Origin of the sequence: Gordonia amarae NBRC 15530 (genome assembly GCF_000241345.1) — a bacterium.
In the GTDB taxonomy this organism is placed as follows: Bacteria; Actinomycetota; Actinomycetes; order Mycobacteriales; family Mycobacteriaceae; genus Gordonia; species Gordonia amarae.
The window spans coordinates 173015-230685 of record NZ_BAED01000003.1 but is presented as its reverse complement, the minus strand read 5'-3'; the positions used below and the strand labels follow the sequence as shown (position 1 = coordinate 230685).

Below are 57671 nucleotides of genomic sequence, written 5' to 3'. Positions count from 1 at the left end.
TGATCGTACGCAACGTGCTGGAGAACCCGGCCTGGTACACGGCGTACACGCCGTATCAGCCCGAGATCAGTCAGGGCAGGCTCGAGGCGCTGCTGAACTTCCAGACGATGGTCGCGGATCTGACCGGTCTGGAGGTGGCGAACGCGTCCATGCTCGACGAGGCGACCGCGGCGGCTGAGGCGATGACGCTCATGCGCCGCGCCAACCGGTCCAAGTCGTCCCGTCTGGTCGTTGACACCGATCTGTTCCCGCAGACGCGTGCGGTGATCGAGACCAGGGCCAAACCGCTGGGCATCGAGGTGGTCGAGGCCACGCTACTGCCGGATCTGCCGGGCCGCGGCCTGCCCGAGGGCGACTTCTTCGGTGTCATCATGCAGGTCCCGGGCGCTTCGGGCCGCATCGTCGACTCGGCACCGATCATCGCCGACGCACATGAGCGCGGCGCCATGGTGGCCGTGGGGGCCGATCTGCTGGCCCTGACGCTGATCACGCCTCCCGGCGAGCTTGGCGCCGACGTCTGCTTCGGCACCACCCAGCGGTTCGGTGTGCCGATGGGCTTCGGCGGTCCGCATGCGGGTTATCTGTCGGTGCACACCGCGCATGCCCGTCAGCTGCCGGGACGGCTGGTGGGTGTGTCCAAGGACGCCGACGACAAGGTCGCCTACCGGCTCGCGCTGCAGACCCGCGAACAGCACATCCGCCGCGAGAAGGCCACCAGCAATATCTGCACCGCTCAGGTGCTCCTGGCGATCGTGGCCGCGATGTACGCCTCCTACCACGGTCCCGACGGTCTGCGCGCCATCGCCCGCCGCACGCACGGCTTTGCCGAGACGCTCGCCAACGGTCTGACAAAGGCCGGCTACCGGGTGCAGAACGCGCGCTTCTTCGACACCATCACCGTCCGCACCCCTGGCCAGGCGCGCGCCATCGTCGCGCGGGCCAAGCGCCACGACAACGTGAACCTGCGGCTGGTGTCCGGAGATCAGGTCGCGATCTCGTGCGATGAGACCACCACCCTCGACGATGTGGCGGCGGTGCTGCGGGCGTTCGAGGCCGACGGGGTGCTCAAGCGCGACGACGTGGGCGCGTTCGCCCAGCCCATCGAAACCCGGACCAGCGAGTTCCTGACGCATCCGGCGTTCACCAGCTACCACACCGAGACCGCGATGATGCGGTACCTGCGCGCGCTCTCGGACAAGGACATCGCCCTCGACCGCAGCATGATCCCGCTCGGCTCGTGCACGATGAAACTCAACGCGGTCGCCGAGATGGAGGCCATCACCTGGCCCGGCTTCGCCCGGCTGCATCCGTTCGCACCGTGGGCCGACACCGAAGGCATCCGGGAACTCATCGCGACCCTGGAGAAGTGGCTGGTCGCGATCACCGGATACGACAAGGTGAGCCTGCAGCCCAATGCCGGCTCGCAGGGCGAGTACGCCGGCCTGCTGGCCATCCGGCAGTACCATCGCAGCCGCGGCGACGAGGGCCGCGACATCTGCCTGATCCCGTCGAGCGCACACGGCACCAATGCCGCGTCGGCCGTCATGGCGGGCATGCGGGTGGTCGTGGTCGGCTGCCGGGAGAACGGTGACGTCGACGTCGACGACCTGCGGGCCAAGATCGATCAGCACCGCGAGTCGCTGGCCGCGATCATGATCACCTACCCGTCGACACACGGGGTGTTCGAGCACGACATCGCCGACATCTGCGCCCTGGTGCACGACGCCGGCGGGCAGGTGTACGTCGACGGCGCCAATCTGAACGCGCTGGTGGGCGTGGCCCGCCCGGGCCGGTTCGGCGGCGATGTGAGTCACCTGAACCTGCACAAGACGTTCTGCATCCCGCACGGCGGCGGTGGTCCCGGCGTGGGCCCTGTCGCGGTGCGCGCCCATCTGGCCGAGTTCGTGCCCGGTCACCCGCTGGCCGACGAACTGCCAGGTGCGGCGACCGTGTCGGCCGCACCGTACGGGTCCGCGTCGATCCTGCCGATCACCTACGCGTACATCGCGATGACCGGTGCGGAAGGGCTGCGTCGTGCGACGCTCACCGCGATCGCCTCGGCCAACTACATCGCCCGGCGGCTCGACGAGCACTATCCCGTCCTGTTCACCGGCACGGAGGGGGACGATGACGAGGGCTTCGTGGCCCACGAGTGCATCCTGGACCTGCGGTCACTGACCAAGGAGACCGGGGTGACCGTCGACGATGTGGCCAAGCGCCTCGCGGACTACGGTTTCCACGCTCCCACGATGAGCTTCCCGGTGGCCGGCACGCTGATGGTGGAGCCGACCGAAAGCGAGAACCTGGCCGAGCTCGACGCCTTCTGTGACGCGATGATTGCCATCCGCGGGGAGATCGACCGGATCGCCGCGGGCGAGTGGCCCGCCGACGACAACCCGCTGCGGGGCGCACCCCACACCGCCGAATGCCTGGTGGCCGACTGGGATCACCCGTACTCACGGGAGCTTGCCGTGTACCCGCTCGGCCTGCCGTCCGGTGGTGCGCGTCCCAAGGTGTGGCCGGGTTCGCGGCGGATCGACGGCACCTACGGCGACCGCAACCTGGTGTGCAGCTGCCCGCCGATCGACGCCTTCGCCGACGAGGCCTGACCGGATAGCGACACCGATCCGATACCGACACCGATCTGCGGGGCGCTGGGCGTCAGCCCCCGTAGATCAGGCGGTTGATCGTGACCGCGGCCTCGTTCTCCGGGGCCGGCATCGGATCCGGGGTCTCCGGGAACTTCACGGTCGCCGTCGCCTTCGGAAGAGGTGCGTCGCCGCGGAATCCGAGTGCCGTGAGCACGGCGAGTTGTCGTGGTGTGGCCAGGAAGTCGAAGAACGCGGCCGCCCCCTCGGACGCGTCGGCGGACACCTGCTTACCGGCCAGCCGGATCAGCGGGTAGTCGGCGATGGGGGTGGGGCCACCGGGCACGATCTCGGTGACCGTCGCCTTCTCGTCACCCTTCGTCAACTGATACAGCTTCTGCTCGGTGATGGGGACTGCCCTGACCGGGGAACTGCCGATGTCGGGGCCGATCGCCTTCAGCGCGGCCGTCGCCGTACCGTCCTGCGACTCGGGCGCGCCGTTGATGAGCGCGTTGACCACCGAGGCGACCCGGGGGAGAGCCGCGTCGTCACCGGTCAGCGGTCCGGTGGAACGGGTGAGTGTCGAGGCGACGGCCTGCGCGGCGAGGCTCGTGGCGTCCGACTGCGCGCCACGCGGCATCGCCATCCGCAGTGACCCGATACCGGGCAGTCCCAGCGTCGACAGACTGCCGTCGGAGGACTGCAGCGTGGGCAACTGGCTCCATTGCAGGGTGCCTTTGGCCTTGCTCCCGAGGTCGGGCTGCACCGCCAGCACCACCGGCGTGGTCACCAGCGACGTAGGCGTGCCCTCGATCGCGTCCGGCTTCGCCGTCGCCAGTTCCGCCGACCAGATGGTCGACTGCGGGATCCACGCCGCGGGCCGGTCACCCATCGACGCCGCATCCCAGGTGCCGGTGAGACTCTCCAGGGTGACCTTGGAGTCGCCGGCGCGCACCTGCACCCTGATGCAGTGGTCCCGGATGACCGGGTTGGTCCGGGTGAACGCCGCGGCCACAGTGTTCAGCGCCTCGACGATGTCGGGATCGGCGACGATGGGAACGGGTAGTTCACCCTCCACACACGAGCGCGCGGCGTTGGTGCCCTCGTCGTCGGACTTGCCCGCGAAATGCTGCCAGGCGACGACCATGGCGATCACGATCATCACCGCGATGATGCCCAACAGCAGGCCGCGGCTGATGCCGCGACGCTGAGGTGCCGGGCCGTCGTCGTCGCGGTGTCTCCGGTGCTGTGCCAACTCCTAGAGCCTTTCGCATCTCATCCCACGCTGAACACCCGCGCCCGACCGTTCACGGGTGGACGCCCCTCCACAATATGCAACCGGGCCGCCACCCGTCTCGAATAGAGATGGTGACGGCCCGGCTGGATCATGGGGCGGCGCCCTTATGACCGAGTGGTCATGACTTAGGCATTGGCTGCCTTGTATTCCCTCCGCTTGCGATGCAGGATCGGCTCGGTGTAGCCGCTGGGCTGTTTCGCGCCTTCGAGGATAAGCTCCTTGGCCGCCTGGAACGCGATATTCGTCGCGAAATCCGGTGCCATGGGCCGGTACTCGGGGTCGTCGGCGTTTTGCCGGTCGACCACCGGAGCCATCCGCTCGAGCGCGGCGACCACGTCGTCGGCGGTCACGATGTCGTGGCGGATCCAGTTGGCCAGCAGCTGGCTGGAGATGCGCAGGGTGGCGCGGTCCTCCATGAGTGCCACATCGTGGATGTCGGGGACCTTGGAGCAGCCGACGCCATGGTCGATCCAGCGGACCACGTAGCCCAGGATCGACTGGCAGTTGTTGTCGAGTTCTTCCTTCTTCTCCTCGTCGGACCAGTCGGTGCTGGGGGCGAGCGGGATGGTCAGGATGTCGTCGACCGACGCCGGATCACGCTTGGCGATCTCGTTCTGCACCTCGAACACGTCGACCTGGTGGTAGTGCATGGCGTGCAGCGTCGCGGCGGTGGGCGAGGGCACCCACGCGGTGGTGGCGCCGGCGCGCGGCTGACCGATCTTGGTCTCCACCATCTGTGCCATGAGGTCGGTCATCGCCCACATGCCCTTACCGATCTGAGCCTTGTGCTGCAGACCCGCATGCAGGCCGGTGTCGACGTTGAAGTCCTCGTAGGCGTTGATCCACTTCTGCTGCTTCATCTCGCCCTTGCGGATCACCGCACCCGCCTCCATGGAGGTGTGGATCTCGTCGCCCGTGCGGTCGAGGAAGCCGGTGTTGATGAACACGACGCGGCTCTCGGCGGACTTGATGGCGGCCTTGAGGTTGACCGTGGTGCGGCGTTCCTCGTCCATGATGCCCACCTTGAGGGTGTTCTCGGGCAGCCCGAGCACCTGCTCGACGCGGCCGAACAGCTGCGCGGTGAACGCGACCTCGTCGGGGCCGTGCATCTTGGGCTTGACGATGTAGATCGAGCCGGTCCGCGAGTTCTGCTTGCCCTCGGCCGACAATCCGTGCTTGCCGATCAGCGAGGTGAACAGGGCGTCCTGGATACCCTCGGGGACTTCGTTGCCGTCGGCGTCGAGGATCGCCGGGTTGGTCATCAGGTGACCGACGTTGCGGACGAACAGCAGCGAGCGGCCGTGCAGGTCGAACCCGCTGCCGTCGGGCGCGGTGTACTCACGGTTGTCGGCCAGGACGCGGGTGAAGGACTTGCCGCCCTTGCTGACCTCCTCGGCCAGGTCGCCCTTGTTCAGGCCCAGCCAGTTGCGGTAGCCGACGACCTTGTCGTCGGCGTCGACCGCTGCGACCGAGTCCTCGAAGTCCATGATCGTGGTGATGGCCGACTCCAGGACGACATCCTTGATGCCGGCCGGATCGGTCTGGCCGATCGGGGACGACGGGTCGATCTCGATGTCGATGTAGAGGCCGTTGTTGCGCAGCAGCACCGAGGTGGGGGCGCCCGCCTCGCCCCGGTAGCCGGAGAGGGCCGACGGGTTGGCCAGCGCGGTCACCCCGGACGCGGTGCTGATCTGCAGCGCGCCGTCGACGACGGCCAGACCGGTCACGTCGGCGTAGCTGCCCGATTCCAGCGGCACGGCCTGGTCGAGGAAGTTCTTGGCGTACGCGATGACCTTGTCGCCGCGGACCTTGTTGTAGGCACCGACCTTCTCCGCACCGTCGGTCTCGGGGATGACGTCGGTGCCGTAGAGCGCGTCGTACAGCGAACCCCAGCGCGCGTTGGCGGCGTTGAGGGCGAACCGGGCGTTGAGGATGGGGACCACGAGCTGCGGGCCGGCGGTCTCGGCGATCTCCGAGTCGACGCCGGTGGTGGAGATCTGGAAGTCCTCGGGAACGTCGACGAGGTAGCCGATCTCGATCAGGAACGCCTTGTAGGCGGGGAAGTCGATGGCGCCGGGATGGTCACGGTGCCACTGGTCGATCTTGGCCTGCAGGTCGTCGCGGATGGCGAGCAGTTCGCGGTTGCGGGGAGCCAGATCGTTGATCACCTCGGCGGCACCCGACCAGAAGGCTTCCTGGTCTACGCCGCTGCCCGGCAACGCCTCGTTGTTGATGAAGTCGTACAGGACGGGTTCGACCTGCAAGCCGTGGACGTTGATCCGGTCGGACATGACTGCCTTTCATGGGTGGGACGGAACTACTCACCGCAGAGGGATCCCCGCAGGTGACACCGCAATGCTACTCGCCGGTAATTTAGGTCTTTCCGGCACAGTCCGTGGTGTCCGCAATTCCGCGTAGTCGATCAAGAATTGATTCTCGCAGAAGACTGCCGCGCTCGGCGATATCCGATTGGCGGCGCACATACTCGGCCCGGCCTGCCGGGGTTTCCACGCAGACGGGGTCGTAGCCCAGCGCGGTCAGGTCGTACGGACTCGCGCACATATCGAGCTCGCGGGCATCCAGGGCCAGTCGGAAGGCCGCGAAGATCAGATCGGACTCGATGAGAGGAATCATACGCAGGCACACCCGGTACAGATCCATGGTGGTGTGCAGGCAGCCGGGTTGTTCGTTCGCCTGCTGTGACGAGCGCGACAACTGTCGTTCGTTGAGAGGTGCGGCGGCCTCGGTGAAGAACCGGAACGCGTCGAAATGGGTGCAGCGCAGCGGCATCGATTCGATCACCGCGTTGGTGCCGGCGGCACCGAGGCGCAGCGGAAGACTGTGCCGGGGCCGGTCGGTGCGGAACACCATCGCCCACTCGTGCAACCCGAAACAACCCAGCCGCGGAGGCCGTCCCGCGGTCGCCGCCAGCAGCGCGACGGTCGAGTGCAACTGCTCTGCGCGTTCGGTCACGAGTGCGGGATCGGCGTGGACGCCGTCCCGGCCGCGCACGTAGCCCGGCAGTTTCAGATACTCGTCGGCATCGGCCAACGCGGTACCGATACCGGGATGCCAGCGGGTCACATGCGCCGGCCGCGACCCGTAGTAGGTGAACAGGAAGTCGATGACCGGGTGCTTCTCACCGGATTTCCGGCGGCGCAGGTAGTCGCCGATCAGCGCGTCGACGCGGTCGGCGTGCTGAGCGCGCAGCTCACGCCACTGCGCGCCGGTCAGCGGCGGAGCGGTGGTTGCGGTCACGGCCGGGGACATCACAGAACTCATCTCGAACCCCGATGGTAGTTGGAGCGTCGAGATGGGTTCTGTGTGTCGGTCTGCGTTCCCCGATCAGGTGCTGACCCTGACTAGGCGGTGACTTCGGAGCGGTCGCCACCCCACAGGGTGTGGAACGACCCTTCCTTGTCGATGCGCCGATAGGTGTGCGCGCCGAAGTAGTCGCGCAGACCCTGCGTGAGGGCGGCGGGCAGGCGTTCGCTGCGCAGCGCGTCGTAGTACGACAGCGACGAGCCGAACGCCGGCACCGGGATGCCGGTGGCGGCAGCGGTGGCCACCACGCGCCGCCAGCTGTCGACGCCGGCTTCGACGGCCTCGCGGAAGTACGGTGCCAGCAGCAGACTCGGGAGCTGCGGGTTCTCGGCGTACGCCTCGCGGATGCGGTTGAGGAACTGGGCCCGAATGATGCAGCCGCCGCGCCAGATGGTGGCCAGGGCGCCGGGGTCGACGTCCCAGCCGTACTCTTTGCTGCCGGCGGCGATCTGATCGAAGCCCTGCGCGTAGGCGACGACCTTCGACGCGTACAGCGCGGCGTGGATGTCGTCGATGAACGTGTCCTTGTCGGTGGGCGCCGCGGCGAGCGTGCCGGCCGACAGGCCGGCGGCGGCCTTGCGCTGGTCGGTGGAACTCGACAACGCGCGCGCGAACACCGCCTCGGCGATACCCGTGGTGGGGATACCCAGGTCGAGCGCGGACTTGACCGTCCAGCGGCCGGTGCCCTTCTGGCCCGCTTCGTCGACGATCACGTCGACGAGCGGCTTGCCGGTCTCGGCGTCGACCTGCGCGAGCACCTCGGCGGTGATCTCGACCAGATAGCTTTCCAGCGCGCCGGTGTTCCAGCGGGCGAAGACGTCGGCGATCTCGGCGTTGGGCAGGTCGAGCACCCGGCGCAGCAGGTCGTAGGCCTCACCGATGAGCTGCATGTCGGCGTACTCGATGCCGTTGTGGACCATCTTCACGAAGTGGCCGCTGCCGTCGGGACCGATATGGGTGCAGCAGGGCTCACCGTCGACCTTGGCCGCGACCGACTCCAGCAGGGGGCCGAGAGACTTGTACGACTCGGCCGGTCCGCCGGGCATGATCGCCGGACCGTTGAGGGCGCCTTCCTCGCCGCCGGAGATGCCGGCGCCGACGAAGTGCAGGCCGCGTTCGGCGAGGGCCTTCTCTCGCCGGATCGTGTCGGTGTACAGCGCGTTGCCGCCGTCGATGATGACATCGCCCGGTTCCATCGCGTCGGCGAGGCTGTCGATGACCGCGTCGGTGGCGGCGCCGGCCTGCACCATGATCAGGGCGCGGCGCGGGCGTTCGAGTGCGGCGACGAACTCCTCGATGGTCTCGCTGCGGATGAAGCTGCCCTCGTCCCCGTGCTCGGCGAGCAGGGCATCGGTCTTGGCGACGCTGCGGTTGTGCAGCGCGACCGTGTAGCCGTTGCGCGCGAAGTTTCGGGCGATGTTGGAGCCCATGACGGCCAGACCGGTGACACCGATCTGGGCTTTTGGCGTGGCGGTGCCGACAGCGGTTTCAGGAGTGGTCATGGACGCAATCCTATGGGTTTGCTCCCGGCCATGTGTCGTGGCCCACGTACTGGTCAGTAGGTGTGAGGAGACCGGCAGCCGCGAACAGACGTGACAGCTCGGTCAGCCAGGGCAACGCGACGGTTCAGGCGGTGGCGAACAGGCGTGAGAGCTCGGTGAGCCACGGTATCGCGACGGCGAGCGTGGGGACGACGAGGATGGCCGCGGCGCCGGTGTAGGCCGCCGCCGACACCCAGCGGGGTGATTGCGGATCTCGCAGGCGGTGCACCCGGGCGAGGGTGGTGGGACCGCCGACGGCCATCGCGCCGCGGGGGGCGACGGCGTCGGCGCAGGCCACGAGCGCCCGGCCGAGGGTGGTGGGAGTGGTGGCGGCGACGGCCTGGTCGTCGGCGAGGGCTTCGACGAGCAGTTCCACCGCACCCAGGGCGGACTTGCTGCGAACGAACCGGGGGAATGCCTCGTGCAGCGCGATGAACGCCTCGAGGACGAGGTCGTGGCGGGCGCGAAGGTGGGCGCGTTCGTGGGCGAGGACGGCGCGCAATTCGTCCTCCGACAACCGGGCGACGACGCCTTCGCTGATGACGACGCGCTGGCGCAGTCCGGGCAGGCAGTAGGCCAACGGGGTGTCGACGTCGATCATCCGGACGTCGCGGGCGAACAGCGAGTTGGCCGCGGAGTGGTCGCAGCGGTCGAGCAGGTCGATGAGGTGGCGGTGCGCGGCGCGGCGGGCACGGGTGCGGACCCCGACGCGGATGGTGGTGTAGAACAGCCGGACACCGATGATCAGGGTGATGGCGAGAACGGTGACGGACACGATCCACAGGGGCAGTCCGATGCGGTCGATCTCTTTGACCGGGTTGGTGGTGGGGGCGCCGTCGGCCCCGGGCTCGAGGAGATTGGACGCGATCGCCAGGCCACAACTGAACGCGGACAGCACCGCGGCCAGGGCAATCGCCTGCCACAGAGTCATCGCGGCTCGTGGGGCTCTGATCTGCCAGCGTGCGCGGGAGAGCAGCTCCGCGGCGGGACAGATCAGGATCACGGTCACGACACCGAAGATCAGGGCGGTCATCGGTCATCCTTGAGCTGTGAACGGGAGGGCTACGGTCGGCCGGTCACGTCAGTTATGTCACCGGGGCGTCCGTGGACACAAATCTAGCTTGCGTGATCGTGATCTCGTGCGGCTTCGAGCGCATCGAGTGCATCGCGCAGGGCTGCGGCCTCCTCGGCACCGACGCGGCCGACGAACGACACCAGAGCCGCGTGCCGCGATCCGGGGGCGTCGGCTTCGCTCAGGGCGTCGACCATGAGGCTGGCGACGAGGTCTTCGCGCGGGTGGGTGGGCACGTACTTGTGCGCCCTGTCGTCGCGGATCTGGGTGACCAGGTTCTTCTTGGCCAGACGCTGCAGAACGGTCATCACCGTGGTGTACGCGAGGGAGCGGTTACGCGACAGCGATGCGTGGACCTGGCGAACAGTCTGCGGCTGCGGACTACCCCACAAGGTATCCATCACCGCGCGCTCCAAGTCACCCAAACCGTTCATCTTTCTCATCTTACTGCGTTCCTCCCTTGGTGCTCTGTTGTGTATCCGGCGGCCGTCTTGTCGGCGGTCGGTACAGCTTGGGCCGCGGGACTGGCGTGGCCGTGCTGTCGTGGCTGGTCAGGCATCCCTTCTTCGGATCTCGATCGCGAGCTTGACATGTTGGTAAGGGTAGCCTACATTAATTACAACGTCGGACCGCGCGAGAGTCCTGAGGGCTGCAGAGACCCCCGGTCCACGTCACGAAAGGCCCTACCTCTCCAACGAGGGGTAGGGCCTTTCGGTTCCTCCGGCACGCTTTTCGCTCATGATGATCGCGATCGGTGGGGCCCGGAACCCGGCATGAGCGGTGCGGATGCCACTTCCGTGACTTCGATCACAAACTGGAGGGAACGGGTCGGGTCGGCCTCGTGATGACACCGCCCGGGGGCCGTGACAATCTGGGATCCATGAGCACACTCACTGTTGAGGAAATCGTGAACAACCTGAACGACGTCCGGGGTTTCGACGCCGAGATCGGCCAGAAGTTCACCTCGATCGATGCCGATGGCCTGGTCGCGACGCTGGAGTTGTCGGCCAAGCATCATCAGCCGTTCGGCATCGTCCACGGGGGTGTGTACTGCGCGGTGGCCGAATCGGCGGCCAGTATGAGCGGCGCCTACTGGCTGCATGCCACCGGGATCGGCGGCACCGCGGTGGGCGTGAACAACAGCACCGATTTCCTGCGCTCGGTCAGCGAGGGCACCATCTCGATCCGCACCAGCCCGATCCACCGTGGCCGCCGCCAGCAGCTGTGGGCTGTCGAGTTCACCGACGCCGACGGAAGAGCGCTGGCCCGGTCGCAGGTGCGACTGCAGAACATTGAACTGCCCGATTCCGCACCCTCGAACGGTGGTGAGTGACCGCCGCCGGCAACCCACGCACCCTGTCCGACTCCGTGCGTGGGCGCATCGATGATCTGCTGGCGCCGGTTGACGCCGACCTCGCCACCTGCTTTCCCGGCGATGATCCGTCGGGCCAGCCCGCACACACCGTGTACGTCAGCGCCGCCGACGCCGACCCGGGCACGCCGAGGGAGTGGGGTGAACGCGCGATCACGCTCGCGGGGGAGACCTTCGGGGTGCTCGGTGAGCTGGCCGGCGAACAGGTCATCGGCATCGTTCTCGACAGGTTGCGTACCAACCCGATCGAGGACCTGAGAATCGACCTCGAGGACGGGTACGGCTGGCGCCCCGACGACGTCGAGGATGCCCACGCCAGGGCGGCAGGGCGCACCCTGCGCGACTGGTCGGCCGACGCCCCGCACGCACCCCGCAGTTTCGGGGTCCGGGCCAAGGGCCTCGGCGCCGTCGAACGGCCTCGCGGGCTGCGCACACTGGAACTCGTCCTCGACGCCGCAGGCGGTGTGCCCGACGGTTTCGTCTTCACCGTCCCGAAGCTCCGGGACGTGCGTCAGGTGGACGCCGTCAACGTGCTGTGCGAGGAGTTCGAACGCGTGCACGGCCTCGCCGAGGGGGCGCTGCGGTACGAACTGCAGATCGAGATTCCGCAGGCGGTCCTCGGTCCGGACGGCACCGCCACACTCGCCCGGGCCATCCACCGGGGCAGGCCGCGGCTGTCCGGGCTGCACTACGGCACCTACGACTACAGCGCGGCCTGCGGGGTCGTCTCGGCCCAGCAGTCCCTGGCCCATCCGGTCGCCGACCACGCCAAGGCGGTCATGCAGGCCGCGGCCGCGCAGACCGGGGTGTGGGTGAGCGACGGGTCGACCCAGGTACTGCCCACGGGAACCCCCGACAACATCGCCGCGGCGGTACGCCGGCACCACTCGCTCGTGGTCCGCTCCCTCGAACGGGGTATCTACCAGGGCTGGGACATGCACCCCGGTCACCTGGTGACCCGCTGGCTCGCGGTGGTCGGATTCTTCCGTGGCGCCATGCCGGGCGCCGCCGCACGGTTGCAGGCGTACTTCGAGCGGTCCGGTGGGGACGTCGCCGACGAGCCGGCCACCGCGATGTCGTTGTCCTTGGTCATCGGGCGGGGTATCGCCGCGGGCGCCTTCACCTACGACGAGGTGGCCGCGATCGCGCCGCTGGTCACCGAGTCCGCCCTGGAGTCGCTGCGCGCCGGCGGGGGAGCGTTGGCGGACTGAACAGGTGCGACCGGTCGCGACATGGTGAGTTCCCGCTCGTCGAGCCGGGGGCCGCGACCCGTGGCAGGATGACGACAACCGGGATCTGGACCCAACGGTGTTGAAGGAGATGAATCCGTGCGCCTGTCGCCACATGAGCAAGAGCGGCTGATGGTTTCGTATGCGGCAGACCTGGCCCGGCGACGGAAGGCCCGCGGACTCAAGCTCAACCATCCCGAGGTGGTGGCGATCGTCACCGAGCACGTGCTCGAGGGCGCACGCGACGGGCGGTCGGTGGCCGAGCTGATGACCTCGGGACGCGAGGTGCTCAGCCGCGACGACGTGCTCGACGGCATCCCCGAGATGCTGCACGACGTCCAGGTGGAGGCGACGTTCCCGGACGGGACCAAACTCGTCACTGTCCACAGCCCGATCGACCCGGGACCCGGATCGTCGCGGGTGCCGGGTGAGGTGATCGCCGAGGACGGCGACATCGAACTGAACATCGGCGCCGACCCGGTGCGGCTCGTCGTCACCAACACCGGCGACCGGCCGGTCCAGGTGGGCAGTCACGTGCATTTCCCACAGGCCAACGGCGCGCTCAGCTTCGACCGCACCGCCGCGTACGGGCGTCGTCTCGACATCCCGGCCGGCACCGCGGTGCGCTTCGAGCCGGGTATCGAGATGACGGTGACACTGGTCCCGCTCGGTGGCACCCGCGAGGTGTACGGCATCTCGCTCGACGCACCCGGCAAACTCGACGGCCCGGCGACCGGCATCACCGAGGAGATCTGACATGGCACTTCTCGGACGCGACCGTTACGCCCAGCTGTTCGGCCCGACCACCGGCGACCGGATCCGGCTCGCCGACACCGACCTGCTGATCGAGGTCACCGAGGACCGCTCCGGCGGTCCGGGTCTGGCCGGTGAGGAGGCGGTGTTCGGCGGCGGCAAGGTGATCCGCGAGTCGATGGGCCAGAGCCGCGCCACCCGCGCCGAGGGCGCCCCCGACACCGTCATCACCGGTGTGGTGATCCTCGACCATTGGGGAATCATCAAGGCCGACCTGGGTATTCGCGACGGCCGCATCGTCGCGATGGGCAAGGCCGGCAACCCGGACACCATGACCGGGGTGCATCCGAAGCTCGTGATCGGGCCGTCGACGGAGGTCATCGCCGGCAACGGCAAGATCGTCACCGCCGGCGCCATCGACTGCCACGTGCACTTCATCTGCCCGCAGATCATGGACGAGGCACTCGGCAACGGCATCACCACGCTGATCGGCGGCGGCACCGGCCCGGCCGAGGGCAGCAAGGCCACCACGGTCACCCCCGGCGCCTGGCACCTGGCGTCGATCCTCGCAGCGACCGATCACTGGCCGATGAACATCGCGCTGCTCGGCAAAGGCAACACCGTCAGCGCGGCGGCCATGCATGAGCAGATCCTGGCCGGCGCTTCGGGTTTCAAGCTGCACGAGGACTGGGGCTCGACTCCGGCGGCCATCGACGCCTGCCTGCGGGTGGCCGACGAGACCGGTGTTCAGGTGGCACTGCACTCGGACACTCTCAACGAGGCCGGTTTCGTGGAGGCCACGCTCGGCGCGATCGCCGGACGCAGCATCCACGCCTACCACACCGAGGGGGCCGGCGGTGGTCACGCACCCGACATCATCACGGTCGCGGCCTACCCGAATGTCCTTCCGTCGTCGACCAATCCGACGCGTCCGCACACCGTCAACACCCTCGACGAGCATCTCGACATGCTGATGGTGTGCCATCACCTCAATCCGACTGTGCCCGAGGATCTCGCGTTCGCCGAAAGCCGGATCCGGCCGTCGACGATCGCGGCCGAGGACCTGCTGCACGACTTGGGCGCGATCTCGATGATCGGGTCCGACTCGCAGGCGATGGGCCGCATCGGTGAGGTGGTGCTGCGCACCTGGCAGACCGCGCACGTGATGAAGGTCAAGCGGGGGTCGCTGCCCGGCGACGGCCGCGCCGACAACGTGCGCGCCCAGCGGTACGTCGCCAAGTACACGATCTGCCCCGCCGTCGCGCACGGTTTCGACGACGAGATCGGCTCGGTCGAGGAGGGCAAACTCGCCGACCTGGTGCTGTGGGATCCCGCGTTCTTCGGGGTGCGACCGGATCTGGTGATCAAGGGGGGTGCGATCGCCTGGGCGGCGATGGGTGATGCGAACGCGTCGATCCCCACCCCGCAGCCGGTGCTGCCGCGGCCGATGTTCGGTGCCGCGCCCAAGGCGGCGGCCGCCACGTCGATCAGTTTCGTCGCGCCCGGGGCCCCCGGGGATCTGGCCGGACGTATCGGTGTGGACCGAAAGCTGGTGCCGGTCAAGAACACCCGAAAGGTCGGCAAGGCCGACATGCCCGGCAATGACGCCTGCCCGCGTATCGAGGTGGAGCCGGACACCTTCACCGTCCGCGTCGACGGCGAGGTGTGGGAGGCCGAGCCGGTGGCCGAATTGCCCATGGCGCAAAGGTATTTCCTGTTCTGATGGATGCGTCCCTACAGGCGCCGCTGGCGATGATGCTGAGTCTGGCCGACTCTCGTCTGCCGGTCGGCGGTCACGTCCATTCCGGCGGTGTGGAGCAGGCCGTCGCCGACGGCGATGTGCGGTCGGTGGCCACGCTTGCCGATTTTCTGCGCCGCCGGGTGGAATCGGCGGGTCTGGTGGCCGCGTCGGTGGCGGCGCAGGTGAGCGCCGGTGAGCTGAGTGTGTCGCGAGCTCAGCGGGAGATGGATGCGCGCACCCCGTCGAGCGCCGCCCGGCAGGCCTCCTACGCGCAGGGCAGGGGAATGGTCCGGCTGGCGAAAAGGCTGTATCCGCACCATGATTGGTCCGAACACAGTCCGGCTACCCACCTTCCGGTGATCAGCGGGTCGGTGGGTGCGGTGGCCGGGCTGTCACCACTGCAGACCGCGCTGGTTCTGGTGTACACAACGATGAGCGGTTCGGCCACCGCGGGCCAGCGGCTGCTGGCGCTCGACCCGGCCGATGTCGCGATCACGATCGCCGAACTGTCGCCGCTGTGCGAGCAGGTGGCCCGGGAGGCGACCACCGGACTCGCTGACCTGTCCGACCCGATCTTCGACATCTTCGCCGAACGGCACACGCGGCGCGACATGCCGCTGTTCATGTCGTGACCGGCACCCGACCTGTTCAACGAAGGAGCGAAAACCCATGCCACCCCATCTGATCGACGGCGAACCGCACAGCCACGACCACGACCGTCCCCGCCGGCACCGGGAGCCGGGGGAGGCACTGCGCATCGGTGTGGGCGGGCCGGTCGGCTCGGGCAAGACCGCGCTGGTGGCGGCGCTGTGCCGGGAACTGCGGGACGAACTGTCGCTGGCCGTGGTGACCAACGACATCTACACCACCGAGGACGCGGACTTCCTGCGCCGGCACGCCGTGCTGCCCGACGAGCGCATCACCGCCGTGCAGACCGGCGGCTGCCCGCACACCGCGATCCGCGACGACATCACCGCCAACCTCGACGCCATCGACGACCTCATCGCCGCGAACCCCCCGCTGGATCTGATCCTGGTGGAATCGGGCGGCGACAACCTGACAGCGACGTTCTCCACCGGACTGATCGACGTGCAGATCTTCGTGATCGATGTCGCCGGTGGCGACAAGGTGCCGCGCAAGGGCGGGCCGGGTGTCACTTACTCGGATCTGCTGGTGGTCAACAAGATCGACCTCGCCGAACGGGTCAACGCCGACCTCGACGTCATGCGCCGCGATTCGGCGAAGGTCCGCGAGGGCCGCCCGACGGCGCTGATCTCGCTGACCGACGACCCGTCGGCGAGCGACGTACTGGCCTGGGTGCGCACCCAACTCGCCGAATACGCGAACCCCGATGTGTCCGAGGCGGATCCGCGCACAGCAGATGTTCACTGACGTCACGATCGTCGCCCGGTCCGACGCGTCGATCCACACCTCCGCCACGGGCGGGCTCGCGGTGCGGCGCACCGGGCCGTCGAGGCTGCATCTGATCTCCACGGCCGCAACACCTCTCGGCGGCGACGAGATCAAGATCAGGGTGGTGGTGGAGGCCGGCGCGCGACTCGAGCTGGGGTCGGTCGCGGCCACCATCGCGCTGCCCGCCGCGGGGCGGGCCGACTCGTCGACCCGATGGCTGATCGAGGTGGACGAGGGCGGTGAGCTGGCGTGCGATCCGGAGCCGACGATTGTCGCCGGCGGTGCCGACCACACCACCTCCACGGTCGCGCGCCTGCACTCCGATTCGCGGGTGCGTATCGCCGAGCACGTGCAGATCGGCCGGGGCGTAACCGATGCCGCGATCGGGGGACGGTGGTCCGGGTCGATGCGGGTAGACGTGGGAGAACATCCGGTGCTGCGGCATCGGCTGGTGCTGGGGCCCGGGGAGATCAGTCGTGGGCACCGAGGACTGAGCTCGACGTTCGTCTACCCTGACCCCCGGCCGGAGATGGTCTCGTCGAAGGAGTACGCGGCCCGGTTGCGTCTCGCGGCCGTTCCTGGTGCCGGGATCGCCGATCCGTCCGGCACACCGACGTTGACGACCGTGCTCGCCGATCGTGTCTTCGCCGCACGCGAGATCGCCGCAGAACTTTCCTGACCGAACTTTCCTGACCAGAACTTTCCTGGCCGATTCGTGCCTGGAACACCGGTCACGTCCCTGCAGCACCTACCCGGAGACGACAGCAGCCGAGGGGAAAATCCTCGGCTGCTGTGCGTCGATGGGGTGCCGGCCGGCTCAGCCCGCTTCGGTCTCGGGCTTCTTCTCTTCGGTCGCAGTGCCCTTGGCCAACTCGCCCTCGACGTCGTCGACCGACGAATGCTCGATCTCGCTGAGGTGGCCGAGGGCGGTGCGCGCGTACACCTGCTGCTCGGTGACGGCCAGCTGGGAACGGCCGCGGGTGGTGAACGCGAAGAACCAGTTGATGAGGGTGTTGAGGCGGTTGCGGAAGCCGACCAGGTACACCAGGTGCAGCGCCAGCCAGCCCAGCCACGCGAAGTAACCCTCGGTCTCGAACTTCTTCTTGGTACCGGGGATCGGCACCTGCATCACCGCGCTGAAACGCGAGATGGTGGCCATCGACCCCTTGTCGTAGTAGCTGAACGGCTTACGTTGCTCGGGGGTCTGGCCCTTGCTGAGTTCGGCCTTGATGGCGTCGGCCGCGTACCGGCCACCCTGGATGGCGCCCTGGGCGACGCCCGGCACCCCGTCGACGGCCATCATGTCGCCGACCACGAACACATCCGGGTGGCCGGGGATCGACAGGTCGGGGCCGACCTTCACGCGGCCGGCGCGGTCGAGCTCGACACCGGACTGCTCGGCGAGCTGCTTGCCCAGCGGGCTGGCCTGAACACCGGCCGACCACACCTTGCACTGCGACTCGATCCGCCGTGTGGTGCCGTCTTTCTCCTTGACCGTGAGGCTGTCGTAGTCGAGGTCGACGACCATCGCGCCGAGCTGGATCTCCACACCCATCTTCTCCAGCCGCGCCGCGGCCTTCTTGCCGAGCTTCTCACCGAACGGCGGAAGCACGGCGGGAGCGGCGTCCAGCAGAATCACCCTGGCCAGCGTCGCGTCGATGTTGCGGAAGGCGTCCTTGAGTGTCTTGTCGCTCATCTCCGCGATCTGACCGGCCAGCTCCACGCCGGTCGGACCGGCGCCGATCACGACGAAGGTCAGCAGGCGCTCGCGTTCGGCGGGGTCGGTGGACAGCTCGGCCTGCTCGAAGGCACCGAGGATACGGCCACGCAGTTCGAGGGCGTCGTCGATGGTCTTCATGCCGGGCGCGTATTCGGCGAAGTGGTCGTTGCCGAAGTACGACTGGTCGGCGCCGGCGGCGATGATGAGTTTGTCGTACGGGGTGGTGGTGAACCGTTCGAGCAGTCGCGAGGTGACCGTGCCGTTCTTGAGGTCGATCTCGGTGACGTCGCCGAGCATCACCTGCACGTTGCGCTGTTTACGCAGGATGACGCGGGTGGCGGGCGCGATCTCGCCTTCGGACACGATGCCGGTGGCCACCTGGTAGAGCATCGGCTGGAACAGGTGGTGGGTCGTGCGGGCGATCAGCGTGATGTCGACATCGGTCTTGCGCAGGCGCTGGGCAGCGAACAGTCCGCCGAATCCCGAACCGATGATGACGACATGCGGGCGGCTCATGAGTGGACGACTCCTGTCAGGTGGTGCGTTCGGTGACGGGCGACCATGCGCCCCGTGCGCACCGATATGTACCAACGCGCACAGTCGTTACGGTAGTCGCTTATCCGGCTTCGGTCGCGATGAAAGGAAACTCCGTTGTGGCAGCCCTGCGGTGACGACCACCCGATGCGGCATTCTGGGTGCGATGACCTGGGGGAACCGGCCCCGGGGCGGGGGTGGTCACCGATCGCCGGACCGGCGTGGCGCGGCGGTCGGGGACACCGCGGCCATGGGAAGAACGGTCTTGCGAAGAAGAACGGTCTGGGGCGATCCGACCTGGGGTGATGCCGCGGAAGCGGACCGTCGGGGCCTGCCCGATCTCCCACTGGGCGCGAGACAATTCGTACTCGACGTCCGCGAGATCGGCGTCGGCGTCGTCTTCGGGTACCGCCACCCAGGTCAGGCACATGCCCAGCTTCTCCATCACCCGCCGCGAACCGATGTTCGCCGCCGTGGTGGTGGCGAACACCCGCTGGGTGCCCAACCTCCGGAACGCCATCGAGATGAGCGCCTCGGAGGCCTCAGTGGCCAGGCCCGAACCCCACCACCGCCGAGCCAGCCGGTAGCTCAGTTCGAGTTCGGACCGCGGGCTGTGTCCCGGATGACGCAGCGACACCCACCCGACGAAGCTGCCGGTGCGGCGTTCCCGGGCCACCCACAATCCGCCCTTGGCGGACCGCAGGTGCGATTCCGCGCGCGGAACGACCCAGTCGACGATCTCCTCACGCGGGGTGGGCGCACCGCCACTGACGTAACGCATCACCTCGGGGTCGCTGTCGAGGAGCACAAGGTCGTCGACGTCGGCGGCCGAGACCGGGTCCAGACGAAGGTGGCGCGTCTGGAGGATCACCGGTGACCCCTTCCGCTGCTGTACGTCTGGCCTGCTGTGACTACCGCTGTTGTTTCACCGGCCGAATCCGCGCCGGTACACGACCCGTTTGCCGCCTTCGGGTGAGTCTACGTCGTCACCTCCATACCTGTGGGTGTGATCGGGTGTATCGCCTGTCACTGTCGGGCATCGCCGACTGCCGGCCCGGAAGGTCGGACCGAGCCGTTAGGGTTTGCCCTGTGCACGAACACAGCCCTTCACATGTAGACGCTTCCGGCCCCGCAGCGGATGTCCCCGGAGCCGATGTCCCCGCCGACGACGACATCATCAGCGAGGAGCGAGTCGTGATCCGCCGCGTGCCCGGCGGAGGCGTCGATGTCCCGGTGTCCTTGCGCTGGGGCGACATGGACCTGAACCACCACGTCAACAACGTGGTGATCGCCCGGATCTTCGAGGAGTCCCGGATCCGGGCGCTGGCGACGTGGTTCCGCCGCGACATCGGTGCGGTGCGTCCTGTCACCGTGGTCGCGCGGCAGGACATCGAGTTCCGGGTGCCGCTGATGTACAGCTTCGCGCCCGCCCGGGTGGGTGTGTCCGTCGGCCGCATCGGCACCAAGTCGGTCACCATCGGTGGGCAGTTGTACTCGGCGCACGGTGAGCTGTGCGCGATCGCGCGGACCGTTCTGGTGGCCATCGACCGGGAGTCCGGTGCATCGCAACACCTGTCCGACGAGGTCAAGGCCGTCTTCGAGAGCTGGCGTGGTCCGCTGCCCGACCTCAAGGGCTGACCGAGACACAAGGCTGACGGTAAGAAGGCTGACGGGCAAGGGGAACCGACAATGCTGATCGTCCATCGCGCCGAACGCACCGATGCGCTGGCCGGCGTCCTGGCCGGGGTTCTCGCCGAACCTCTCACGCCGTCCGGCGGCGGACAGGCGGATCCTTTCGCGCCGGAGATCGTGAGCGTGCCCGCCCGCGGCGTGGAGCGATGGCTACAGCAGCACCTGGCTCGCACGCTTGGTACCGGGTCTGCGGGCGGCCACGACGGGATCTCGGCGAACATCGACTTCCCATCGCCGGCCGACCTGGCGGACCGGATCGTGGCAGCGGTCAATTCGGGTGTCCCGTTCAGCGCGACCGGTGACGGCCGTACCGACGACCCGTGGCGACCGGGGCGACTCGTGTGGCCGGTGCTGAGGGTTCTCGACGAGAGCCTCGATGACGCCGCGTTCCGGGTGATCGCGCGGCATGTGGGTGTGCAACCCGCCGGGCCGAACCGGCCCGACAGTACCGTTGACGACGCCGAATATCGCCGTGGCCGTAGGTATTCCACGGCACGTCAGATCGCGGACCTGTTCACCCGGTACGCGACAGCCCGGCCGGCCATGCTCGCCGGGTGGATCACCGGCCCCGTGGACGGGGTGGACCTCGACGGCACGGGTGCCGCTGTCGCCGACGGAATGGCCTGGCAGCCCGGATTCTTCCGCGCGGTGCACGACGAGATCGGGGTGCCGCATCCCGCTGAATACCTCGGCACGGTCTGCGACCGGCTGCGCGCCGACCCGGAGGCCGGGAGCCTGCCGGCCCGGCTGTCGGTGTTCGGGCCCACGCGCATCTCTGAGTCGTTCCGGCAGCTCCTCACCGCCACCGCCGAGCACCATGACGTTCACCTGTATCTGCCGCATCCGAGTCCGGTGCTGTGGTCGGCGGGTCCCTCTGCGTTGCGGGCGGACGGTGCACCGCGCAGACCCGCGCCGCCCGTGACGCGAAAACAGTGGGAGCGGCCGATGCCACGGCATCCGTTGCTGGCGAGTCTGGCACGGGACGTGGGGGAGTTGCAGGAACGTCTCACCGGGATCGCCGACCGCGATCTGCACCACGACATCGATGGCGCCGAATCCATGTCGTTGCTCCACGCACTGCAGGCAGGGCTGCGCGATGATCACCTGCTCCCGGGCGGAACCGTCGACGACGGCAGCGTCGAGGTGCATTCCTGTCATGGTCCGCACCGGCAGGTGGAGGTGCTGCGGGACCGGCTGCTGCATCTGTTTTCCGCCGACCCGACCCTGCAGCCGCGTGATGTGCTGATCATGTGCCCGGACGTGGAAACGTTCAGTCCACTGATCCGCGGCGCGTTCGGCCAGACCGGTCTCGACCATCCCGCGTTCTCGTTGCGGGTACGGATGGCTGATCGTGTTGTGCGGCAACTCAATCCGGTGCTAGAGGTGATCGCGCATGTCGTGGGGCTGGCCGCCGGCAGGCTCACCGCGAGTGAGGTCCTCGACCTGGCGTCCGCCGAACCCGTCCGGGTGCGTTTCGGTTTCTCCGACTCCGACCTCGACACCATCCGGGAATGGCTGGGCCGCAGCGGTATCCGCTGGGGGCTTGGGGCGCGTGAACGTAGCCGTTTCAACATGGGGGCGTTCCCGCAGGGCACCTTCGCCGCGGGACTCGACCGGATCGCGCTCGGCGCCGTCGCCGACGAGGCCGACGGGCAATGGCTGGGCACCGCGCTGCCCCTCGACGCCGTCGAGAGCACCGCCATCGACCTGTTCGGCCGCTTGACCGAGTTCATCAACCGGCTCGAACACGTGCTGTCGCAGATGGACTCGACCGCCACCCCCGCGCGCTGGGTAACGATCCTGAGCGACGGCGTGCGGGCGCTGACCGCCGCGATCCCGGGTGAGGAGTGGACCACCACCGCGGCGCTGCGCACCATCGGCAGGGTTCTCGACGACGGACCCACAGCCGACAGCGCGCCGCGGTCCACGGTGTGTGAGCTGCGGCCGGCCGATGTGCGCGACATGATGGCCGGGCTGCTGGCGAGCCGGGCCGGCCGCTCCAACTTCCGCACCGGCGAACTCACCGTGTGCTCGATGGTGCCGATGCGGTCGGTGCCGCACCGGGTGATCATCCTGCTCGGCATCGACGCCGACACCTTCCCGCGCGCCACCCGCATCGACGGCGACGACGTGTGCGGAACCCGACCGCTGGTCGGTGAACGCCATCCGCGCGACGAGGACCGGCAGGCCTTTCTCGACGCCATCTGGGCGGCCACCGAAACCCTGCACGTGTACGTCACCGGCGCCGACCCGATCACCGGCCGCCCGGTGCCGCCGGCCGTCGTCGTCAGCGAATTGGTCGACGCCCTCGACACTCTCACCGGCGGCGGCACCGTGGTGCGACGGCACACTCTGCACGCCTTCGACTCCCGCAATTTCGCCGCCGGTGCGATGCGCGGGATCACCGGACCTTTCAGCCACGACACGGCGCTCCTTGCCGGCGCGCTGGCCCAGCGATCCACGAGCGGTGAGGTGGCGGCGCCGGTGCCCGCGCGCTGTGTGTTTCCGATGCCCGACGACGAACCCACCGAGCACGACACGACCGGGCGCCCCGACATCGACCTGGGCGAGTTGATCGCCTTCCACACCTCACCGATCGAGGCGTTCTTCCGGCAGCGGCTGCAGATCTGGATACCGCAGGAGGAACTCGCCCACGCGGACGAGCTGGACATCGACCTCGGCGGACTCGACGAGTGGGGTGTGGGCGACAGGCTGTTGCGGCGGATGCTCGGCGGTGCGGACATGATGGACTGCCAGGCGGCGGAGCTGCGCCGGGGTACGTTGCCGCCCAGGATGTTCGGAACGCGTGAACTCCGGGAGATCGCGGCCGAGGTGAACCAGGTGTATGACGCGGTATCCCCGTTGCGTCAGGAGGCGCTCGGCGACGGCAGGCCGCGGACGGCAGATGTGCTGGTCCAACTCACGGACGGCCGCCGCATCCACGGCACGATCGCCGACGTGCACGGCGAAAGCATCATCACCGCGACGTTTTCCAAACTCCGGGCCAAACAGCGGCTGGCTGCGTGGATCGGTCTGCTCGCTCTGTCGGCGACGCGGCCGGCGGGCCCGGACACCGCGTCGTCCGTCGCCTCCGCTGTGGTCGTGGGCCGCAGCACCCGCGGAAGCGGTGGTGTTGCGCTGTCGCGGTTCGCTGTTCCCGAGGACCCGGTGGCTGTCCTGGAAGAGCTTGTCGCACTACGTGACCTGGGTTTACGGAAGATCCTTCCGGTGACCGCCGAGCTTGCCGCCGACTTTGTGGAGACGCAGCGCCGATCCAAGAGCAAGGTGGCGTTGTCGGCGGCGCGGCGCAATTTCGAGCGCGGCTATGGTGCCTCCGCCGACCGTTTCGTGCGGATGGCGTTCGGCGGGGATGTGTCGGCGGCCGTCGAGTTCGACGACCTGCTCGTCGACCGCATCGGTGATATCGGTGAGATCGATTGGACCGCGCTGGGTCTGGAACCGGATCCGGACTTGGACGAGGACGCCGACGCCGTGTTCTGCGCGCTGGCCCACATGCTGTGGATGCCACTGCTGACCCACGAGGTGAACGCATGACCACCGCATCCGGCAGCCCTGCGGCCGGGGACGCCGCCACACCGGCATCGTTCGATATCACCGCGCCCCTCCCGAACGGCACCACGGTACTGGAGGCGAGCGCCGGTACCGGCAAAACGTACGCGATCGTCGGGCTCGCGGCCCGCCGCGTCGCCGAGGGCATGCCGATCGACCAGGTTCTGCTGGTCACCTTCAGCCGCGCCGCCAGCGCCGAACTGCGGGAGCGGATGCGGGAGCGGGTACAGGGCTTGTGCCTGGCGCTCGCCGACCCGGACACGGCACGGCGATCACCGGACAGGCTCGAACGTTTCCTCGCCACAGGCGACTCGGTGGAGGTGGCCCGGCGGCGCGAGAACCTGCAGCGGGCGCTGTCGGACTTTGACGCGTCGACCATCGCCACCACTCACACGTTCTGTAACCGGATGCTGGAGGCGCTCGGCTTTCTCGGTGAACGGGAACCTGTCGCGGCCATCGTCGAGGATGTGGACGAGATGGTCGCCGAGGCCGCGCGCGACCTGTACATGGACGGCTTCAAGGACGCAGAGCATCCCGAGTTCGGTTTCGGTGCGGCCGAAGGCATCGCCAAGGATGCGATGCGCAATCCGGCGGCCGTTCTGTCACCGGACGAATCCGAATTGTCCGAACCGGGTTCGCCGGAGGCCGAGGCGGTGCTGCGCCGGGTGCGTTTCACCCGCAAGGTGCGGCAGATCGTCGAGCGGCGCAAACGTGAGTCGCGTATCCGGACCTACGACGACCTGCAGGCGATCCTGCACCGGATCGTGTGCGACCCCGAAGCCGGCCCCGATGCGTGCGCACGTATCCGTGAGCAGTTCGGTGTGGTGCTCATCGACGAATTCCAGGACACCGACCCGCAGCAGTGGGAGATCGTGCGCCGCTGCTTCCACGGCCACCTGCCGTTGGTGCTGGTGGGCGATCCGAAGCAGTCGATCTACGGTTTCCGCGGTGCGGAGGTGCTGAGCTACCTGTCGGCGGTCCGGTCCGCCGACCAGCGTCTCGCTCTGGACACCAACCATCGCTCCGACGGCGACCTGGTCACCGCACTCGGCCGCATCTACGGTGGAGCTCAGCTCGGTCACCCGGAGATCGTCGCGCGTGAGGTCGCCGCGGCGCGCCCGGGCAGCCAGATCTCCGGTGCGGTGCCGTTGCGGATCCGCGCGGTGGTCCGCAACGACTGCAAGGGCCGTACCGCGTTCGGCGCCAGCGGATTCCCGTCGGTCGACTACCTCCGGCCGCGGGTGACCGAGGACGCCGCCGACGACATCGCCGCGCTGCTGGGTTCGGCCGTGACGATCGGCGACGACAACCGCCCGGTGCGCCCCGGGGACATCGCCGTGCTCGTGCGGGCCAACAAGACTGTCGAGCCGTTGCGGCGGGCGCTGGCCGAACGGGGTATCGCGGCCGTGGTCGGCTCGGGGGCAAGTGTGTTCCGTACCGCGGGTGCCCGGCACTGGCTGTGGATGCTGACCGCGATCGAGTCGCCGGCCCGCACCAACAATGTCCGGCTGGCAGCGACCACCCCCCTCATCGGGTGGTCGGCAGCCACCCTCGCCGATGCCGACGACGAGCGGATTTCGGCGCTGGCAGCACATTTCGCCGAATGGGGCCGGGTGTTCACCGAAGCCGGATTCTCGGCGATGGCGGCGCGGATCGTCGACCAGATGGCGGTGGCCTCCCGCGTGCTGGCGGCACCGCACGGCGAGCGCGCGCTGACCGATCTGCTGCAGGTGGCCGCGATCTGCAACCGGCAGGTGATGGACCAGGGCTGGGGATTGAGCGAACTCACCGAATGGCTGACCGACCGTGTCGCCGACATCGCCTCCCACGCCCGCAGCGACGACCAGGTCCGCCGGCTCGAATCGGATGCGCAGGCCGTGCAGATCATGACGGTGCACGCCAGCAAGGGACTGCAGTTCCCGATCGTCTACCTGCCCTTTGCCTGGGACAGCCTGCATACTCCCGACGACGCCACGATCATGTACCACGACGAGACCGGTGCGCGTCGTCTCGACGTGGGCGGCAAGGAGGCGCCAGGCCGGACCTGGCGGTGGGCGCGGGCTCACGCCGAAACGGTCGCCGAGGAACTACGCCTGCTGTATGTGGCGGCGACGCGGGCACGTTCGCAGGTGGTGATGTGGTGGGCACCCGCGTACGGCACCCGCACGGCACCGTTGCACCGGCTGATCTTCGGCCGCCCGGGTAGTTCCGCGGTCGGTGGTGCGGGGCGTCCCCGGGTGTGGGAGGTGCCCGACGCCGTCGAGGTCCCCGACGACGGTGCGGTGGTCGCGGGACTGCGGGGTGTGTCCGACGGTGCGCTGATCACCGTCGAGCCGGCCCGTGCCGCGCACACCGCGTGGACCGACCCGGCCCGCGACCTGCCCACCGGGGCGCTGTCCGCGGCGCGGTTCACCCGCGAGATCGACCAGACCTGGCGTCGCACCTCGTATTCGGCGATCACCGCCGGCGCACACGGGTCCGCGTCACCGGTCACCGCGGGCAGCGAACCCGATGACGATATGCGGGTGCGCACCGACGACGACTCCGAGGACACCGCGGATCCGTTGGAAGCACCGGTGGTCGTGGCGGAATCGCCGACGGCGTCGCTGATGAACGGGTTGCCGTTCGGTGCGGCGTTCGGCACCGTCGTACACGAGGCACTCGAATACGTCGACACCTCTGCCCCGGACATCGATGCCCATGTGCGCGAGTTGGTCTCCGAATCGGTGGGTGCCGCCGACATCGACATCGACGTCCTCACCCGGGCGCTCGTCGGGGTGCTCACCACACCGCTGGGGTTCGGTGACCTGTGGTCGATTCCGACGCGAGACCGGCTCTCGGAACTCGACTTCGAGTTTCCGCTCGGCGACGACGTGGCTGCCGGGTTCACGGTGGCCGCGGTGGCCGACCTGCTCGACCGGTACCTGTCCGCCGACGATCCGCTGTCCGGGTATGCCGACCACCTGCGGGAACTGCCCGCTCAGACCTATCGTGGGTTCCTCACCGGCAGTATCGACTCGGTGCTGCGCCGCCCCGACGGCCGCTTCACCATCGTCGACTACAAGACCAACCGGCTGCGGCCCGGGGATCTGGTGGCCGAGGATTTCACCGTCGAGGCGATGGCCGCTGAGATGATCGCCAATCACTATCCACTACAGGCATTGATCTATTCGGTTGCCCTGCACAGGTTTCTGCGATGGCGATTACCCGGATACGAGCCGGGTGAGTGTCTGGGCCCGGCCCAGTATCACTTCGTGCGTGGCATGATCGGGCTGTCCACACCCGTCGGTTGCGGGGTGTTCGAATGGCACATACCCGCCGAACTCGTTGTCGCACTGTCCGATCTGATCGCCGGTATGGAGGTGACCCGATGACCGCCGAACTCACCGGGCAGGACCGGTTCGCCGACGACCTCGTGCTCGGTGCTGATCCGGTGCTGGAGCCGTGGAACCGGGCCGGTTCGCTGTCGGCGGCCGACCTGCACATCGTCGACCGGCTCGGACGGCTGACGGGCGAGCGTATCGATGACGACGCCAAACTGGGTGTGGCACTGGCGGTGCGCGCGGTGCGGCAGGGGTCGACCTGCCTGGCGCTGAACGACGTCGCCGAATTTGTCGCACAGTTCGCACCCGACGGTGTGCGGGTGCCGTCGGCACGAGCGCTGCTCGACTCACTCGCCCGGTGCCCGCTGGTCACCGGCAGCTCCAACGGCGGCAAATTGCGCCCGTTGGTGCTTGCCGAATCCGACGACGGCCCGCTGCTGTATCTGCACAAGTACTTCCGGCAGGAGGACATCATCCGGTCGGTCCTCGACGACCGGGCCTCCCGCGCACCCGACGTCGACCCGGACGCGGTACGGGAGGCCGTGTATCACGCCTTCGGTGAACCCCGACCGGATGACACCGAAGAATCCGGTGACGGGCCCACCAGGGTCGACGCACGGCAGCGCCTCGCCGGTTTCGTTGCCGCCGGCCGTTGGATCACCGTCCTGGCCGGCGGGCCGGGTACCGGTAAAACATTCACCGTCGCAAGGATTCTCGCGACACTGGAGCACCTGTCCGACCACCGTCTCCGGATCGGGCTGTGCGCACCCACCGGCCGCGCCGCCGCACAGTTGCAGTCGTCGGTCGCCTCGTACCGGACCGACGCCACGCCCATCCGGGCGGTCACGGTGCATTCACTGCTGTCGTGGCGGCCGGGGGCCAACCCGCGATACAACCGCACCAACACCCTGCCGCACGACGTGGTGGTGGTGGACGAGACGTCGATGCTGTCGATGACGGCGATGAGTTATGTGCTCGACGCGATCCGCCCCGACGCCCGGATCATTTTCGTCGGTGACCCGCATCAGCTCGAATCCGTCGACGCCGGTGCGGTTCTCGCCGATCTGGTGGACCGGGTGGATGCGGGGGAGGCCACCACAACCGCCGCCGCTCGGGCGCGGGCCTCCGAAGCGGTCGCGCTGGCCGGCATGCGGGTGTTCGACGGGACGGGGGAGTCACCGGACCCCGACTCGGTGGTCGACGACGCCGATCTGTCGCGGATCAGCGCGGGCGTGATCACGTTGCGCCGGGGACATCGCAACAGCCCCGGCATCGCCGAACTTGCCGCCGCCGTCAACGACGGCGATGCCGACCGGGTCGCCGGCCTCGTCGTGTCCGGACTGCCCGGTGTCACGCTCGTCGACCCGACCCGCGTCGACCCGGTGCAGGAGGCCGTGACCGGCTGGGGCCGTGACCTTCTCGCCGCCGCCGACGAGGGCGACGAGGCCGGGGCGCTGGCCGCGCTCAACCGGCACCGGGTGCTCTGCGCACACCGCGAGGGCCGCTGGGGTGTACAGGGCTGGACCGAACAGATCACCGACTGGATCGCCGGCGGACACGCGCACCTGCCGTTGACATCGACGACGGTGATGACCCGGCCGGGCCGCCCCATCCTGGTCACGGTCAACGACAAGGAGACGGACACCTCCAACGGCGACTGCGGCGTGGTGATCCGCGACGTGCGCACCACCGCGGACCCAGGTGGTCCGGTGCCGCTGACCGTCGCCTTCACCCGCGGCGAGTCCGGGGTCCACCGCGTGCACCCGGCACGGCTGTCGGATGTGGTGCCCGCCTACGCGATGACCATTCACCGCAGCCAGGGCAGCCAGTACGAGGCCGTGACGGTAGTACTGCCACCGGTCGGTTCGGAACTGCTGACCCGAGAGTTGTTGTACACGGCCATCACCCGCGCCCAGAAAGAGGTCTGGATCGTCGGCACCCTCGATGTCCTCAAAGCCGCCGTCGACCGCCGCGTCGCCCGCGCCAGCGGCCTTCGTTCGCGAATCAGGCCGCTCGGCACCTGAGTTCGGGACGCGCGGTGGTCACCGATCATGTCCGGACAGTGCGAAACCCGGATCGTAGAGGTCGTTGCGTTCGCCGGTGATGAGGTCGGCGGCAAGTTCCCCGTACACGGGGGCGAATTTGAATCCGCGACCGGAGAATGCCGTGAGCAACACCATTCCTGAATCCTCGTCGAGGTCGATGATCGGGAAGTCGCCGGGCGCGCACAGGTCGTGGTGCATCGAATGGCGCACCGGCTCCGGGTTGAGGTCGGGCAGATACTTCGCCGCCCACGCACCGATCCTGCGTAGCTCGGTGCGCTCGAACACCGGAATCTCGTCGGGATCAGCGATTGCCGCCCACTGCGGGTCGCTGGCCACCTTCACGCTGTACGAATCGTGTGTGGGGGTGCCGTACAGGTGGACGCCGTCGGAATCGCGGATGAACACCGGAAAACGGTCGGGGGTGAACAGCTCCGGGTGATGCGGCATGAACCAGGTCAGTGCGAACGGCAGCACATGCAGATATCCGCGCAGGTCCGGCCGCAGGCGCATCGTCCACGACCCGGTGGCCACGACCACCTTGTCGCAGATGATCGGTTCCCCCGAGGTGACCAGCTTGAGGCGGCCGCCCTCCTCGTCGAAGTCGAGCACCTCGGTGTTGGTGACCACCTGCGCACCATGGGATTTCGCGGCCTCCACGGCGGCGAACACGCTCGCCTCGGGGTAGAGGCTGCCGGCGTGCACGTCGAGTACCGCGGCATCGTCGTCGTCGACCCGGTGCTGCGGGTAGCGGGCGCGCAGGGCGTCGGCGTCGAGCAACTCGTACGGCAGGCCGTACTTCTCGGCGCACGCCAGCGAGTTGGCGAGTGACCCCGAGCCGGCCTGACCGATCTGCAGGGCGCCGCATTCGTCGTACAGGTGGCGACCGGTTTCGGCCTCGAGCTCGCGCCACAGTTGACGGGCGCGTTGCAGCAGCGGCACATAGCGGGTGCCCTCGTGTACGGTCGACCGGAACAGCCGCGAGTCACCGGCATACGATCCGCGTGAATGCCCGACGCCGAACTGTTCTACGCCGATGGCCTTCACTCCGCGTTTGGCCAACTGCCACAGCGCCATCGATCCCGAGGTGCCGAGCCCGACGACCACTACGTGGGTATCCATCACTTACCTTCCTGCAATACCTGTACCGGCGATCAGGACATCGCCGGGGACTGCCACAGATTCAGCGACGTCCCGATACCCTTGGCGAGGGCGGTGCGGTAGATGGTGGTACCCCACGCCACGTCCTCCACGGGCAGCCCGCCGATACCGAAGATGATGATCTCATCGTCGCTGCGTCGTCCCACCGTCTCGCCGGCGGCGACGGCCCCGAGATCGACGAGGTCCTCGCGGCTCATCTTCCCGTCGTGGATCATGTCGGTGAATTTGCATCCGATGATCGGCACCAGATTGTGCGTCGGATAACCTTCCTCGGCGGCCCATGCGTCGAAGACGCCGATGTTGTCGACGACTTTGCGCACGTCGGGAGCCTGCAGGTCCTCGTCGATCTCCAACCCGGCGGGCATCGACAGCATCGCGCCCGGCTTGACCCACTCGCGTTTGATCAGCGGATATGTCGACGGGTCGTCGGGGACGGTGGTGGTGCAGAAAGTGATCAGGTCACTGTCACGCACCGCCTCCTCGAACGTGTCGACTTCCTCGATCGTCGTGATCCGCGGATGGTTCTCATGCACCCAGGCGATGAACTTCTCCATGCTGGCCCGGCCGCGGCCCTTGACCTTGACGGTATCGATGTTCGGGCAGGTCGTCATGAACGCCGCGAGCGTGGTCCGGGCCATCACACCTGGACCGGCGATACCGACGGTCGTGGCGTCGGGACGCGCGAGCAGCCGCGCACCCACGCCGGGAACGGCACCTGTCCGGTAGGCCGAGAGCAGATTGGCCGACATCAGCGCCAGCGGCGCGCCGGTATCCACATCGGAAAGCATGAACATGAGAATTGAACGGGGCAAACCCTTCTCACGATTCTCGACGTTCGACCCATACCACTTGACGCCGAACGTGCCGAACGAACCACCAAGGTAGGCCGGCATCGCCATGAGTCGCCGGTCGGGGGTGTTGCGGGGCATCGTCGGGAACGGCGGAGGATCGGGGAAGGTGATCATCGCGCCGTGCGAATCGCTGTTGGGTCCGGCCATCCGGTAGTCACCGACATGCAGGAGCTTGAACATCTCGTGCATCGTGTCGACACAGGTGGCCATGTCGGTGACCCCGGCGGCGATCATGTCGGGCTCGGAAAGATAGAGGAAATCGATTGCGGTGTTCATGGGGGTGCTCCAGGAAGGTCAGCCGAGCAAGCGGTCGCGGATGCCGGTGGTGACGGCGGCGTCGATGAGGGTGCCGGCCAGCGCGACCGCGCCCTGACCGATGGCGTCCTCGGCGGCGGAAGTGATGGTGGCGGCTGCGAATTCGGGTTGATGGTTCACCGCGGGCAGCGAATCGATCCCGATGTACGGATGGATGGCGGGCAGTTGCTGAGACACATTGCCCATGTCGGTGGATGCTCGCGCCATCGTGGCATCCGAACCTGAACCGAAGGTGCGGCCGACGGCCGATGCACGTTTCTCGTAGCAGGCGAGCAGTTCCTCGTCGGTACGGAACTCGGCATACGGCTTGGATTCGGGTGTCACCGTCAGCTGTGCGCCGGTGGCGAGTGCTCCGGCCTCGAAGCAGCGCATCACGCGCGGTTCGATCTCGGCGAGTTCGGCGAGGGTCTCCGCGCGCACGTACCAGCGGCCCTCGGTGCGTTCGGCGATAGAGTTGGGGGCCTCGCCTCCTCGGGTGAGCAGACCGTGGACCCGCACCGACGAAGGCAACTGCTGGCGCAGCAAACCGATGGCCACCTGCGCGAGGGTGAATGCGTCGGCGGCGTTGATGCCGCGGTCGGGATAGGCCGCGGCGTGTGCCGACTTTCCCTGGTATTCAATGTGGCTGTGCGACACCGCGAACGGCCGCGCACGGGCCACGTCGACCGGGCCGGGATGAACCATCGCGGCCGCGTGCAGACCGTCGAACCCACCGCGTTCGAGCATCTCGATCTTGCCGCCCCCACCTTCCTCGGCCGGAGTGCCGAGCACGTGCAGGGTGATGCCCAGGTCATCGGCGAGTGGCGCGAGCGCGGTGGCCGCGCCCACGGTGATCGCCGAGATCAGGTTATGGCCGCACGCATGGCCGAGGCCGGGGAGGGCGTCGTATTCGGCGCACAATCCCAGGTGCAGGTCACCCGATCCGACGGTTGCGGAGAACGCCGTGGGCAGGTCGCAGTAGTTGCCGGTGACGGTGAACCCGGCCGCGGCCAGCTGATCGGCGACCCGTTGTGCCGAACGTTCCTCCTCCCAGGCGATCTCGGGATGGTCGTACAGGTCGCGGGCGAGTGCCACGAGCGCGGGGTGCGCTCCGGTCACCGTCGAGGAAACGGCCGAGTCGAAGTCGCTGGTGTTCTCGGACATGGCTATTCGTCTCCCGGTACGCCGTAGGACGGTGCGCTGGTCGGGTTCACGCCGCGCACCCGGTAGTCGTTCTTCTGCGGCCGCCACACATCCCACAGTCCGGCCAGTTCGCCGAGCGGGTCGTCGCTGTGGTCGACACGTAGATCGGTGACCGGCCACGGAACATCCTCGACCACGAGCATCCCGGCGGAGTGCAGGGGACCGGCCTCACCGCCCGCCGCGAGTGCGGCGCGAAATCCGTCGAGCAGGCGCTCCTCCATAGACGCGGCACTGCTGGTCGAGTAGCCGTCGAGCAGTTCGGTGATCACCTGTTCGTCGGCGAGGAGATTGCCTGCGGCGACAGCGTTCTCGCCTTCGCGATGGGTGTTGATACCCAGGCTGTTGGCACCTGAATGCACCGCGGTCCGGCCGGCCGCGTCGACGACCGTGACCTGCCGGTACTCGGGGAACAGTTCGCCCGCCAACACCTGTGCCAGCGCGGACGGAGCGTCGGCACCGGCGGCCAGTGCGTCGAGAACCGCAGGTCCCAGGGCGGGATTGGTGACGTTCTGCGTCGCCACCACGCCCACCCCGGCGCGGGCGTGCGCGCAACGCGAGGCCACCGCCGGGCTCGATGAACTGATGACGATCCCGAACGCGCCGGTCGCCTCGTCGCGGACCACCAGGGAGAATGTCACGGTGCCGTCGCCTGCGATTCGCTGATGACGGCGGTCGCATCGATCTCGACCAGCCATTCCGGACGGGCCAGCGCCTCGACGACCAGACCCGTCGACACCGGATACACGCCCTTGAGCCAGCGGCCCATGATCCGGTACACGGTCTCGCGGTAGCGGATATCGGTGAGATACACCGTGACCTTGACGATGTCGGCGAGCGAACTTCCCGACTCTTCCAGGAGCATCGCGATATTGCTCATGGCCTTCTCGGTCTGGACCGCGACATCACCGATTCCGACCGATTTGCGGGTGTCGAGGTCCTGGCCGATCTGTCCGCGCAGGTACACCACCCCACCGGCGACGACGGCCTGGCACAGGTCGTTGTCGAGGTTCTGCTCGGGGTAGGTGTCCTTGGTGTTGAACGGCCGGATCCGCCGGTGCGTCGGTGCCATGTGTTGTTCCTTGTCCTACTGTGGGTCGGGTCGGTTCGGGTCGTGTTCTGGGCGGGTTGTGCCGGGGCCGGGCTCGGCGGTGGTCTTACGGTACGTCGGCGTGGGCGGTCGCTCAGGCCGGTTCGGCGGCGGGCTCGGCGCTCTCCTGGAACTGCGGGCGCATGAGCACGTAGTACAGCGGGCAGATCACGGCCAGCCCCACCAGCCACGAGATGTCGACGCCGTTGATCGCCTCGGCCGCGAACCCGGTGAAGAGAGTCGTGGACAGGAACGGGATCTGGATGACGATGCCGATGAAGTAGCAGGCGATGGCCGTCCAGTTGAAGGTGCCGTACACGCCGCCGTCGCGTTCGAACAGCGACGGGATGTCGTAGTCGCCGTGCCGGAGAACGTAGTAGTCGACGAGGTTGATGGCGGTCCAGGGGATCAGTACACACAGCAGCAGGGCGAGGAAGTTGGCGTAGTTGGCCAGGAAGTCGTCGGCGCTGAAGATCGCCGGGACGATGGCGACGGCGAACAGTACGACGGCGGTGATCGCCCGGCTGATGGCGCGGGGCTGCCAGCGCGGGAAGATGTTCTGGCCGATGGTGATGGTCGAGAGCGAACCGCAGTACAGGTCCATCGAGTTGGTGGCGGCGACACCGACGGCGAAGACGATGAAGATTCCGGTGGTGACACCGTGGGTGAGGGTGCCCATCCCTGCGATGGTGTCGTCGTTGGGCAGTGCCGCACCGACGAGTGCGCCGAGCAGCATCGGCAGGGTGGAGCCGATGACGCACCCGGCGTAGGTGGCCCAGAACGCTGCGCGCACTCCGGTGTCCTTGGGCATGTAGCGGGTGTAGTCGGACACATACGGCGCGTAGGCGATCTGCCACAGTGCCGCCACCGAGATCGTCGCCATGAAGCCCGCGACGCTGAATCCGTCAGTGTGCAGGGTGTCCTCGGGCAGACCATTCACCCACACCATCCAGATGAAGGCGATGATCAGCGCGCCGCCGGCGACCACCGACAACACCGCGGCCAGACTGTGGATGAGCTTGTATCCCACCATGGTGGCGACCACGCTCACACAACCGATCAGGAAGGTGGCCAGGCCGGTGGGCATTCCGGTGACCTGGGCCAGTGCCTGCCCACCCAGGACCGCGTTGGAGGCGAAGAACCCGAGGTACATGAACACGACCAGGACGACGACGAGAAGGCTTCCGTACGAACCGAACTGGGCTCGCGTCTGAAGCATCTGCGGCACGCCCATCTGGGGGCCCTGCGCCGCGTGCAGTGCCATCACGATGCCACCGACGACGTTGCCGATGATCACGGCGAGCACGCCGGCCCACAGCGGCAGACCGAACACCGTTGTTGCCAGGGCGCCGGTGATGATGGTGAGCAGCATGATGTTCGAGCCGAACCAGACTGTGAAGAGGTCGCGGCCGCGGCCGTGGCGCTCATCCTCGGGAATGTGGTCGATGGTGCGCTTTTCGACTTGCGCCGGAACCGGGGTGGCCGGGGTGGGAGTGCTCATAAGGGGGCTTTCGTTCGCGGGGAGGGTGACCGCCGCGGCATCGGGGCGATGAAGAGAGTTTGACCCATCTGCAATGAAAGATAAATCAGAAATATTGGGTCCAATGCATCAATTCTCTTGATGGTTCGAGGGCGCCCGCACGCACGTCGTGTCGCGAGCATGTGTATCGGGAAAACTGTTGCATTGGATCAATAAGATCTAGCCAGGTTTCACCTGGGTTTTACACATTTGCGGTCCGGTCGGGGTCACCATTGTGGGATGACCGACCCCACAGAACTCACCGTCGACGACTGGCATGGCCGGGCCGCCGAGGCCACTTTTCCCACCCGGGCCTATATCGGGGGCCACTGGGTCCCCGCGGCGTCCGGGCAGACCTTCACCGTCATCAATCCAGCCACCGGCGAACCATTGGCCGAGGTGGCCGCCGGCGATGCCGACGACATTGACGCGGCCGTCGCCGCGGCCACGGCCACGTTCGCCGACTGGTCGGCACTGTCGGCCGGCGCCCGCGGGAGCCTGCTGTGCCGCTTCGCCGATCTGATCACCGAACATGCCGACGAACTCGCGCTGCTGGTCACGCTGGAGATGGGCAAACCGATCAGCGACGCGATCAACGTCGAGGTCGCCGGGGCGGCGGCCGTGTTCCGCTACTACGGCGAGGTCATCGACAAGATCCCGGGCGAGCTGCCGCCGACCGCCGACGGCAGTGTCGCCATGGTGCGGCGCGTGCCCCTCGGGGTGATCGGAGCCGTCGTTCCGTGGAACTTCCCGCTCGACATCGCGGCGTGGAAGGTCGCGCCGGCGCTTGCCGCGGGTAACACCGTCGTCCTCAAACCCGCGGAGGAATCGCCGTTGTCGGTGTTGCGGATGGCCGAACTGGCGGTCGAAGCGGGGCTGCCGCCGGGCGTGTTCAACGTGGTGCCCGGCCTCGGTGCGACCGCCGGCAGGGCGCTCGGCCTGCACCCCGGCGTCGCCTGCCTGACGTTCACCGGATCGACCGCCGTGGGCAAGATGTTCCTGAGCTACAGCGGCGATTCCAACATGAAGCAAGTGTGGCTCGAATGCGGCGGCAAGAGCCCCAACCTCGTGTTCGCCGACTGCGACGACCTCGACAAGGCCGCCGAGATGGCGTGCTTCGGCATCTTCGGCAATTCCGGCGAGGTGTGTTCGGCCAACAGTCGATTGCTGGTGCAGCGTGAGATCGCCGACGAGTTCGTCGCCAAGGTCGTCGAACGGGCCGCCCACTACTACCCGGGCGATCCGCTCGATCCCGCGACCACCGCCGGACCGATCGTGTCGGGCAAACAACTCGACCAGATCCTGCGGTATGCCCAGGTCGGTGCCGCCGACGGGCAGGTCGCCCTGGGCGGCAAGCGGGTCGGGGAAACCGGCTACTTCATGGAACCCACCGTCGTCACCGGCCTCGCCGTCGACTCGGCGGTGGTCACCGAGGAAATCTTCGGCCCGGTCCTGGCCGTGATCGTCTTCGACACCGAGGAGGAGGCCGTCGCCCTGGCCAATGACACCCCCTACGGGCTGGCCGCCTCGGTGTGGACGTCAAACCTGAATCGGGCGCTGCGCGTCTCGGACGCCCTGCACGCCGGCACGGTGTCGGTGAACACCGTCGACGCGCTGTCGATGGGTACCCCGTTCGGCGGTTTCGGTGCGTCCGGTTTCGGGCCCGACCTGTCGGTGCACGCCATTGACAAGTTCACCGGCCTCAAGACCACGTGGATTGCCAAGGGCGACTGACCCCGACGACGATCGCCCGTGGTGACCTGGTCACCACGGGCGATTCTCTTGGGCACTCAGGGCCCGGAACCCGGTCCGTGAGCCGTCAGGCCGGCGGCCTGTACTCGGCGTAGGCGCGCTGGATGGCGATCTGGTCGGCGAGGTATTTGGCGTCGTGCCACACGCCCCAGATGAAGCTCGAACCGCGCCGGGAGAGCCAGGGCAGGCCGAGGAAGTACACGCCGGGCTCGGACGACACACCGCGCTGGTGCTGCGGATTTCCGCCCTCGTCGAAGGCGTCCACCTGCAGCCAGTCGTAGTCATTGCCGAAACCGACCGCCCAGAGGATCGTGGTGACGCCGGCGGCGGCCAGGTCGAGCTCCAGGATCGGAGCGCTGACGCATGCGGGGTCGGCGATGATCTCGCGCGCGGCCGGCTCCTCGGGCAGGTCGAGGCCGTTGCGTTCGATGTATTCGTCCGCGGCGTCGAGCATTCCGAGGTAGTTGGCGTCGCCGCCGTCGATGTTGGCCTTCAAGTCGGTACCGAAGCGCATGCGGGTGCCGTCGAACTCATTGGCCCGTCCGACGAGGGTGACGCCTTCGTCGGCGAGCTGCCGGAAGTCGACGGTGTGACCGCCGTGGGCGCCGCTCACCGCGATGGTGACGTGCTCGGCGCCGGCGGGCGGGGTGACCGCGTCCCAGAGGCCGAGAACGCCAAGCCACCAGCAGAAGTCGCGCCCACGGTAGCTGCGTGGCGGGCGGTCGTGCGGGCCGACGGCGAGGTAGACCTGCTTGCCGGACCGGTTGAGTTCGTCGGCGATCTGCACGCCCGACGACCCGGCACCGATCACCAGTACGGCGCCCTCGGGTAGCTGTCCGGGGTTGTGGTAATCGCTGGAGTGGAGCTGGGCGAAGCCCGCCGATTCGGGTACCAGCGCGGGGATGATCGGCTTCTGGAAGGCACCGGTGGCCGAGACGACGAAGTGTGCGTCGATGGTGCCGTCGGAGGTCTCGACGTGGAAGCCGGGCCGGCCCTCGTGCTTACGGACCTTGGTGACCTCGACGCCGGTGCGGATGGGTGCGCCGACCTTCTCCGCGTGTGCGGCGAGGTAGTCTGCCACCTCCTCCTTTCCGGCGAAGGCCTCAGGTGGGCAGTCGAATTCGGATCCGGGGAAACGGTCATGCCAAGCGGGTCCGTTGGCGACGAGGGAATCCCAGCGCCACGAGCGCCAGCGTTCGGCGACGCGGTCACGTTCGAGGACCAAGTGACCGATGCCCTGTTTGCCGAGATGCTCACTCATCGCAATACCGGCCTGTCCCGCACCGATGACGAGAACCTCGACTGTTTCGTCGCTCACCGCAACCTCCACCGCACTTGTAGGCGTTATGTCTGACTGCCTCCATGATCCGGCCGCCATGAGCATATGTAAAGAAGAACTAATCTATGTTCTGCATTAGAATAGTTGATGCAGAAAGTGTTGATGTCGTGTTCGCCCGTATTACCGATCAGTACGCTGATCTATCGAGTCCATACGTTTGATCGAAGAGGTCGATGACCATGCCTGCCAAGGACCCATCCTTCACTCTGGTGCAGCTTCGGTACTTCGCCGCGGCCGCCGATCTCGGCAGCATGACCGCGGCGTCGAAGGTCCTCATGGTGTCCCAGTCTGCGGTGTCGACGGCGATAGCGCAGCTCGAGAAGGAACTCGGGGTGCAGTTGCTGATCCGTCAGCATGCGCGGGGTCTGGAACTGACCTCGGCGGGCCGCAACTTCCGGCAGGAGTTGCGCAGCTTTCTCGCGCATTCGGTGGAGTTGGCCGATTCGGCAGCACGCCTGGGCACCTCGCTGATCGGCGATCTGGCTGTCGGCTGCTTCTCGACGATCGCTCCGTTCGGTCTGCCGACGCTGCTGTCGGCGTACGAGCAACGGTTTCCGCAGGTGCGGGTGAACGTGATCGAAAGCGAGCACGAGAATCTGACGCGCCTGCTGCGTGACGGCCAGTGCGAGCTGGCGCTGATGTACGGGTTCGACCGCGACGACGGAATCACCTACCAGCCGCTGGCGATGAGCAGGCCGTATGTCATCGTCTCGGTCGATCATCCGATCCCGCGGGCCGGCCGCCGCGAGGCCACGCTGAGCGAGTTCGCGACCGACCCGATGGTGCTGCTGGACTTGCCACACAGCCGCGACTACTTCCTGTCATTGCCCCGCAGGGCCGGGTTCACCCCGCAGATCCGTTTCCGCAGTACGGGTTTCGAGACGGTAAGGTCATTGGTCGCGCACGGTTTCGGCTTCTCCATCCTCAATCAGCGGCCCGCCCACGACCTGACCTACGACGGTCGCAGGGTCGCGGCGATCGAGCTCACCGACAGCGCGCCCGCACTGGAGCTTGTCATCGCGCATTTGGCCGGGGTGCGCCTGACCAACCGTGCGTCGGCGTTCAAGGAACTGTGCAAACGGCATTTCGCCGCCGCCGAACGGTCGGTCGACCGCGATCACGGACGCTCGTAGACCACCGCGCCGCCGACCATGGTGGTCTGTACGGCCAGCTCGCCGATATCGTCGGCGGTGGTGATGTCGCCGTCGAGGACGATGAGGTCGGCGTCCTTGCCCACCTCGATCGTCCCGGCGCGTGCCGCGCGGTGGGTGACCCTCGCGGCACCGGCAGTGTAGGCGTCGACCGCCGACCGCAGCGAGATGGCCTCGTCGGCGAGCAACGGGACGGTCCGCGCGTCGGGGCCGATGGCGTGCGGGTCGGCCCGTGATCCGGTGCGGTGGACGGCGGTGTGCAGCGCCCAGAGCGGGTTGGGGTCGGTGACCGGCCAGTCGCTGCCCATCGCGAGCTGCGCTCCGGCCCGCAGCAGCGACCCGAACGGGAAATGCCGGCCCTCCCGTTCCGGTCCGAGCAGTGGCAGTTTGCGTTCGACAATCTCGATGTCACGACGCGCCCACAGCGCCTGAATGTTGGCGGTGACACCCAGTTCTCGGAATCGGGGCATATCCAGTGGATCGACGACATCGAGGTGGGCGATCTGATGGTGCGCGGCGAAGTCCCCGCATGCGGTGACCGCCGAGGAGAGGGCGTCGAGGCATTCGCGGACCGCACGATCACCCACCGCATGCATGTGGATGTGGAAGTCGTTGCGTGCCAGTAGCGCACACACATCGGCCAACTCGACGGGGTCGATGAACGAGAGCCCCTCGGAGTGTGCGTCGGCCGGGATGTTGCAGTACGGCTCCAGCATGGCGGCCGTGCAGTTCTCGCAGATTCCGTCCTGCATCACCTTCACGGTGTCGATGTGCAGGCGCGGCCCACGTGCGGAATCGCGACGGTCCAGGATGGTGCCGAGCTGCCCGATACCCTCCTCGGCCGTCCACCACAGCGCTCCGCAGACATGCGCGACGAGTTCGCCCGCGGCATCGGCCGCGAGGTACGTATCGAGGGTGTCGGTGAGCCCGAACGCGGGAATGCCCACACCGGCGTCCTGCCAGCCGGTCACGCCGACGGACAGTAGACGCTGCTGGGCGAGCAGGAGAGCGTCCCGCAACCGGTCGGGGCCATCGGCGGGGATCAGCGCGTTGACCGCGTCGAAGGCCCTCTCGAACAGCACCCCGGTGGGTTCGCCGCGCTCGTCACGTTCGATGCGCCCACCGTCCGGGTCGGGAGTGGCAGCGCTGATTCCGGCACGCCGCAGTGCCTCGGAGTTCGACCACACACCGTGCCCGTCGTGGCTGGAGAGGACCACCGGCCGATCACCGACGACGGAGTCGAGGTCGTCCTTGGTGGGCAGACCACCAGGAAAGGCATCTCCGTACCACCCGCTGCCGCTGATCACCGGCTCATCCGGGTGGGTCCGGACGTACTCGGCGATGGCGTCGAGGTAGCCGCGCCGATCGTGCGCCAGTTCGGACAGATCACAGCGCAGTGCGGCCAAACCGCCCGCCACCGGATGCACATGGGCGTCGATGAACCCGGGCAGCAGACCGGCCCCCCCGAGATCATGCACCTGCGTGCCCGGACCGACGAGGTCGGTATCGACACCCATGCGGATAGCCGAGATGACACCGTCGGTGACCGCCACGGTATCGGCGGGCGAAGCGGTTTCCGGCTGCCACACAGCGGCATTGGTGAAGACGTGATCGGCGGCCATGCTGACCCCTGGTGATCGGTGGGAGGCGAACCGCTCCACCGTAACGCGCGTGCGGTGTCCGCGTGGCCCTAAGCGACCTGTTCGGGCATCGCCGTCCGGGTGATGCGCGTCCACGACTGCCTCACACGAACGGAACCGACAAGCGGTCGACCGCAGCTCGTCGGGTAGCGATCCCGCGCCGGTCGTAGCCTGCCGTCGTCGCCGGGTTGCTGTGGCCGACGATCTTCGACACGGTCGACAGGTCGGCCCCGGAGTCCAGGAGATCGCCGACGAACGTGCGCCGCAGGTCATGGGGCCGCACCGCCTCCGACTCGCCGAGGAACCGGCGTCGCACCGCGGCGGCCACCGCATCCACCGACAGCCTGCGGCCGGTCTCGACGACCGCCACGCGGGGAACCTCCTTACTCATCGGCGTCAGCAGGGGACCGGCGCCCTCTCCACGTACCTCCAACCACGCGGTCAGCGCCCGCCGCACCCCCGGGGCCAGCGGCACCGAGCGGACCACGCCGCCCTTGCCGGTCACAACCAGCGTCTCGCGTGCCGCGTCCACGTCCGAGAGGTCCAGGGTCACCGTCTCGCCGCGGCGCAGGCCCGCCCCGACCAGCAGTGCGATCAGTGCGCTGTCGCGCCTGGCCGTGGCCGACGGGTCCGCGGCCAGTGCCTCGAACGCGGCCTTGACCCGGTGCGCGTCGATATGTCCGCGTGCCTGCTTGTCCTCGTCGCGGCCGATCTTCTCCGGCTGTAGTGCCGACAATGCGACCGTCGCGGTGCCGTGGTCCATCAGCCCGGCGTCGCGGCAGGCCCGCACCACCGCACGTACCGAATCGCGCATGGCATTGCGTGTCGACGCGGCGTCCCACACACCGCCGATCGAGCGGTCCAGTGACTGGTAGACCTCCGCAGGCAGCGCGGCCCAATCGGTCGACCACACCGCGGCGGGCGAGTCCACCTGCCCGGTCGCCAGCACCACCCGTGCCAGCCTCTCCAGCCGGAGCCGGGCCGTCTTTTCGGACCCACGCGCCACCGACAGCGCCACCGACCGATGCACTTCCACGGGGACCGGCGACCGGGCGTCGTCGACCGCGGCACGCACCAGTTCCGTCGGAACGCGTACCGGTGCAGTCAGATCGGCCTCTACGCGCCCGTCGTACAGCTCGATGTCCATTCCGGTAACGATACCGCGATAAGGATCATTATCGCGATACACTACATTTGGGCGTGAGATGAGGAATATCAGTATTCATACGAGTATTATTGCCCTGAACCCGCGAATTCACGGCAAATGAACGGAGAACTACGGTGGCGACCACGCTCATGCCGGATCAGACGAACATCTTGGAGCAGACCTGGGCCGACACGATCGCGGCCGACGCGAAGGTCGCCAACAAGGCGTTCTACGAGAAAGTCCGAGGTCACAGCGGTTTGGGGGACTACAACCTCGTCGCCTCATGGCTGCGCGACAAGCGCCGGGCGGTGCAGGCCGCCGAACGCGGCGACATCGCGATACCCGCCGACATCGTGGACGATCTGCAGCCGCTGTGGCAGAAAGCCGTGGTCACTGCGATGGCCGAGCTGGAAGCCCGGCACGCCGCCGCACTGGACCGCCTCGCCAAGGAGGCCGGCGACGCCGTCGCAGCTCAGACCAGGGCCGAGACCAAGCAAGTCGAGGCCGAAACGTCGTTGGCGAAGGCCCAGGCAGAGTTGGCGGCGACAAAAGACACTGTGACGGATCTCCGCAACGCCGCACAGGGACATCAGGCGGCCATGGACGCCCAGCAGAAGGCCCAAGACGCCGCCCAGCGGGTCGCGCAGGTAGCCACCGCCGACCGGGCCGAGGCTCTTGCCACGGCCGATGCCGCTCGTGCCGAACTGGCCAAGGCAGAAAAGACTCTTGCTACCGTCAAGTTCGAGACCGAGGTACTCCGCGAACAAATGGCAACGGCACGGGACGCCACCGCCGACTCCGACAAACGCACCGCGCTGGCCGAGCAGCGGGCCACGACCATCGAGACCGACCTCACCGCACAGCTCGCCGCGCTACGCGGCGAGGTCGACAACCTCACGGTTGCCCTGGCATCGGCTCGAGACGCTGCCATCCACAACGACAAACGCGCAGCGCTCGCCGAACAGCGGGCCGCCACCGTCGAGGCCGACCTGACCGGCCAGCTCACCGCGCTGCGCGAGGAGGTCGAGAAACTCACCGCCACGGGCCGCGCCACCCAGGACCAACTCACCGGTGCGACGCTGGAACTGGCCGCAGCACGCACCGAAGCCACCACATTGCGTGTGCTGCTGGACCGGATCGAACCGACCAGGCTGACCGATCAGGAGACCGCGCCGACCGATGAACAGCGCAGGCCGACCGCTCAGGACTAGGCGGGCGGCATGGATCTGCGCCTGTGCGGTTATGCGACCTGCTCGGGCATCGCCGACGCGGTGATACGGCGCAGGGTGTCGGCGATCGTGAAAAGATCGTCGTCGTCGAACGGGTTGCCGTGGTCGGTGTACGGGGATTCGAACAGCCGGCCCGGTTCCATGACTCCGTTGCGGGTGAGTTCGTCGACGATGTGGTTGACGAATCGCACCTGCTCGACGGTGAACATGGTGCCGCTCAGATAGTGCTCGAATGCTTCGGTGGCGGCGCCGCGGTCGAGGCCGACGAGGCCGCGCACGAACACGCCCAGGCCACCGGTCTGCCGCCCGGCGAACACGATGTCACCTTCCTGCCCACCGGAGGCGAGCAGCATCTGTTCGAGTTCGGTGATGTCGTCGGCGGTGAGTTGGCGGTTACGGCGCAGCCGTTGCAGGGCCAGGTTGTCAAGGTGGTCGCGCAGGTACGCTTCGGCTTTCGACCGGAACCGGTCGAAGTTGGTGCCGGGGGTGATGCCGGGCAGTTCCACGGTGACACCTTCGCCGATGGTGTCCTCGAAGTCGGTGTACACCGGGTTGCGGGAGGTCTTCTCGATGAGCCGCACCAACCCGCGCAACTTCCTGCGGGCCGCTTCGAGCATGGGGAGGGTGACGTCGATCCACCATTCGTCACCGGCCACCGACTCCAGCAGTACCGCCTGCGCGGCGACCGACGGGATCGAGGTCCTACCGAGCAGACTGGCCGCCACATCCTGAATGCGGGACCGAAGCTGCTCGGCGGCAAGCGCGTCGGCGTTGAGTTGGGCGAGCTGGCGGCGCAGCACCACCAGGTCGAACCGTTTGGCATCCTCGTCGTCGTCACGCACCGACGACGGCAACCCTCCCAGGGGAAGTGCCGCTTCCACGTCGTCGGGGGAGAGCGTGCACCACGCGTCGGGTTCGGCGAACCGTTCGACGGTCTTGCGGTGTTTCCGGACGACAAAATTGTCCAGGTTCATGCCGGCGACGATCTCGTGCAATCCATCGACGGTGGACTTGCGCAGGTCGGGTTCGTCGTCACCGAGCGCGGTCACCAGGCCCAGGCGGGCCTCGAACAGGCGCTGCGCCAACGACTTCTGGATACTGCCCTCCGACCCGGGGAGGTCCTGGCTGAAGTATTCGAGGTTGCCGCAGAAATCGAAGACGAAAAAGTCCTGCTTGTCCTCGCCGGGCCCGAACAGGTCGGGGCACAGCCGGGTGCCGCGGCCGATCATCTGCCAGAACTTCGACTTGGACCGCACCTGTTTGAAGAACACCAGGTTGAGCACTTCGGGGACGTCGATACCGGTGTCGAGCATGTCGACGCTGATCGCGATGTGCGGTGCCTTGTCCTTGATGGAGAAGTCATCGATCAACGATTGTGCGTACGGGGTGCCGTGGGTGATGATGCGCGCGAACTGCCCGGCATGCTCGGGGTAGGCCAGGTTGAAGCGTTTCTCGATGAACTCGGCATGCTTCTGGCTTTTCGCGAAGATGATGGTCTTACCGAGGCGGTCGCCGCCGGCAACCTTGTAACCCTGAGTCATCAGCGTCGACAGCACCTTGTCGACGGTGTCCTCGTTGAACAGGAACCGGTTGAGTTCTTCGGCACCCACCTCGTCGGGTGGTCCGTCCTCACCCCAGTCCAGGGCGTCCCACTGGTCTTTCTCGTCCTCGGTGAGATCGTCGTAGGCGATGCCGGACCGCAGGAACTTGGTGCCGACGCTGATCCCTTTGGGCGGCACCAGATATCCGGCGTCGACCGCCTCGTCGAGGCTGTAGGCGTCGGTGGGGACTCCGTCTTCGAGGTGGAACAGCCGGTAGGTGTTGTGGTCGACTTCGTCCTTGGGGGTGGCGGTCAGGCCCACCAGCAGCGAGTCGAAGTAGTCGAAGATCGCGCCGTACTTGGCGTACACCGAGCGGTGTGCCTCGTCGATCACGATGAGGTCGAAATATCCTGGGCCGAAACGTCGTTGGTCGTTGACCGTGTCGTCGATGAGGTTCATCATCGTCGGATAGGTGGACACGTACACACGGCCGTCGGTGACCTTCTCGGTGACCAGGTTGACGGTGGTGGACCCGGGCAGGTGCTCCTTGAAAGCATTGGCGGCCTGGTTGACCAGTGCGGTGCGGTCGGCCAGGAACAGCACCCGCTTGGCCCAGTTGGCTTTTTGCAGCAGGTCGACGAGCGCGATGACGGTGCGGGTCTTGCCGGCGCCGGTGGCCATCACGAGCAGCGCTTCGCGTTGTTTGCGGTCGAAGGCGTCGCCGACCGCTTTGATGGCGCGCACCTGGTAGGGGCGTCCGGCGATGTCGGTGTTGACCGGTGCGGTGGTCAGCGGCAGCCGGGTCTGGCGGCGCTGGATGAGCAGTTCGAGTTCGGCGGCGGTGTAGAAGCCGTCAATCTCGCGGGGCGGATAGCCGGCGGCATCGTCCCAGATTCGATGTTCGTAGCCGTTGGTGTAGTAGATCACCGGCCGCCGGCCGAACTGTTTCTCCAGGCAGTCGGCGTACAGGCCGGCCTGCTGCTGTCCGACCTCCGGTGATTTCGAGGTACGTTTGGCCTCCACCACGGCCAGCGGCCGGCCGTCGGCACCCCACAGCACGTAGTCGACAAATCCCTTGCCTCCTGCGTTCGGCATGCCGGTGACCTCGTACTCGCGGTCCCGATCCTGGTCGAGCGGCCAGCCCACCTCGTGCAGCATCAGGTCGATGAACACATCGCGGGTGTCCGATTCGCTGTAGTCCCGGTCGTCGGGTGCCGCGGCGGCCTGCGCGGCGGCGATCTGCGCTTGCAGCGCGGCGATCTCGGCGTCGCGGGCGGCGAGCAGTTCGGTCTTCTCGGCGAGCGCCCGCGCCCGTGCCTCGTCCTGGGCCCGGAACTTGGCCGCGATCTGCGCGAACTGGTCCCGGGACAGAGGTGCGGCGTGGGCCGCCAGCTTCGGATCGAACTGTGTGCGCAGATCCACCGCCTGCGGGTAGGGGGAGTGGTGGTACGACGCCCACACCACGACGTTGAACACGTCACGCAGCACCGCCAGCGACACATCGGGCCGGATCTGCCGATTATCGTGCACAGCGGTGTTCGCGATCTTGCGGATCCGCGTCATCTTGTCCGTAATACCTTGTGGTACAAGACGTCTGAACGTCGCATCGCCGATCTTGGCCGCCAGGTCGTCCTTGTACGGGATCCGCAGCGACAACACATCGTAGAGATAGCCGACGATCTCCTCGACCACCCGCCGCGAGTAGAAGCACGCCGACCGCGGATCGGAATGCAGATACGATTCGGCGCGAGCACAATCCTCGTACACCGTCGGCAGTGTTTGGCGGACGAAAGCGAAGTTGCTCACGGTCTCAGAAATCCCCCGTCAGTCGTTCCATCGGTTGGCCGGTGATATCGGCGATCAGCTCAAAATCCTTGTCCACGTGCAGCACTGTCAGTTCCGACAGTTCGGCGATCGCGGCGATGAGCAGGTCGGCAGGGCCGGGGCCGCGGTGGGTTCCGCGGTCGGCGAGGGCATGTTGCACTTCGAGAGCGCGTGACTCGGTTCGCGGAGTGATGCTCTCGACCGGCAGGTCAGAGACCGGTGGGGTGTTTTGCAGCTCAACCCAGCTTGAAGCCGAACGGGCCGAGAACCCCACTTCCAAGAGCGTGGTGGACGAGATGTGTACCAGGCCGCGCGCTATACGGTCCTGCCATTGATCGGCGTCGGGCGAATGGGCGATGCGAACCAACGCCGACTTGTCTACGAGCCAGGCCATCAATCCCACGCCTTCGCCATGACCTCATCGTCGAGGAGGTCACCGGCGAGTGCGCTGAATCGGTCGAGGTCAGCGCGGGTGGTCCGGCCACGTGGATGGGCGATGGTTTTCAGCTGCTGCCGCAGATACTCGGACCTGGACATGCCGAGGCTCTGGGCCTGGTCGTCGATGCGCGCGATCACCTCGTCGTCGACATTGCGGATCAAAATGTCCGTCATGTGATATCACCTCTGACCTCCCACGCTATCAGGGTGTGGATGTGATGGCGAGGTTATGGTTCGTCCAGCGGGCACGTCGTGGAACACGGGATCAGTCGTCGACGAGTGCTGACAGCGCGGTCGCCGCCTGTTCGGGGTTGTCGGGCAGACGGAGGAGTGCGTCGATGACCGGGCGCAGTTCGGGATCGTCGGCCATCGGCCGCAGCCGGTCGGCGCTGGTGGCGATGGCGGCGCGGGTGTTGGGGCCGACATTGGTCGAACCCCACGACCCGGCGTAATAGCCTTCGGGAGCCTCGAATGAGGAGGCGATACCGATGAAGGCGAGCAACTCGATGATGCTGCGCCGCTGTTGTTGTGGTGTGTTATCGCCGGCGGCGTAGGCGACCAGGAACGGGACGGCGTACGCGGTGGCCTGATAGATGGTGCCCTGATGCCAGATATTGCCGTACAACAGGTAGATCGCATCGTCGAACGCCGACGTCTCGCCCACGGTAGTGCCTGTTCCACACTGTGGCTCATGGTCCGGATCGGTGATCGACAGTCCCCGAAGGGAACCCGCAACATCCGTGTGAGGAGCATCGTCGTCACCCCTCCCGATGCCATATGCGTGAGCAAGGGATTCCCAGTCGACACGATCGAGCTCATCCAGCGCCGCAGCACCGGTAGCGAGCGGAATCACGATGTCAGTCATGCGCCGAGTATAGGAAGGGACACCGTGTCGTCGGTGACCGTAAGCCCGCGGCCAGGTGTGTTTACCCCTCAGGGGCAAATATCTGTTCGAGGGTGTCGGCTCCGAGGACCAGGCGGGCGCTCCATTGCGAAATCTGTTCGGTGTTGGCGCGCGCGACGCGCTCACGCGTATCGGTATCGACGTCACCGAATTTTGCGGTCAGTAGCTCGATGAGCAGCCCAGCTCGTCCTTCGGCCAGAGCCCCGGCTCGGCCTTCGGCTCGGCCTTCCGCGCGGAGTACGTCTGCGGTGTTCATTGCGGCCTCCTCGGCTTCGGGTCCCACGGTGGCGGTATAGCGGATGATGTCTTCGACCTGCGTAGTACTGACAACTACAAGGTACTGGAATAGGGCTTCGAGGCGGCTGGAGTCGAGTTGGTTGATGTGGTCGGTCCACTCGGGCAGCCAGCGAATGGCGTTTGGGTCTTCTGGTGCTTTAGTGAGGAATACGAAGGTTATGCGGGCCGCGGTTGTCAGTGGTCGGGCGCGCAGGGCGGCGTCGCTGACGGTGGTGAGGTCGTCAAGCAGGTAGCTCGCGTGCGGTATCAGACCGTCGGCCGCAGCGCCGAGCGAGTCGTTGATGTCGAGGAGGTCGGCGATGTCGGTGGGTGCGGTCCATCGGCGCCGGCCCTGGTAGATGACCACCGGGATGATCAGTGGCAGCGGTCGTTGGCCTGGTCGAATCGTGTGCTGCTTGACGTGTCGGTCCCAGATGCGGACCTGATATTGCAGCATGCGGAACGCCATCAGTGGGTCCGGGGTGCTTTGGTGTTCGATGACGACGTAAACGTACGCGTCGTCCTCCTGGACTGTCGTTTTGAACAGGACGTCGGTTTGTCGGTGGCGTAGGTTTTCGTCGACGAAGGTGCCTTCTTGAAGCACCATGTCGTTGAAGTCGATGTGTGCGGTCAGTTCGGGCGGTAGCACCGAACGCAGTTCTGATCCGGCGTTCTCCGGGTCGGTGAAAATCAGCCGGAACAGGGCGTCGTGTGGTTGTCGGCCCGTGGATGGGTCAAGCCCCGTGTGGTGGTGTAACTGGTTGTTGATCCTTCGTTGGTGGTCAGGCGGGTAGTTCGATCAGCGGATCGGTACTCACCTCCGTCTGCGAGTTGGTGTCGGGGTCGGTGGTCAGGGTGAGTCGGCACCTGTTGAGGATTTCGAGTCCGAGGTATCGGCGTCCTTCGGCCCATTCGTCGGTCTGCTCGGCCAGGACGGCGCCGATGAGCCGGACGATGGCGTCCCGGTTGGGGAAAGATTCCCACGACGTCGGTGCGACGGCGGATCTCGCGGTTGAGTCGCTCGGTGGGGTTGTTGGACCAGATTTGCCGCCACACGTCGTCGGGGAACACGGTGAACGCGAGGAGGTCTTCGCGTGCATCGCCGAGGTGCTCGGCCACGTCGGGGAGTCGCCCTTCAGTGTATTCCAGAAGCCGGTCGAACTGGGCGTTGACGGCCGCGGCAGTGGGCTGGTCGTAGACGCTGTGCAGCATCGCCTTCACCGCCGGCCACATGGATTTGGGGCACACGGCCATGAGATTGGCGGCGTAGTGGGTGCGGCAGCGCTGCCAGGCGGCACCGGGCAGGTTCGCCGCGATCGCCTCGACCAGGCCGGCGTGCGCGTCCGAGGTCACCAGCCGGACTCCGCCCAGACCTCGGGCGACCAGGTCAGCGAAGAAAGGTGTTCCACGAGGCCTTGCTCTCGCTGGTCGCCACTTGCATGCCGAGGACTTCGCGGTGGCCATCGCCGTTGACGCCGGTCGCCAACAGTACGACGGCTTTGACGACCTGCTTGTTCTCGCGGACCTTGATCGTCAGTGCATCCGCGGTGACGAACGTGAACGGTCCAGCCTCGTCCAGGCGTCGGTGCCCGAACGCGGCGACCTGTTCGTCGAGGTCTTCGGCCATCCGGGAGACCTGCGACTTCGACAGTGAGTCGATGCCCAAGGTCTTGACGAGCTTGTCCATGCGCCGGGTCGACACTCCCGCCAGGTAGCAGTCCGCCACGACCGTGATCAACGCCGACTCGGCCCGCTTGCGGCGCTCGAGCAACCACTCCGGGAAGTAGCTGCCCGACCGCAGCTTGGGGATCGAAACGTCGACGGTGCCCACACGAGTGTCCAGGGGCCGGTGGCGGTAACCGTTGCGGCGGTTGGTGCGCTCGGCCGAGCGAGCATTCCACTCGGCACCACACACACTGTCGGCATCGGCTGACAGCAGGGCGTTGATCATGGTCTGCAGCAGCTCACGCATCAGATCCGGGGATGCGTCAGCGAGGGCTTGGCCAAGCAGGCCGGCAGGGTCGACAATATGGGGCGCGGCCATCGTGATGACTCCGTTCGAGGATTCTGTGGAAGGTTGACTCGAAGGATCACACGGTGGCCGCTCCTGCGTCTGCCGACATAACGTCGAAGACGATCTCGGCCACCGAGTTACACCACTCTATGGGGCACTACCGTGGCGTGCGAGAGATCGCTCGACAGATCGGACGCAGTCCCGCAACGATTTCGCGTGAGTTGCGACGCAACGCTGCGACCAGGGGCGGGAAACTTGAGTATCGGGCATTGGTGGCGCAGTGGAAAGCTCAGCAGGGCGCTAAGCGTCCGAAAACGGCGAAACTCGTGGCGAACGAAGAGTTGCGGACCTACGTCCAGGACCGCCTCGCCGGCGTTGTTCGCCGGCCCGACGGCACACTGGTGGTTGGGCCCACGCCACCTGAATGGAAAGGGCTGAACAAGCCGCACCGGGCTGATCGCCGGTGGTCGCTGGCATGGAGCCCGGAGCAGATCTCCCAGCGACTGCGGGTCGATTACCCTGATGATGAGTCCATGCGTATCAGCCACGAGGCGATCTATCAGTCCCTGTTCATCGAAGGCCGCGGCGCGCTCAAACGTGAGCTGGTGGCGTGTTTGCGCACCGGGCGAGCCCTACGGGAGCCTCGTGCTCGCTCACGCAACAAACCGCAGGGTCATGTCACCTCCGATGTCGTGCTCAGTCAGCGCCCACCCGAAGCCGAAGACCGCGCCGTCCCCGGTCACTGGGAGGGTGATCTCATCATCGGGGTGGGCCGCTCAGCTATTGGTACTCTTGTCGAAAGACGCAGCCGTGCAACCCTTCTAGTGCACCTGCCGCGCCAGCAGGGCTGGGGTGAGCAGGCGTATGTGAAGAACGGTCCGGCGCTCGGTGGCTACGGAGCCATCGCGATGAACGCGGCACTGACGGCGTCGATGGCCGAGCTGCCGCAGCAGTTGCGTAAGACGTTGACGTGGGATCGTGGCAAAGAACTGTCCGCACATGCCCAGTTCGCGATGGATACCGGGACACAGGTGTTCTTTGCCGATCCGCATTCACCGTGGCAACGCCCGTCGAACGAGAACACCAACGGACTGCTACGCCAATACTTTCCGAAGGGGACAGACCTATCTCGGTGGTCAGCCGCCGACCTCGAAGCCATCGCCTACACCCTCAACAACCGCCCCCGAAAAGCCCTTGAGTGGAGGACTCCCGCCGAAGTCTTTGGAGAGCAACTACACTCAGGCAAACGACCCGGTGTTGCATCGACCGATTGAACCCGCCCAGTACACGGCACTGACCTTCGGTCAGCGTTTGGCCGAAGCAGGTATCGCCGCCTCGATCGGCAGCGTCGGAGATAGCTACGACAACGCCCTGGCCGAGTCGGTCAACGCCGACTACAAGAACGAGTTGGTTGACAACCAGCCACTGCATCACGGACTGGCCGAGCTGTCGTTGAGCACCGCCGAATGGATCGCGTTCTACAACCGCGAACGCCCGCACAGCTACTGCCACGACCTCACCCCCGACCACGCCGAACAGTTGCACTACGATCAGCTACGCGCCCTCAATCCGGAGGGAGTACTCACAAAATGAGCTCTCCGGAAACGCCGGGACGGATCACTTCGGGTATAAGCTGTTGTGTTGGTTTAGGCGACACCGGTTGCCCTGCCCATGGACGGATGTGAGTTGTCACCTGAGCCGACGCGTATGAGGGCCTTCCGGTATCGTCTGTTTCTCACGGGTAGGGTGTTTGAGGGAGGTCGCAGGGTGGTGGCCGTCTACTACTAAGCCTGAGGGGGCTGCCGTGCGTTTGACCGCCGACAAGGCTGTGACGTGGAACGATTCGGCCGCGCCGGACGGTCTTTCGCCAGGCAAGGAACATGTGGGTCCAGACCCATTCGGTCTCGTTGGATTCCAGATCGCGGTCGCGCGAGCAGCGTCGGTTCCATCGCGCCAGGTCCCGGCATCAGTACCGTCGTCATCGTTCACGGATGCCGTCTACGAGGCTGCGATCGATCGATGGACGGGCTCCTGAGCTGATACAGGGTGTACGCGAGGTGTGACTAGTCGGCATCCTCGGACAGACCCCGAGGCCGGCAGATCGAAGTTTCAAGTGTTGAACAAGCTCTCCGCGCATGATCGAAAGGTAGGGAATGACTCTGGACTGGAGCCGAATCGGCGCTGGCGCCAACGAACCGCTACTTCGTCCTCGTGATATTTATGCGGCGATAGCCCACAAGCCTTGGCCATACCTGCGTCAGGAGCAGGGTGAAGTTCTCGAAGCATGGTTCAAACGCAAGGACGACCGCGACGTTGTGATCAAACAGAACACCGGTGGTGGAAAGACCGTGGCTGGCCTCTTGATTGCACAGAGCACATTGAATGAGGGTATCGGGAAGGCTGTCTACCTCGCACCGGACACGTATCTCGCTACCCGCGTTCGGGAAGAAGCCGATCGACTCTCGTTCACTACCGCCGACGATCCGAATGATCCGGACTTCCGCGCTCAGCAGGCCATTCTGGTGACTACCTACCAAAAGCTCATTAACGGAAGGTCAGTTTTCGGAGTTGTAGGAGACGACCGGGGAGAGCCACTCGATCTGGGTGTCGTCATCGTCGACGATGCGCATGCAGCGCTAGCCACGACCGAAGGTCAATTCCGCCTGTCCATTCCCAGGTCGCACGCCGCCTACGAAGCGTTGATCGATCTCTTCGCGGCGGATTTGCGCGTACAATCCAACAAGGTTTGGGAAGACCTCCAGGCTGGCGATTTTGGCGCAGCCGCCCGGATCCCCTACTGGTCCTGGGTGGAAAAGGCCGACCAAGTCATGTCCATACTCCATCCGCATAGGACGGAGAATGGCTTCGTTTTCACGTGGCCTCTAATCGGTCATATACTGCACTTATGTGCCGCGACGGTTACCCCCCGCCACATAGAAGTGCGCCCGCCTTGCCCGCCGATCTCTGCGATCCCTTCGTTCGCGCGCGCAACGCGCCGGGTCTATCTGACCGCAACATTGTCTGATGACAGCGTCTTGGTGACCGATCTGGACGCTGATCCCGCGCACATCTCAAAACCCGTGACGCCGGGTAGCGCTGCGGACCTAGGTGATCGGATGATCCTCGCGCCGGTTGCTCTTAATCCAAACCTCGACGATGAGGCGGTGCGCGTTCTCGCTAAGCAGTTCTCACAAGGAGACCGTAACGGCGACAACGTCCCCGACTCGAAGCCGATCAACGTGGTAGTCCTAGTGCCGAGCACGAAAGCGGCGGCTGTATGGGAGTCATACGCAGACCGCATCCACTACGTGAAGGACCTGGAAGCCGGCGTCGCGGAACTCAAGACCGGTCACGTTGGGCTTGTAGTGCTTGTCAATAAGTATGACGGAGTGGATTTGCCGCACGAGGCGTGTGAGCTCCTAATTCTTGATGGTGTGCCCCAGCCGATGGACGCAGTCGAAAGGCGCGAAGCAGTAGCGCTGAGTGGCAGTCCGATTCGACGCATGCGTGACGTGCAACGTATTGAACAGGGCATGGGCCGTGGGGTCCGCGAGAGTAGCGACCACTGCGCGGTGCTCCTCCTCGGAGCTAACCTTGGCGTGGCTACACACGACCCGCGCTGGCTTGAACTGTTCTCTCCTGCAACGAAGGCGCAACTGAGGCTGAGCAGGGACGTTGCCACGCAGATCAAGGGGCAAGGGCTGGAAGCAGTTCGAACAGTCCTCACTCTGTGCCTCGATCAGGACCCAAATTGGGTAGGCAGTGGGCGTAGGGCTCTCGCTGAGGTCCGCTATAGCCAAACGGGCGTAGTCCGCCCAGATGCAGTTGCGGGAAGGGTGGCTTTCGATCTCGCCGCCGCTGGGCAAACAAGCGAAGCAGCATTAAAGCTCCAGGCGGCCATTAACGATCTCGAAGACCCAGAACTGCGTGGATGGCTAATGGAGCAAAAAGCTTCCTATCTGTATTTCACCGATCCAGTCGCTGCCCAGAGAGCGCTTGTAACAGCCGTAAAGTCGAACCCTCACGTTCTACGCCCACCAGCCGGAATCGCGTTCTCCTCTGCGAAACCAGCTGTCGCTCAGGCCCGCGTGGCAGCAGACTTCCTATCTTCTGAGTACGGAGATCAGATGTCCCTGGTTCTCGGAGTTCGAGCTCTCCTTGACCAGATCGAGTGGGACGAAGAACGAACCAAAGAATCCGAGCACGCGTGGCAAGAGCTTGGCCGACATCTAGGGTTTGATAGCACTCGTCCAGAACAGCTTTACGGGAAGGGGCCAGATAACCATTGGGTCCTTGGGCCTGGTCGCCACGCTGTCATCGAACTCAAGACTGGTTGCACCACCGACACTATCGTGAAGAAGGACGTCGACCAGCTTGGAGGCAGTATTCGATGGAATAAGGAGCAGAACGTTGGCGTTCAGAGTATCCCGATCATGCTGCATCCCAGCCGGACGATAGATGACCGCGGCACGGTTGTTGATGGCATGAAGGTCGTAACACCAGCGAAGCTCGAGGAACTCAAAGAGGCAGTTCGCGCGTTCGCGGTGGCACTCGCGGACGGCCAAGGCCGGTGGGGTGACGAACAGGCTGTCAGAGAGCGGCTTAGCCATGGCCAGCTGACAGGCGACCGGATCTTTCAGAAGTACGTCGAGGCGCCGATCATCCCGTAACGACGAATCTCTTGCTATAGCAACTACATGCATCGTGCACCGCGATAGAAAATCCGAGGTTCGCGCTCGCTGGTCGTCAGTGGTTGACTGCGAGGGTAAAGCGGCTCTTCCACATTGGCGTCGAGAAAGACCCTCTGTGTGTCATTCACCGTACAGGTCGGCTTCGATCTCCTCGCTCGTAGCGCGAATCAATTTGGCCATGCTACGCGCATCGCGAAATCGTTCGAACTCTTTCAGCGGAATGCGATGATGGGCGCCAACTTTGATTGCGTGGATATCGCCGCTGTCGATACGTCGTGCGATTGTTGACCGCGAGACGCCGAGGTGGTCAGCGGCCTGAGCGGGGGTGAGCAGTTCAAGCCGCGACGTGATCTCAACGACCTCGCCGGCAGCTTCAGCGGCGGCGAAGTAGTCCCTGATCTCGTTCCACGTGTTTGGCGACATCGTTGCCGGGTCGACACGCAGTGCATTTTTCATGCCCACAGTGTACGCGTGTGTGCGCAGTTGTGTGACAGTAACTGTTCATTACTATTCCGGATTACGACTTCCTGACCTTCGTCCTCTGCGGTTACGACCCGTCCACAGACCCGAAGTCCAGTCCGATCAGGTCCCATCGGCCTGCCCAGTCCTCGACCCTGAAGGTGTCGATCTTGTGGTGGTCGTTCTTGTCGGCGTTCCGTGAAGGATCGGCTTGAAGCCACAACTCGAGTTCGCGAGCGATGTCGTTGCGCATGAAATCCGCTGGTGCCACGGGTGCATCGGCGGGGTCTGCCTGATTGTCGATGAATACCCAGGCGTCGGCCTCGGGATTCGCGCCGGGGTATCCGTCCTTCTTGGAGCCCTGCCACGGATCTTTGCTCTTCGACTTGGTTTTCAGCTTCACGCAGTATGTTTGCCCGTCCGCACCAGACACCTCGAACAAGAGCTTGCGACCCGGGATGCGCTCAGCGAATCCACCTCGCCGTTCCACCTCAGCGGTGAAGTGTTCGATGCCGTCGCTTTGGGTGCTCACTGGGTGGGCTCCGGCTTGGTCAAGTACTCGTCGCGGACGTCTGCCAGCTTGCGGCCGTCCTTGAGGGACCAGTATCGCCAGCCGTTGGTATGGCCGCCGCCGCGAACGAATCGGGCCGCGCCCGATGGTGACCAGAATGGGTTGCCGCCGCAATCGATTCCGGATTCGGTAATGGTGCCCACCTCGTTGGGTTTACGGCCGACGATCTGGTCGCCGGCCTTGAGTAGGCCCGCGGCGACCAGATGCTTGATCTCCACGTCGTCGCCCGAAACCGGCTGCTGTCCGGCGACGACTCCCTCGTGGCCGTCCGGGACCGGCCATATGCTCAGAAGGGCGTCGATCAGGGTGTGGGTCCGCTTGTCGATGAGTTCTTCGTTCCAGGCTGCGTCGGCGGTGGCGGTGAGAACACGGCCGGTCATGGTGATCGTGTTGTGGTCCTGGAGGGCGGCCCGCTTCTGGTCCCAAGCGCCGTTCGAGACCTTCGAGTTGAGCGACGTCGTCAGCAAGGTCAGGTTGCCGAGGCGGTTCACGTGCGCTTGCCGTTCGGTCGCTTCGACTTCGTCGGCGACCGGCCAGTGCTCCTGCCATTTTTGCGGGAGCAGGTGCTCGATAGGTAGCGAGGTGCGGGGTACCTGCGGCTGCTTCGTCTCGGAACGGTACTTGTCCTCGACCGCTTCGAGGAAAGCACGCAACCGGGCGCGAGGGAATCGGCTGTAGACCGGTGCCGTAATCAGCGCCGTGCGAAGCTCGGTATCGCCGGGCCAGTAGGTACTCACCGCGTTCAGCCGGCGCAGGTACCGCTGGATCCGATCCGGAAGGTCCGCCGGTTCTGAACGCGAGCTGGTTCCGATGAAGTCTGCGACGATGCGGCCGAGATCGGAGTTCGAGAGACGGAGAAGCTGACGGCGGTACAGCCAGCTTTCCGCATGCCCGATGACCCCGGCGACGACGGCCGCGTCGACATCCTTGCCGGGCTCGTGGAGCCAGAGCAGCAGCGGCGTCAGGAGTTCAATCCCGCTGGCCCGCATTCTGTACACGGCCATCTCGACCGGATCGAGTTGCCGAGACGATTCTTCTGCGTTGACGGACCACCGTTCGTACAAGTCCGCCTGCTGCTTCAAGTCGGGCAGGAGAGCGGTCATCGCCGGTCCGCTGTGCTTCACATACGACTTGAACCGGCTGAACGTCGAATGCGGACTGATCTCTTCGCCGATCCGCGACACAAGCCACTGGTTGAGAAACAGGGAGCTGCGGCTGACCTTGCGACGACCGAAACTGATCTCCTTCTCCCAGAACTTGCTCTCGAACGGCCAGCCCTGGTGGTAGACCTTCTCCGTGTCGGCGCCCTCGGCATCGAGCATCTGAAAGACATAGTTGCGGACAAGGTCCGCTGCGGTCAGCGGAGCTC

The 57671-nt window shown here is 66.5% G+C and carries 42 protein-coding genes and 2 pseudogenes (2 of these 44 running past the window's edge); 18 read left to right on the top strand and 26 right to left on the bottom strand.

Annotated elements, in window-relative coordinates; translation table 11 throughout:
• A protein-coding gene (gene gcvP, locus GOAMR_RS01215) for an aminomethyl-transferring glycine dehydrogenase (protein ID WP_005181547.1) crosses the window boundary here: on the top strand, nucleotides 1-2609 show its 3' portion. It extends 274 nt beyond the left edge of the window; the window shows 2609 of its 2883 coding nt (coding positions 275-2883); its start codon lies off the left edge, out of view; its stop codon occupies nucleotides 2607-2609.
• A 52-nt stretch (nucleotides 2610-2661) separates the two neighbouring features.
• Here the strand turns inward: gcvP and GOAMR_RS01210 are convergent, their stop codons facing one another.
• From GOAMR_RS01210 to GOAMR_RS01185, 6 genes are all read right to left on the bottom strand, one after another.
• A complete protein-coding gene (locus tag GOAMR_RS01210) occupies nucleotides 2662-3843 on the bottom strand; it encodes a substrate-binding domain-containing protein (RefSeq protein WP_005181546.1) in 1182 nt (393 codons plus the stop codon).
• Nucleotides 3844-4010: 167 nt separating this feature from the next.
• Nucleotides 4011-6176: a malate synthase G gene (locus GOAMR_RS01205; RefSeq protein WP_005181544.1), complete on the bottom strand. Its 2166-nt coding sequence runs from the start codon at nucleotides 6174-6176 to the stop codon at nucleotides 4011-4013.
• An 82-nt stretch (nucleotides 6177-6258) separates the two neighbouring features.
• Nucleotides 6259-7167, bottom strand: coding sequence for a 3-methyladenine DNA glycosylase (locus GOAMR_RS01200; RefSeq protein ID WP_244427196.1), 909 nt, complete (start codon nucleotides 7165-7167; stop codon nucleotides 6259-6261).
• A gap of 80 nt (nucleotides 7168-7247) precedes the next feature.
• Nucleotides 7248-8711, bottom strand: a complete 1464-nt coding sequence (gene gnd / locus GOAMR_RS01195; protein WP_005181538.1) for an NADP-dependent phosphogluconate dehydrogenase — start codon at nucleotides 8709-8711, stop codon at nucleotides 7248-7250.
• Nucleotides 8712-8835: 124 nt separating this feature from the next.
• Nucleotides 8836-9783 carry a M56 family metallopeptidase gene (locus tag GOAMR_RS01190; protein WP_005181529.1) on the bottom strand — a complete coding sequence of 316 codons (948 nt, stop codon included), beginning with the start codon at nucleotides 9781-9783 and terminating at the stop codon, nucleotides 8836-8838.
• Nucleotides 9784-9866: 83 nt separating this feature from the next.
• On the bottom strand, nucleotides 9867-10265 hold the full coding sequence (locus tag GOAMR_RS01185; protein WP_005181527.1) for a BlaI/MecI/CopY family transcriptional regulator: 399 nt from the start codon (nucleotides 10263-10265) through the stop codon (nucleotides 9867-9869).
• A 437-nt stretch (nucleotides 10266-10702) separates the two neighbouring features.
• Between GOAMR_RS01185 and GOAMR_RS01180 the strand changes: the two genes are divergently transcribed.
• The 7 genes from GOAMR_RS01180 (at nucleotide 10703) to GOAMR_RS01150 (ending at nucleotide 17009) form a co-directional block, all read left to right on the top strand.
• A complete protein-coding gene (locus tag GOAMR_RS01180; protein WP_040514016.1) occupies nucleotides 10703-11155 on the top strand; it encodes a PaaI family thioesterase in 453 nt (150 codons plus the stop codon).
• Nucleotides 11152-12405 carry a DUF6986 family protein gene (locus tag GOAMR_RS01175; RefSeq protein ID WP_005181523.1) on the top strand — a complete coding sequence of 418 codons (1254 nt, stop codon included), beginning with the start codon at nucleotides 11152-11154 and terminating at the stop codon, nucleotides 12403-12405. The genes GOAMR_RS01180 and GOAMR_RS01175 overlap by 4 nt, the downstream gene beginning before the upstream one ends.
• A 117-nt stretch (nucleotides 12406-12522) precedes the next feature.
• Complete coding sequence (locus tag GOAMR_RS01170) at nucleotides 12523-13179, top strand: urease subunit gamma (RefSeq protein ID WP_005181521.1); 657 nt, start codon at nucleotides 12523-12525, stop codon at nucleotides 13177-13179.
• Between the two features lies 1 nt (nucleotide 13180).
• Nucleotides 13181-14899, top strand: coding sequence for an urease subunit alpha (locus GOAMR_RS01165; protein ID WP_005181519.1), 1719 nt, complete (start codon nucleotides 13181-13183; stop codon nucleotides 14897-14899).
• Entirely contained in the window at nucleotides 14899-15549 is a 651-nt protein-coding gene (locus tag GOAMR_RS01160; RefSeq protein WP_005181517.1) for an urease accessory protein UreF, read from the top strand. The genes GOAMR_RS01165 and GOAMR_RS01160 overlap by 1 nt, the downstream gene beginning before the upstream one ends.
• A gap of 37 nt (nucleotides 15550-15586) precedes the next feature.
• Complete coding sequence (ureG, locus tag GOAMR_RS01155; RefSeq protein ID WP_005181514.1) at nucleotides 15587-16309, top strand: urease accessory protein UreG; 723 nt, start codon at nucleotides 15587-15589, stop codon at nucleotides 16307-16309.
• Nucleotides 16299-17009, top strand: coding sequence for an urease accessory protein UreD (locus GOAMR_RS01150; RefSeq protein WP_005181511.1), 711 nt, complete (start codon nucleotides 16299-16301; stop codon nucleotides 17007-17009). Before ureG ends, GOAMR_RS01150 begins: the two co-directional genes overlap by 11 nt.
• Nucleotides 17010-17147: 138 nt before the next feature.
• Here the strand turns inward: GOAMR_RS01150 and GOAMR_RS01145 are convergent, their stop codons facing one another.
• The gene (locus GOAMR_RS01145; RefSeq protein WP_005181510.1) at nucleotides 17148-18566 is read right to left on the bottom strand and encodes an NAD(P)/FAD-dependent oxidoreductase; all 1419 of its coding nucleotides are present in this window, start codon (nucleotides 18564-18566) and stop codon (nucleotides 17148-17150) included.
• Between the two features lie 100 nt (nucleotides 18567-18666).
• On the bottom strand, nucleotides 18667-19455 hold the full coding sequence (locus tag GOAMR_RS01140; protein ID WP_005181507.1) for a GNAT family N-acetyltransferase: 789 nt from the start codon (nucleotides 19453-19455) through the stop codon (nucleotides 18667-18669).
• 218 nt (nucleotides 19456-19673) lie between these two features.
• Here GOAMR_RS01140 and GOAMR_RS01135 point away from each other — a divergent pair, with 218 nt between their 5' ends.
• Genes GOAMR_RS01135 through recD form a run of 4 tightly spaced genes read left to right on the top strand, consistent with a single transcriptional unit; the run spans nucleotide 19674 to nucleotide 29193 of the window.
• Nucleotides 19674-20222 (top strand): acyl-CoA thioesterase, encoded by a 549-nt coding sequence (locus tag GOAMR_RS01135; RefSeq protein ID WP_005181505.1) that lies wholly within the window; start codon nucleotides 19674-19676, stop codon nucleotides 20220-20222.
• Nucleotides 20223-20273: 51 nt separating this feature from the next.
• Nucleotides 20274-23831, top strand: a complete 3558-nt coding sequence (gene recC, locus GOAMR_RS01130) for an exodeoxyribonuclease V subunit gamma (RefSeq protein ID WP_005181503.1) — start codon at nucleotides 20274-20276, stop codon at nucleotides 23829-23831.
• Complete coding sequence (locus tag GOAMR_RS01125) at nucleotides 23828-27220, top strand: UvrD-helicase domain-containing protein (RefSeq protein WP_005181501.1); 3393 nt, start codon at nucleotides 23828-23830, stop codon at nucleotides 27218-27220. Before recC ends, GOAMR_RS01125 begins: the two co-directional genes overlap by 4 nt.
• Entirely contained in the window at nucleotides 27217-29193 is a 1977-nt protein-coding gene (gene recD / locus GOAMR_RS01120) for an exodeoxyribonuclease V subunit alpha (RefSeq protein WP_005181498.1), read from the top strand. Before GOAMR_RS01125 ends, recD begins: the two co-directional genes overlap by 4 nt.
• An 18-nt stretch (nucleotides 29194-29211) precedes the next feature.
• On the opposite strand, the gene solA is transcribed toward recD, so the two are convergent.
• The 6 genes from solA to GOAMR_RS01090 all read right to left on the bottom strand — a co-directional run bounded on the left by solA (nucleotide 29212) and on the right by GOAMR_RS01090 (nucleotide 35308).
• Nucleotides 29212-30333 carry an N-methyl-L-tryptophan oxidase gene (gene solA / locus GOAMR_RS01115; RefSeq protein WP_005181496.1) on the bottom strand — a complete coding sequence of 374 codons (1122 nt, stop codon included), beginning with the start codon at nucleotides 30331-30333 and terminating at the stop codon, nucleotides 29212-29214.
• Between the two features lie 32 nt (nucleotides 30334-30365).
• Complete coding sequence (locus GOAMR_RS01110; RefSeq protein WP_005181494.1) at nucleotides 30366-31499, bottom strand: ornithine cyclodeaminase family protein; 1134 nt, start codon at nucleotides 31497-31499, stop codon at nucleotides 30366-30368.
• Nucleotides 31500-31517: 18 nt separating this feature from the next.
• Nucleotides 31518-32681 (bottom strand): M20 family metallopeptidase, encoded by a 1164-nt coding sequence (locus tag GOAMR_RS01105; RefSeq protein ID WP_005181493.1) that lies wholly within the window; start codon nucleotides 32679-32681, stop codon nucleotides 31518-31520.
• Between the two features lie 2 nt (nucleotides 32682-32683).
• Nucleotides 32684-33358, bottom strand: coding sequence for a DUF1028 domain-containing protein (locus tag GOAMR_RS01100; RefSeq protein WP_005181490.1), 675 nt, complete (start codon nucleotides 33356-33358; stop codon nucleotides 32684-32686).
• Entirely contained in the window at nucleotides 33355-33789 is a 435-nt protein-coding gene (locus GOAMR_RS01095) for a RidA family protein (RefSeq protein WP_005181488.1), read from the bottom strand. Before GOAMR_RS01095 ends, GOAMR_RS01100 begins: the two co-directional genes overlap by 4 nt.
• Before the next feature lie 112 nt (nucleotides 33790-33901).
• Nucleotides 33902-35308, bottom strand: coding sequence for a purine-cytosine permease family protein (locus tag GOAMR_RS01090; protein ID WP_005181483.1), 1407 nt, complete (start codon nucleotides 35306-35308; stop codon nucleotides 33902-33904).
• 258 nt (nucleotides 35309-35566) lie between these two features.
• On the opposite strand from GOAMR_RS01090, the gene GOAMR_RS01085 reads away from it, so the two are divergent.
• Nucleotides 35567-37060, top strand: coding sequence for an aldehyde dehydrogenase family protein (locus GOAMR_RS01085; protein WP_005181480.1), 1494 nt, complete (start codon nucleotides 35567-35569; stop codon nucleotides 37058-37060).
• Nucleotides 37061-37145: 85 nt separating this feature from the next.
• On the opposite strand, the gene GOAMR_RS01080 is transcribed toward GOAMR_RS01085, so the two are convergent.
• Nucleotides 37146-38396, bottom strand: coding sequence for a flavin-containing monooxygenase (locus tag GOAMR_RS01080; RefSeq protein WP_040514004.1), 1251 nt, complete (start codon nucleotides 38394-38396; stop codon nucleotides 37146-37148).
• Between the two features lie 200 nt (nucleotides 38397-38596).
• On the opposite strand from GOAMR_RS01080, the gene GOAMR_RS01075 reads away from it, so the two are divergent.
• On the top strand, nucleotides 38597-39550 hold the full coding sequence (locus GOAMR_RS01075; protein WP_040514002.1) for a LysR family transcriptional regulator: 954 nt from the start codon (nucleotides 38597-38599) through the stop codon (nucleotides 39548-39550).
• Here the strand turns inward: GOAMR_RS01075 and GOAMR_RS01070 are convergent.
• Both GOAMR_RS01070 and GOAMR_RS01065 read right to left on the bottom strand, forming a co-directional pair.
• A complete protein-coding gene (locus tag GOAMR_RS01070) occupies nucleotides 39535-41190 on the bottom strand; it encodes an amidohydrolase (protein WP_040513961.1) in 1656 nt (551 codons plus the stop codon). The genes GOAMR_RS01075 and GOAMR_RS01070 overlap by 16 nt on opposite strands.
• Before the next feature lie 121 nt (nucleotides 41191-41311).
• Nucleotides 41312-42355, bottom strand: coding sequence for a site-specific integrase (locus GOAMR_RS01065; protein WP_005181461.1), 1044 nt, complete (start codon nucleotides 42353-42355; stop codon nucleotides 41312-41314).
• A 134-nt stretch (nucleotides 42356-42489) separates the two neighbouring features.
• Here GOAMR_RS01065 and GOAMR_RS24990 point away from each other — a divergent pair, with 134 nt between their 5' ends.
• Nucleotides 42490-43566 carry a coiled-coil domain-containing protein gene (locus GOAMR_RS24990; RefSeq protein WP_005181458.1) on the top strand — a complete coding sequence of 359 codons (1077 nt, stop codon included), beginning with the start codon at nucleotides 42490-42492 and terminating at the stop codon, nucleotides 43564-43566.
• A gap of 29 nt (nucleotides 43567-43595) precedes the next feature.
• Here the strand turns inward: GOAMR_RS24990 and GOAMR_RS01055 are convergent, their stop codons facing one another.
• The 6 genes and pseudogenes from GOAMR_RS01055 to GOAMR_RS01030 form a co-directional block, all read right to left on the bottom strand.
• Nucleotides 43596-46931, bottom strand: coding sequence for a DEAD/DEAH box helicase family protein (locus GOAMR_RS01055; protein WP_005181457.1), 3336 nt, complete (start codon nucleotides 46929-46931; stop codon nucleotides 43596-43598).
• A 4-nt stretch (nucleotides 46932-46935) separates the two neighbouring features.
• Entirely contained in the window at nucleotides 46936-47343 is a 408-nt protein-coding gene (locus GOAMR_RS01050) for a PIN domain nuclease (protein ID WP_005181454.1), read from the bottom strand.
• Nucleotides 47343-47561: a type II toxin-antitoxin system VapB family antitoxin gene (gene vapB / locus GOAMR_RS01045; RefSeq protein ID WP_005181448.1), complete on the bottom strand. Its 219-nt coding sequence runs from the start codon at nucleotides 47559-47561 to the stop codon at nucleotides 47343-47345. The genes GOAMR_RS01050 and vapB overlap by 1 nt, the downstream gene beginning before the upstream one ends.
• Nucleotides 47562-47652: 91 nt before the next feature.
• On the bottom strand, nucleotides 47653-48051 hold the full coding sequence (locus GOAMR_RS01040) for a hypothetical protein (RefSeq protein WP_005181446.1): 399 nt from the start codon (nucleotides 48049-48051) through the stop codon (nucleotides 47653-47655).
• A gap of 262 nt (nucleotides 48052-48313) precedes the next feature.
• Nucleotides 48314-49258 (bottom strand): Rpn family recombination-promoting nuclease/putative transposase, encoded by a 945-nt coding sequence (locus GOAMR_RS01035; RefSeq protein ID WP_244427206.1) that lies wholly within the window; start codon nucleotides 49256-49258, stop codon nucleotides 48314-48316.
• A gap of 91 nt (nucleotides 49259-49349) precedes the next feature.
• Nucleotides 49350-50611: pseudogene (locus GOAMR_RS01030) on the bottom strand (IS256 family transposase).
• A 134-nt stretch (nucleotides 50612-50745) separates the two neighbouring features.
• On the opposite strand from GOAMR_RS01030, the pseudogene GOAMR_RS23910 reads away from it, so the two are divergent.
• The 3 genes and pseudogenes from GOAMR_RS23910 to GOAMR_RS01020 all read left to right on the top strand — a co-directional run.
• A pseudogene (locus tag GOAMR_RS23910) lies at nucleotides 50746-51855 on the top strand (IS30 family transposase); the annotation flags it as partial.
• Complete coding sequence (locus GOAMR_RS25705; protein ID WP_040514001.1) at nucleotides 51836-52174, top strand: integrase core domain-containing protein; 339 nt, start codon at nucleotides 51836-51838, stop codon at nucleotides 52172-52174. The pseudogene GOAMR_RS23910 and the gene GOAMR_RS25705, both read left to right, overlap by 20 nt.
• Nucleotides 52175-52734: 560 nt before the next feature.
• Nucleotides 52735-55251 carry a DEAD/DEAH box helicase family protein gene (locus tag GOAMR_RS01020; RefSeq protein ID WP_005181428.1) on the top strand — a complete coding sequence of 839 codons (2517 nt, stop codon included), beginning with the start codon at nucleotides 52735-52737 and terminating at the stop codon, nucleotides 55249-55251.
• 141 nt (nucleotides 55252-55392) lie between these two features.
• Here GOAMR_RS01020 and GOAMR_RS01015 read toward each other — a convergent pair whose 3' ends face one another.
• From GOAMR_RS01015 to GOAMR_RS01005, 3 genes are all read right to left on the bottom strand, one after another.
• Nucleotides 55393-55728 carry a helix-turn-helix domain-containing protein gene (locus GOAMR_RS01015; RefSeq protein WP_040513960.1) on the bottom strand — a complete coding sequence of 112 codons (336 nt, stop codon included), beginning with the start codon at nucleotides 55726-55728 and terminating at the stop codon, nucleotides 55393-55395.
• 91 nt (nucleotides 55729-55819) lie between these two features.
• Nucleotides 55820-56221, bottom strand: a complete 402-nt coding sequence (locus GOAMR_RS01010) for a hypothetical protein (protein WP_170319094.1) — start codon at nucleotides 56219-56221, stop codon at nucleotides 55820-55822.
• A 38-nt stretch (nucleotides 56222-56259) separates the two neighbouring features.
• Nucleotides 56260-57671: the 3' portion of a GmrSD restriction endonuclease domain-containing protein gene (locus GOAMR_RS01005; RefSeq protein ID WP_040513959.1), read on the bottom strand. It continues 679 nt past the right edge of the window; 1412 of the gene's 2091 nt are visible here — the last part of the coding sequence; its start codon lies off the right edge, out of view; it ends in the stop codon at nucleotides 56260-56262.

Bases quoted from the DNA above. Each gene is read 5' to 3' on its own strand.
- GOAMR_RS01205 (WP_005181544.1), bottom strand. From the start codon at position 6,176: ATGTCCGACCGGATCAACGTCCACGGCTTGCAGGTCGAACCCGTCCTG.
- GOAMR_RS01200 (WP_244427196.1), bottom strand. From the start codon at position 7,167: ATGAGTTCTGTGATGTCCCCGGCCGTGACCGCAACCACCGCTCCGCCG.
- gnd (WP_005181538.1), bottom strand. From the start codon at position 8,711: ATGACCACTCCTGAAACCGCTGTCGGCACCGCCACGCCAAAAGCCCAG.
- GOAMR_RS01190 (WP_005181529.1), bottom strand. From the start codon at position 9,783: ATGACCGCCCTGATCTTCGGTGTCGTGACCGTGATCCTGATCTGTCCC.
- GOAMR_RS01185 (WP_005181527.1), bottom strand. From the start codon at position 10,265: ATGAGAAAGATGAACGGTTTGGGTGACTTGGAGCGCGCGGTGATGGAT.
- GOAMR_RS01180 (WP_040514016.1), top strand. From the start codon at position 10,703: ATGAGCACACTCACTGTTGAGGAAATCGTGAACAACCTGAACGACGTC.
- GOAMR_RS01165 (WP_005181519.1), top strand. From the start codon at position 13,181: ATGGCACTTCTCGGACGCGACCGTTACGCCCAGCTGTTCGGCCCGACC.
- GOAMR_RS01160 (WP_005181517.1), top strand. From the start codon at position 14,899: ATGGATGCGTCCCTACAGGCGCCGCTGGCGATGATGCTGAGTCTGGCC.
- ureG (WP_005181514.1), top strand. From the start codon at position 15,587: ATGCCACCCCATCTGATCGACGGCGAACCGCACAGCCACGACCACGAC.
- GOAMR_RS01150 (WP_005181511.1), top strand. From the start codon at position 16,299: ATGTTCACTGACGTCACGATCGTCGCCCGGTCCGACGCGTCGATCCAC.
- GOAMR_RS01145 (WP_005181510.1), bottom strand. From the start codon at position 18,566: ATGAGCCGCCCGCATGTCGTCATCATCGGTTCGGGATTCGGCGGACTG.
- recC (WP_005181503.1), top strand. From the start codon at position 20,274: ATGCTGATCGTCCATCGCGCCGAACGCACCGATGCGCTGGCCGGCGTC.
- GOAMR_RS01125 (WP_005181501.1), top strand. From the start codon at position 23,828: ATGACCACCGCATCCGGCAGCCCTGCGGCCGGGGACGCCGCCACACCG.
- recD (WP_005181498.1), top strand. From the start codon at position 27,217: ATGACCGCCGAACTCACCGGGCAGGACCGGTTCGCCGACGACCTCGTG.
- solA (WP_005181496.1), bottom strand. From the start codon at position 30,333: ATGGATACCCACGTAGTGGTCGTCGGGCTCGGCACCTCGGGATCGATG.
- GOAMR_RS01110 (WP_005181494.1), bottom strand. From the start codon at position 31,499: ATGAACACCGCAATCGATTTCCTCTATCTTTCCGAGCCCGACATGATC.
- GOAMR_RS01105 (WP_005181493.1), bottom strand. From the start codon at position 32,681: ATGTCCGAGAACACCAGCGACTTCGACTCGGCCGTTTCCTCGACGGTG.
- GOAMR_RS01095 (WP_005181488.1), bottom strand. From the start codon at position 33,789: ATGGCACCGACGCACCGGCGGATCCGGCCGTTCAACACCAAGGACACC.
- GOAMR_RS01090 (WP_005181483.1), bottom strand. From the start codon at position 35,308: ATGAGCACTCCCACCCCGGCCACCCCGGTTCCGGCGCAAGTCGAAAAG.
- GOAMR_RS01085 (WP_005181480.1), top strand. From the start codon at position 35,567: ATGACCGACCCCACAGAACTCACCGTCGACGACTGGCATGGCCGGGCC.
- GOAMR_RS01075 (WP_040514002.1), top strand. From the start codon at position 38,597: ATGCCTGCCAAGGACCCATCCTTCACTCTGGTGCAGCTTCGGTACTTC.
- GOAMR_RS01070 (WP_040513961.1), bottom strand. From the start codon at position 41,190: ATGGCCGCCGATCACGTCTTCACCAATGCCGCTGTGTGGCAGCCGGAA.
- GOAMR_RS01065 (WP_005181461.1), bottom strand. From the start codon at position 42,355: ATGGACATCGAGCTGTACGACGGGCGCGTAGAGGCCGATCTGACTGCA.
- GOAMR_RS01050 (WP_005181454.1), bottom strand. From the start codon at position 47,343: ATGGCCTGGCTCGTAGACAAGTCGGCGTTGGTTCGCATCGCCCATTCG.
- vapB (WP_005181448.1), bottom strand. From the start codon at position 47,561: ATGACGGACATTTTGATCCGCAATGTCGACGACGAGGTGATCGCGCGC.
- GOAMR_RS01020 (WP_005181428.1), top strand. From the start codon at position 52,735: ATGACTCTGGACTGGAGCCGAATCGGCGCTGGCGCCAACGAACCGCTA.
- GOAMR_RS01015 (WP_040513960.1), bottom strand. From the start codon at position 55,728: ATGAAAAATGCACTGCGTGTCGACCCGGCAACGATGTCGCCAAACACG.